Here is a 55,402-nt window from a genome sequence, read left to right as displayed (position 1 = left end):
CCCGTCCGCGTGACGCTGCAATAAACAGGGGGAGACCGAAATGCCCGACCGCCTGCGCGCGATGTTCTGCGACCACCTCAGCCTGATGCGCGGCAAATACCTGCCCGCGTCCAAGCTGAAATCCGACGGCACCCGCATGGCGCGGCCCACCTTTTCCGTCCACTGGGACAAGGACCTCATCCTCGACGCCCCGCACACCAGATGCCGCGAAGGCATCCCGGACATGGAGCTGCGCTGGGAGGCCTCCGACATCCGCGACGGCTGGGAGCTTGACACGAAGGTCGTCACCGGCGACCTCTACGACAGCGAGGGCCAGCGCATCCCCCTCTGCCCCCGCTCCGCCCTGAAACGCGCCGTTGCCGCCTGGGAGGGCAGGGGCCTGACCCCCAAAGTCGGCGTGGAGCTCGAAGCCTTCGCCTTCGAGATCGCCGAAGACGGCTCCATCGCCCCCCTGCACGCGCCGGGAGGCATCGTCTACGGCACCGGCCCCTTCGCCGACCCCGCCGGTTTCACCGATGCGATCTGGCAAAGGGCCGAGGAAGCAGGCTTCCGCCTCGACCTCATCACCGCCGAATACGACACGCCGCAGTTCGAATTCACCCTCGCCTATGACACCGCCGTCAAGGCCGTGGACGAGATGGTCCTCTTCCGCCAGATGGCCCGCGAAGTGGCCCTCGAACACGGCATCCTCTTGACCTTCCTGCCGAAACCGATCCCGGAAAAGGGCGGCTCGGGCCTGCACTTCAACCTCTCCTTCGCCGACAAGGCGGGCAAGAACGCCCTGCAAACCGGCCCCAAAGGCGGCCCCGACCACATGAACGACCTTGCGAAAGGCGTCGTCGCGGGCTGGCTGCACCACCACAAGGGACTGGCCGGGCTGTTGGCCCCCACGGTCGGCAGCTACCTCCGCCTGCAACCGGCATCCATGTCCGGCTACTGGTGCAACTGGGGCGGCGACCATCGCGGCGTCACCGTCCGCGTGTCGGAAGAGGGCGGCCCCAAGACCCGCCTCGAACACCGGATGGCCGACGCCAGCTGCAACCCCTACACCGCGCTTGCGGCGCTCCTTCAGGCGGGCCTCCTCGGCGTGCAGAACGGCTACAATCTCCCCGCGCCCGAGGCCGGCGACGGCTTTGACCGCACCGACGCAGGCTATGGCGTGGCAGGCTCACTGTCCGAGGCGATGGACGATCTTGAGGCCGACAAGGCCCTCGCCGCCGCTCTCGGCCCGGAGCTTGTCGAACACCACCTCTTCATGAAACGGATCGAGGTGACCAAGACCGAGGGCCTCGAAGGCGCAGCCTTGCGCGACTATTACATCTGGTATGTCTGAGGGTCCGCCAATGACTTTGACACGGAAAGCCACCTGGAACCTGGCCGATGGCCGCGCGATCACCCTCGACGTGCCCGAGGGCCAAAGCCTGATGGAGGCCGCCACCCGCCATGGCGTCCCCGGCATCATCGGCGAATGCGGCGGCTCGATGTCCTGCGCCACCTGCCATGTCGTCGTCGCCCCCGACTGGGCCGAACGGGCAGGGACCCCCAGCGCCTTCGAGGAAGACATGCTCGACATCACCGAGGCCGGCCGCCAACCCACCTCGCGCCTCTCCTGCCAGATCAGGATGACTGCGGCGCTGGACGGGATCGTGCTGTCGGTGCCCGAGGCTTGAGGCAAACGAAATTTCTGCAAGATTCCCGATTCTTTGCAGAAAAATCGTGACTCTGGTGGTGTAAGGCTTCCGTCCCCGTCTCCATGAGAAGCCGATGATCCTGGACACCCTCACCCCGATCCTCACCGAGGCCGCCGCCCAGTCGCTGGCCTTCTTCAACAGCCTCGCCGCCCGCCAGGTGGATGCCAAATCTCCCGGCGACCTCGTCTCCGACGCCGACCGCGCCGTGGAGCAGACCGTCCGCCAGCGCCTGAGCGCCGCTTTCCCCGATTGCGCCATCCTGGGCGAGGAATACGGCGGCCACCCGTCCCACCGCTTCTGGGCCATCGACCCGATCGACGGCACCGCGAATTTCCTCTCCGGCCTGCCGTTCTGGACCGTCTCCCTTGGCCTGATGGACCACGGCCAGCCCGTCGCGGGTGCCATCATCGCCCCCGCGTTGGGCCTCTCCGTGATTGGCGCGGTGGGCGAACCCCTGCGCACCACCGGCTTCACCCCCGGCTCCCGCCCTGCCGACCCGCCCTGCATCGGCCTCGGCCGCAACCCCCGCTGGCCCGCCGCCGACCGCCACGCAATCGAGGCCGCCGCCGATGCCCGGAACCTCGGCGTGCGCCTGATCGGCTCCTGCGCGCTCTCGCTGATGCTCGTCGCCACCGGGCGCCTCAAAGGCTATGTCGAGGCAAATGTCGGCGGCCTCTGGGATTGTGCCGGCGGCCTCGCCCTCTGCCGCGCCGCAGGCCTGCCGACCGCGTTCAAGCTCCACGAGGACGGCACCGTCGATATCCTCGCAGGCGAGGTTTTCGCCCTCGCCCAGGCCGCCGGATGGCGCGGCGAAATCCTTGACGAAAGGTAAACGCCCACGGCCAAGCCCTTGATTTCAATACCTCACGAAAAAGCGCCGCGCGCGGCGCTTGCAGCCGCCGCGCCCCGCTGGCACTCTCGCCCCGGAAGGCCGGAGGGGACCGCAGAACATGACCCGCAACACCACCCATGGGGGCTACTTCCTCTACCATTCCATCGGCATCTACCCCGGAAAAGAGGAAGACCTGGCCCGCGCCATGGCCGAGTTCTCCGAAATCTGGGCCGCCCCGAACGACAAGCAGTGGGGGTATGTCCTGCGCAAGCGGCAGGACTTCATCGACCGCTGGCGGCGGCTGATCGGGGTGCCGAAGGGCAGCCTGACCACGGTGGACAACGTGACCGAGGGCCTGCAGAAGATCCTCCGCGCCCTGCCCGAAGGCTATCTCAAGGGCAAGCGCGTCCTCGCCGCCGCCGACTGCTTCCCCTCGCTCCACTTCCTCCTTCAGGGCCTCGCCCCCAAGATGGGCTTCACCCTGACCACCGTCCCCCTGTCAGAAGGCCTCCCCCTCGTCACGACCGAAGATTACCTGAGCCACTGGACCCCCGACGTGGGCCTTGCGCTGCTGACCTGGGTCACCTCCATCGGCTCCTCGAAGATGGACTACCCGGCGCTGGTCGCCCATGGCCGCGCGATGGGCAGCCTGATGGTCGCCGACATCACGCAAGGGGCGGGCCTGATGCCCTTCGACGCCCTGAACCCGCGCGTCGATTTCGTCGTCTCGACCAGCCTGAAATGGCTCTGCGGCACGCCCGGGGCCGGCATCCTCTACGCCGACAAGGACCTGATCCCCATGCTGACGCCGGAAGGCCGGGGCTGGTTTTCCCAGAATAACCCCTTCTCCTGGGACCTGGACAAGTTCGACTACGCCCCCGACATCCGCCGCTTCGACACCGGCACGCCGGGTTCGGTCGCGGCCCTTGCCTCGCTGCCGGCGCTGGAGTGGTTCTCGAAGCAGGACCTGACCGAGGTCGCCGCCCACAACCGCCGCCTTGTGGACCGGGTGATCGAACGGGCCGACCGTCTGGGCCTCCCCCTCCATTCCCCGCGCGACGCGGACAAACGGGGCGGCGCGGTGATGATCCGCATGCCCGACAAGGCCGAGGCAGCGGCCTGCGTCGGCGCGCTGGGGGTCGAGGGCTATTCGGTCGATTGCCGCGGCCCGATCCTGCGCATGTCGCCCGGTTTCGTGACCGAGGAACGCGCGGTGGATGCCGTCTTCGATCTGGTCGAAGAGGTGATGGCCCGCCGCAAGCGGCGCTTTGCGGGGCAGGGGGAGAAGACCGGAAACCCTGCCGAAACCCTTGCTGCGCTCGCCTCGGGCCTCGCTTCGGGCAGCGTGACAGTCGTGGACCTGACCGCCGAGCTTGGCCCGGACACACCGATCCTCCGCCTGCCCGAGGATCTGGCGCGGAACACCCCCAAGGTCGCGATCCACCGGATCAGCGCCTACGACAAGGACGGCCCGTTCTGGGCCTGGAACTGGCTGGAACTGGGCGAACATTCCGGCACCCATTTCGACGCGCCGCACCACTGGCTGTCGGGCAAGGACCACCCGGACGGCTTCACCGACACCCTGTCGGTCCAGCGCCTGATCGCGCCCGCAAATGTCATCGACTGTTCCGCCGAGGCCGCCGCCGACCCGGATTTCCTGCTGACGGCGGCCCATGTGAAGGCCTGGGAGGCGCAGCATGGGCAGATCGGCCCCGGCGAATGGGTGCTGATGCGCACCGACTGGGACAGGCGGAGCCACGACGAGGAACTGTTCCTGAACGAAGACCCGGACCCCCACGAGGACGGATCCCACTCTCCCGGCCCCTCGACCGACTGCATCGACTACCTCCTGGGCAAGGGCATCGTCGGCTGGGGCACGCAATGCATCGGGACCGATGCGGGGATGGCCGGCAAGTTCAGCCCGCCCTTCCCGGCGCACAACTTCCTGCACCGGGACAACTGCTTTGGCCTGGCCAGCCTGTGCAACCTCGACCAGCTGCCGCCCAAGGGCGCGCTGCTGATCGTGACGCCACTGAAGATCAGGAACGGGACGGGCTCTCCCATCCGGGCGCTGGCGCTGGTGGCCTGACCCGGCGCGAAACCTTGGATTGAGGCCGCGCGCGAAACGCGCCATAACCGGAAGATGACCGACACAACCAGCTTCCGCCAGACCCGCCGCTCGTTGCCCATCGCGCTTTTGCGGGCGCGGGAAACGGTGATGGGGCCGTTCCGCGACATGCTGGCCAGTTCCGGCGTCAACGAGCAGAAATGGCGCGTCCTGCGCGTGTTGCAGGAACGCGGGCCGCTGGAGCTGAGCCAGGTCGCCGCCGAGGCCGTGCTCCTGCTGTCCAGCCTGACGCGGATGGTCGGGCCGATGGTCGAGGAAGGCCTGATCTCGCGGATGACCCCGCCCGAGGACCGCCGCAAGTCGGTGATCGCGATCACGCCGGCGGGGCTTGCGCTGGTCAACGCCCATGCTGCGGCAAGTGCAGCGATCCTGGGCCGGATCGAAGCCGAATTCGGGCGCAAGCGGCTGGAAACGCTGCTCGACCTGCTGGAGGACCTCCAGAAGCTGGACCTGCGCGGGCCACCACAAGGTGCCCCCAAGACCCGTCGTTAGGTCATGGCGGTCTTGGCGCAGGACCATCGGTTGGCAGTTTCAGGGCGGCTCCGCTACTCCTCTGCAACCCGTTGCTCCCGTCCCGTTGATCCCCTGCGTGTCTAGCCTTCGATGATCCCCGAGCCCGCCTGCTTTCTGCGCCAGCTTTTCGACCGTGCCGTCGAAGTCGCGGACCCGATGCGCTCGCTTGCCGGGGTCCTGCCCGCAAAGCCGAAAGGCCGCGTTCTGGTGATCGGCGCCGGAAAGGCCTCGGCCCGGATGGCCGAAGCGGTCGAGGCGGCCTGGGGACCGTGCGAGGGCCTTGTCATCACCCGATACGGCCATGCCCGCCCCTGCCGCGGGATCGAGATCGTCCAGGCTGCCCACCCGGTCCCCGATCAGGCCGGGGTGGACGCCACCGAAAGGATGCTGAGGCTTCTGGACACCGCCCGCGAAGGGGATTTCGTCCTTGCGCTGATCTCGGGCGGGGCCTCCGCGCTTCTTTGCGCCCCGGCCAAGGGGATGAGCCTGGCGGACAAGCAGCAGGTCAACGCGGCGCTTCTGGCTTCGGGCGCGCCCATCCTGGCGATGAATACCGTCCGCAAGCACCTGTCCCGCGTCAAGGGCGGCCAGCTTGCCGCCGCCGCCTACCCGGCAAGACTGCTGGCCCTGATGATCTCGGATGTGCCGGGCGACGATCCGGCCTTCATCGGCTCGGGCCCCACGGTCGGCGATGCCACGACGCCCGCAGAGGCCCGCGCGATCCTTGACCGCTGGCAGGTCCCGGTGCCTGCCGCGGCGCTTGCGGCGTTGCAGCACTCTGGCGTCATCCCTCCCGGCGACCCGCGCCTGTCGCGGACGGAGAACGTGATCTACGCCGCCCCCGCGCAGTCGCTGGCCGCCGCTGCCGCGTTTGCCGCGCCCGGGGCCCGCGTCCGCACCCTCGGCGACCGGATCGAGGGTGAGGCCCGCGACATCGCCCGCGACCAGGCCGTCATGGCCATTGACATCGCGTCCGGCCTTGAACCCGGCGACCGGCCGGTGCTTCTCCTCTCCGGGGGCGAACTTACCGTGACCCGCACCGGCGATGGGGTCGGGGGGCCGAATGCCGAATTCTGCCTCGCGCTCGCGCTGGCCCTGAACGGCCATCCCCGCATCCATGCCATCGCCTGCGATACCGATGGCGTCGACGGCGCGGCAGAAGTGGCGGGAGCCCTGGTCGGCCCCGACACGCTGGCGACCCCCGGCGCGGCCGAGGCGCTGGCCCGCAACGACGCCCACGGCTTCTTCGCCCGCGCCCGGGCGCAGGTGGTGACCGGCCCCACGCTGACCAATGTCAACGACTTCCGGGCGATCCTGATCCTGCCGCCGGATGGGTAAGCGTCACCCGGCCTCGCGGGTGGGGCGGGCCGGTTTCAGCGGCAGCGTGATCCGCACCGCAAGACCGCCAAGCGCGGCACTGTCCTCCAGCGCCATGGTCGCGCCGTAGGCCTTCAGAAGTTCGTTGGCGATTGCCAGACCCAGCCCTGTCCCCGGTTTCGAGGTGTCCAGCCGCGCCCCGGATCGCAGCGCCTCGTCCCGCTCCGCAACCCGTATCCCCGGCCCGTCATCCTCGACCAGCACCTCGACCCCGGTCTTGCGCCTGCGTGCCGTCAGCCGCAGTTGCGTCCGGCCCCATTTCAGGCCGTTGTCCAGCAGGTTGCCCAGCACTTCCTCGATATCCTGCGCATCCATCCGCACCATCAGACCCGGTTCGCAGTCAACCGCGAAAGCCTTGCCCTCGCGCTGGGCCATCATGCCGAAGAGCCGCGCGAAACGGTCGACCGAACGGCTCAGATCGGTGCGCGCCAGCATGGTCTCGCCGGTATTTGCCGTGCGAAGCCGCGCCAGCGATCGGGCCAGCTGGGCATCGACCCGGTCAAGCGCGTCCAGCGCCTTGCCCATGTCCTGCCCACCCTCGGCCAGAGTGTTCAGCTCGTTGCGCAGGATCGCGCTGGGGGTCTTCAGCGCATGTGCCAGATCGGCGGCCTGCCGTCGGGATCGGCCCACGATCTCGCGGTTGCGCTCCAGGAGCGTGTTGATGTCCCCGACCAGCGGCGCGACTTCTTCGGGGTAATCGGCCTCGACCAGCGCCTCGCCGCCGTCCCAGCGTTGCGCCACGTCGCGCCGCAGCCGGTCCAGCGGGCGCAGGATCGCGGCGGTCTGGAACAGTACGCTCGCCAGCCCGATCACCGACACCAGGGCAAAGGCCACCAGCAGGTTTTGCCGCAGGTCCTTCCGGTCGGCCTTCAGCTGCGCCAGAGTCTCGGCCACCGCCACCAGCCAGGTCGAGCCGTCCTCCAGCGTTATCCGCTGCCGGGCGATGCGGACCTCTTCGACGTCCGGGTTCTCGGCATCCCGCAGCACAAGAGTCGTCGGCGCGTCCTCATGGCCCGGCAGGTTGGCGCCCAACAGCGATCCCGAGGTGAAGGTCTGGCCGTCCTCGCGTGTGACCTGCCAGTAGCGCCCCGAATAGGGTGCCTGATAGGTCGGGTCGAACAGCAACTCTCCCAGCCGGGACGGGTCGTCAGCGGCATAGCTCAGCGCGACGACCACCTGCGTGTGACGTTCGACCAGCGCCCGGTCGAACCGGTCCAGCGCCTGCCGGTTGAGGTAGGAATACAACAGCAGGATGCCCACGCCCAGCGAGACCAGCGCCGACAGCCCGCCGCTGATCCACGCCCTCTGCCGCAGGGACAGCATCAGCCCCGGTCGATCATGTATCCGCGCCCGCGCATGGTCTGGATCAGGTCCGGCCCCAGTTTCTTGCGCAGGCGATTGATGAACACCGCAATCGTGTTGGAATCGCGGTCGCCGTCATATTCGTAGATGTGTTCGGACAGTTCGGTCCGCGAGATCAGCCGGCCCGCGTTGTGGACCAGATAGGACAGCACCGCCACTTCCTGCGAGGTCAGGTCGACCGGAACGCCATGCACCGAGGCCCGCCCAAGCCGGGTGTCGAACACCACGCCATCCCTCTCGAACAGCGGATTGGCCCGCCCCGAGCTGCGCCGCAGGCTGGCACGCACCCGGGCGGCAAGTTCGGGCAGATGGAAGGGCTTGGTCAGATAGTCGTCGGCGCCGGCATCCAGCCCCTCGACGCGGTCCGACCAGCCGTCGCGGGCAGTCAGGATCAGGACCGGGGTCGCCACGCCGTTGCTGCGCCATTCGCGCAGGACCGAAATCCCGTCGCGGATCGGCAGGCCGAGGTCCAGGATGATCATGTCATAGGGTTCCGTCGCGCCCATGAAGCAGGCTTCCTGGCCGTCGTTGGCGACGTCCACGATCCGGCCCTCGGCCATCAGAACTTTCTTGATCTGGTCGCACAGGACCAGCTCGTCCTCAGCAAGAAGTATGCGCATACCGACCGAGATTATCCGTCAAATGGGAAACAATTATGGCGGCGTCAGTTCTTGCCATTGCCGCCGCCGTTTCCGCCCCCGCCGCCGTTTCCGCCCCCGCCGCCGTTTCCGCCCCCGCCGCCGTTCCCGCCCCCGCCGCCGTTCCCGCCGCCGTTCCCGTTTCCGCCCCCGCCGCCGTTTCCGTTGCCCCCGGCATTGCCGTTTCCGTTCCCGGCGCCGTTCCCGGCAGGATTGCCCCGGGCGGCATTGCCCTTGCCGCCCTTGGACTTGGCGCCTGCCTTGGCGGCTGCGGCCACTTCCTTGCCGATGGCCGAGCCCTTTGCCACCTGCGCCCCCGTCCTGGCATCGATGATAAGGCTGACAAGACTGCCATCGTCCAGCTTCAGAACGATCCGGTAGAACACGCTGTCGGCCTGGAAGGCGCGGGCCTCGACGGGCTCGCCTCCGGTCTGGCGGGACACGGACTGGAGCACCTGCTTCAGGCCAAGCATCCCCTGCTCGCGCACGACCCGACGCAAATCCGCCCCGTCCAGCTCGCGCATGCCTGACGCAAGAGCCTGGCCGCAGAGGGCAAGCAAGGCCACACACAGAAGGGCGCGCTTCAACATCATGGCCGCAGTCTATCCAATTCTGGATGAACCCAAAATGAACATCCGGTTTCTGCCCGGTTAAAGGCGGATGGTGTCTTGTTCTTCCGTGGGTTGCGAAACGATGCCGGGATTCGGCTGTGTTTCGGTTCCAGTCCGACTGTAATCCCCGCGACCGGAGAGCCCCTCCAAGGTCGCGCCCAGCAAGAAGGTTTCATCCATGACCAAACCAGCCATTCGGGTCCTGCGGGCCTGTTCACTGACCATCGCTCTGCTCGGCTCGGTCGCTGTCGTCTCGGCGGTTTCCCTGCCGGACATGGCCTTTGCGAAATCCGGCAACGATGGCGGCAACGGCAACGGCGGAGGCAACGGCAACGGTAACGGCGGCGGAAAAGGCAACGCCGGCGGGAACGGAAACGGCAACGCAGACGGCGGCAACGGCAACGGCGGGGCCAACGGCAAGTCCGTCGAAAAGTCGGGGGCGAAGCCCGTCAAGGCAGACACCGCGCTCAAGACGACAAAGGCAAGGACGCCGATCGACGACCTTGGCCTGAAGCCGTCGGAACTTGGTGCCCTGAACGCCGCGCGCGCCAATCCGAACGCGCTGAAGAATGCCGCACCCAATTCGCGGGTCGGTCGGATCGCCGCCTACCGTGACGCCGTGCTGGAAGGGCGGGAACTGGAGGCGGAACTGCAAGAGAAAACCGCACTTTTCGAATCGATGACGCCGCCCGACCGCGAGATCGCCGAGATCGAGGGCGCGCTTGAGGCGGCGCGGACCGATGTCGACGTCAAGGCCGACGAGGTCGCGCGTCTGGAAGCCGAACTTGCCGAGGCCGGCGGCGAGGATGCCGCTCTCCAGGACCAGCTTGACGCGGCCCGCGAGGCGCTGACAGCCGCCCAGGCCGCCGAGGATGGGCTGGAGGCCGAGCTGGCCGATGCCCAGGCCTATGCCCAGCTTGAAGCCGAGATCGCCGAGCTGGAAACCCGCGTCGAAGCGCAGCCCGAAGTCGAACGCTCGCTGCTGGAAGCCGCGGCCAACAAGCCGGTGACCGACGCGGTCGAAGCTGCGGTGAAGAAACTGCTCGGGCTGTAACCGTCCCGGACTCCGAAGGCCGCGACCTCAGACTGCCGTCCGGTCGCGGCCTTTTCCTGTCCGCAGCCCTTACCTGTCCTTTGTCCGGCGATCAACGTCGAGGCGGAGCCGTGAAACGCAAAGGGCCCCCCGTTTGACCGGGTGGCCCTTTGGTGCCGGGTATCGCGGTTTCAGGTGGCAAAGGCCCGTTTGGCAACACGGTCCAGCGTAACGACAACATCCTCGATCGGCGGGAACCGCCGCAATTCGGATGAGAAGAAGGTCGTCGACTTCCTGGGCGCAGGTCGGGAAACGACCGCGTCAACCGCGCGCAATTCCGCGGTCAGATGCAAACGAGCCTGGTCTGTCGTCGCGCTCGGCATGATCAACCCCCATTGATCCTGTCTGTCGGCAGCCTTTCCACCGGGTTTGCGACTCGGCTTCTGGTCAGCTTGCAATAGAGTTGGTTAACCAGCCGCGAACCCTGCGTTCATTTTCGGTTCATCTTCCCGCCGTCCGTGGCGGTGCCAGGGCATGCGGCCCTGCTGCAAGAGCCAGCAGTTCGCGCGCGCCCCGGGCACGGGTTTCGGTCACGGGGCAGACCGACCGGCGGCTTTTCATCCGGTGGCCATCGCGTCAGACGCTCTTCGTTCCCTTCGGTCCTCATCGCCTCGCACCCGCGACGCGAAAAGGCCGTCGAGCCAAGAGAAGCCGAAGACGCCCGACAAGCCGCGGCGGACCCGCGCGCCCGGCTGGCTGGACAAGCCCGACCTTGGCCTGACGCCTCTGATCCGGGCCGCTGCGGGCCCCGGGCTTGCCGCAGAAGCGGTTAACCAACCCTGAACGCCCACGGCCAAGGCATTGATTTCCTTCAAGTCGTAGATCTGTTCGCGCGTGGACACACTTGCTGCTCCTTCGACCGGGCCAAGGCCGGGTCCTCCTTTGCATGGTCCCGCAGGGCCGGGTCATGCCCGATCCGGGCCTTGTCCTGCCGGGTGCTGACCTGCCTCTCCGTCGGGCCTGATGAGGCCATCACTCCTTGCGCTTCCGCACCGCTGCCCTGTATGCGGGGTATGGGCCGCCGGACGGGCGGGGTTCGATGGCTTTCCGCCCCCCTCCACGATGCCGGCTGGCCGGGCATGGGTGCGCACCTCGCCCGGGGGCGGGACTTTTCAGGGATGAAGGACGCATGACTGGCGACGAGACGGCGACAAGGCGGGACCAGGGGCGGTTGCCGCACCCGGCCCACCGCCTGTCCGTCGCGCCGATGATGGACTGGACGGACCGGCACTGTCGCGTCTTTCACCGCCAGATGACCCGCCGCGCGATGCTTTATACCGAGATGGTGACCGCGCCCGCCATCGTCCACGGGCCCAAGTCCCGGCTGCTGGACCATTCCCCCGTCGAACACCCCGTCGCCTTGCAGCTCGGCGGCTCCGACCCGCGCGAACTGGCCGAGGCGACCCGCATCGCCAATGCCTGGGCCTATGACGAGGTCAACCTCAACTGCGGCTGCCCCTCGGACCGGGTGCAGTCGGGCTGCTTCGGCGCGGTGCTGATGGAGCAGCCGCAGCTGGTCGCCGACTGCGTCCGGGCGATGCAGGGCGAAACCGACAGCCCGGTCACGGTCAAATGCCGGATCGGCGTGGACGACCAGGACCCCGAAACCGTCCTGCCGCGGTTCATCGAGACCATCGCCGGGGCAGGGGTCCGCCACATCATCATCCACGCCCGCAAGGCCTGGCTGCAGGGCCTTTCGCCGAAGGAAAACCGCGAGATCCCGCCTCTGGACCATGGCCTTGTCCTGCGGATGAAGGCGCGCTTCCCGGACCTCACCATCTGCATCAACGGCGGGATCACCAGCCTTGCCCAGGCGAGGGCCTTTCTGGACGCGGGCCTGGACGGGGTCATGGTCGGACGCGCCGCCTATCACGACCCGGCCTCGGTCCTGATCGGGGCCGATGCGCTCTGGGACGAGGATTTCGCGCCCGATCCGGTCGAGGTCGTCGACGCCATGCGGCCCTACATCGCCGACCACCTTGCTGCGGGGGGCAGGCTGCACCAGATCACCCGGCACATGCTGGGCCTGTTCACCGGCCGCCCCGGCGCGCGCGGCTGGCGGCGCGTGCTGTCAGAGCAAGCCTCCCGCGACGGGGCAGGGCTCGAGGTTCTGGACGCGGCGCTTGCCGAGGTTCAGGCCAGGGCCGCCTGACGCGGGATCATCCGCGACAGGACCAGCGCGATCAGCCCGCAGACCGCGATGGCCGCCAGCATCGGCGTGACCGTCCCGTCAAGGAACGGCCCGGCCGCCGCCACCAGCACCCCCGCCGCGACCATCTGCATCGTGCCGCCCAGCGACGAGGCAAGGCCTGCGATCTCGCCATGCTCTTCCAGCGCCTGCACCTGCGCCGTGGGCAGGATCACGCCCAGGAAGATGTTGCCTATGAACAGCGTGCTCATCGTCACCGGCAGGCTTGCCAGCCCGGCAAGCGCCAGGCCGAAACCCGCAAAGGTCGCCAGCGCAAAGCCCACCGTCGCACCGGCGATCATCCGCAACGTCCTCAGCCGCCGCGACAGGGGCGAGGCGAATTGCGAGGCCGCGAAGAAGCCGATCGCATTGACCGCGAAGGCGAAGGAGAACTGCGTGGGCGTCAGCCCGAACTGGTCGCGATAGACGAAGGCGGCGCTGGCGATGAAGACGAAGAAGCTGGCGAAGGCGAAGCCCGCAAGGAAGGTCATCACCATGAACCCCCGGTCGGCCAGCAGGACGCGCGTCCCTGCCAGCGTGCCGGACAGGTCGAACCGCTGCCGGTTGGCGTCGGTCAGCGTCTCGGGCAGTGCGAAATGGATCAGGAAGAAGCTCGCGACCGCCGCCGCCAGCAGCGCCAGGAAGATCAGCCGCCAGTCCCCCAGCGCCAGCAGGCCCGCGCCGGACAGGGGCGCGAGCAAGGGCGAGACGGCGATCACGATCATGATCGTGGACATCATCCGCGTCGCCTGCGGCCCGGTCGCCAGGTCGCGGATCACCGCGCGCAGCACCACCATGTTCGCCGCCCCGCCCAGCCCCTGCACCATCCGCCCGGCGATCAGCCAGCCGATCGAGGGCGCCAGCGCGCAGATCACCGTGCCGGTGATGAACAGCGCCAGCCCGGCGTAGAGCGGCGGCTTCCGCCCGGCCTGATCGGCCCAGGGCCCGTAGGCCAGCTGCGCCAGGCCGAAAGTGACGAAATAGCCCACGATCGTCCATTGCACCGCCTGCTGGTCCACGCCAAGATCGCGGCCGATTTCCGGCATCGCAGGCAGATACATGTCGATGGCAAAGGGCCCGACCGCGGCCACCAGGCCAAGGATGACCGACATCAGCGTCAGGGAAACGGGGCGGGACATGGGAGATTCTCCTTGGGCAGGCGGGCTGCATACCACCTGGTATCTTCTGTCGCCAGATCGGAAATCATGACCCCTCCGGCAGGTCGTGCCATGCCGGGGCCGGTTCCGGTCGCATCGCCTCTGGCGGCCCCTGCGCCCAAGGGCTATGCCTCGGGGGCGCATTCCAAGGTGACACATGCCCGACCTTTCCCTGCTTCTGCCGATGATCGCCGCGCTGGTGGTGATCGGTGCCCTTGCCGGAGTGATCGGCGGGCTTCTGGGCGTGGGCGGCGGGATCGTGCTGGTCCCGGCCTTCTTCTACGCCTTCGGCCACCTCGGCTATGGCGGCAGCCAGCTGATGCAGGTCTGTGTGGCGACCTCGATGGCCACCATCGTCGTCACCTCGCTGCGTTCGGTCTCGGCGCACAACCGCAAGGGCGCCGTTGACTGGGAGGTGCTGAAGACCTGGGGCCCGACGCTGGTGATCTCGGCCGCCATCGGCACCTTTGTCGCCGGCAAGGTTTCGTCCCTGACCCTGCAAGCGGTGTTCGGCGCACTGGCGGGGCTTGCCGGGCTGTGGATGGCCTTCGGGCGCGACCACTGGCGCCTTGGCGCGGCGATGCCCGGTCAGCCCGTGCGCAGCGCGCTGGCCGGAGCGGTCGGCTTCTTCTCGGCGATGATGGGGATCGGCGGCGGCACCTTCGGCGTGCCGCTGATGACGCTTTACGCCATGCCGATCCACCGTGCGGTCGCCACCGCCTCGGGGTTCGGCGTGCTGATCGCGGTGCCTTCGGTCCTCGGTTTCCTGTTCCTCCCCGTCGCCGAGGCGCCCCCTTGGACGATCGGAGCCGTCAACCTTCCCGCCTTCCTGGTCGTCATCGGCACGACGCTCCTGACCACGCCCCTGGGCGTGCGCCTTGCCCATGCGATGAACCCCAGGCCGCTGAAACGCGCCTTCGCGGTGTTCCTGACACTGGTCGCGCTGAACATGCTGCGCAAGGTCGTGGGATGGTAGGGCCGGGCTGGCAGCGGATCGGCCCCCACCCGGCCATCGCCGCCTGGGCAAAGGCTGCGCGCGCCGCGGCACTGGACGTCCTCGCCGCCACGACCGAGACCTGGCGCTGCGGCGGCACCTGGTTCGTCGGCGTCGATGCCCTGCCAAATGCGCCGGACGGGTCCATCGACGGCACCGCCTTCCCCTGGGTGGCCCTGCCGCTTGCGCCCGAACCCCTGCACCGCGCCCAGCTTTCCGTGATCCGCCCCGGCTACCCGCAACCTTCGCCCGAGGAAACCCCCGCCGCCTTCGCCTTCCGCCGCGACCGCGACGCCGCGCATCTCGACGGCCTCCTGCCCATCGGCCCGGACAAGCGGCGCATGGTCAAGGAGCCCCACGCCTGGATCCTCGGCCTGCCGCTGAACGACACCGCCGCCGCGCCGCTGACAGTGTGGGAGGGCAGCCACGACATCCTCCGCGCAGCCCTGCTCGAGGCCCTGAACCCCCACCCGCCCGAAACCTGGGGCGACATCGACATCACCGAAGCCTATCAGGCCGCCCGCAAGGACATCTTCGCCACCTGTCGCCGGATCGAGCTGCACGCGAAACCCGGCGAAGCCACGCTCCTCCACCGCCTCACGCTGCACGGCGTGGCACCGTGGAAACCGGACGACCGCGCACCCCGCGAAGGCCGGATGATCGCCTACCTTCGTCCGCAATTTACGACCGTTCACCAGTGGCTCACCGCCCCCTGATCCTGCTCTTTTCGCAAATACTCTGGGGGTCCGGGGGTGAAACCCCCGGCCGGAGCCAAGCGGGCGAAGTCCCGCGCAGGCGACCCGAAAGGAACGTGCCGTCAGGCACTCGATGTGATCAGCGCTCCAGCCGGGCCAGCCGACCGCCGCGGCGCTTCTGCAATCGCGGCGCGCGGGCGGGCAGTTCGGCCATCACCGCGGCCCGCTCCTCGTGGCTCAGCTTCGACCACCGGCTGATCTCGTCGATGGTGCGATAGCAGCCGACGCAGATGCGCTCCTCGGGGTGCACCACGCAGAGCTTCACGCAGGGGCTGGCGATCTCGTCGCGCTTCCAGACATCGTCCTTCAAGCCTGCTCACCCCGCCCCATATGCGCCATCCGGTCCAGCGCGCCTTGCAGGATATAGCCCGCCGCCACCTGATCGATCACCTCTTTCCGACGCTTCCGCGACGTATCCGCCTCCAGCAGTGCCCTTTCTGCCGCAACCGTGGACAGACGCTCGTCCCAATAACAGATCGGCAGGGCGGTCAGCTTCTCCAGATTGCGCGCAAAGGCCTGGGTCGCCTGCACCCGGGGCCCCATGGACCCGTCCATGTTCAAGGGCAGCCCCAGCACGATCCCCGCCGCGCCCCGCGCCTGCAGAAGCGCCAGCAGGCGGCCCGCGTCTATGGTGAACTTCTCGCGCCGGATCACCTCGACGGGTGTCGCCACCTGGCGGCGCAGGTCGGACAGCGCGACACCGATGGTCTTGTCGCCAAGATCGAGGCCCGCAATGGCCCGCATCGGGGGCAGGGCGGCGACAAACTCCTCGACCGATGCGCAGATCACGGGTTCAGCCCGCTTTCCACCGCCGCCTGCCGCAGGAAGGACAGCTCTGCCGGACGGCCCTGGAACTTCGCTTTCGCCTCGTCGTAGATCTTCTGCGCCTCGGGCAGGCGTTCCAGGACGGTCAGCGAGCGGATCAGCCGGTTCCAGTCCTCGACCGACCCGCCCTCGGTCGCCAGCCGGTCCGACAGTCGCGCCACCATTCCCTCGATCATCGCCTGCCGGTCTTCCGGGCTCATCTCGCCCGCCGCCGCCATATCCGCGCTGCTCGGGCCGGGGGCAGAAGCGGCCGCCGGCGGGGCATAGCGCAACCCCGCCAGTTCCGCGACAGTCCCGATCCGCTCGCGGATCGAGGCCGTCCACGGCGCCGCAGGATTTCCACCCTCGGCCAGCGGGCGCCAGAACTGGAAGGCGCGGTCGAAACGGCCACCCTGCACGAACATCTCGCCCACCAGATAACGCGCCAGCTCGTTGCTCATGTCCGCCTGCAGGCTGCGGCGCAGCGCGGCTTCGGCCTCGGGCGAGACATAGCCATCCGCTTCCGCCACCAGCGCCAGCGCCAGATTGGCATGGTCGGCAGAGGTCGCGGCATCTCCCAGGACGGCCAGGAGCCGCTCTTGCACCCGCACCGCTTCCTGTCGCTGCCCGGCTTCGAAGGCCGTGCGGAATCGGCGGCGGAGCGTCTCGGGATCGCTGATCCCGGCCAGCTCGGCAGCCAGCCGGTCGTCAAGCGCCGCATCGCGCACCCGCCCGATCCCTTGCAACTCGGCCTCTTGCGAGCGTCGCCCGGCGATCCGCGCATCCAGGTCGGCCAGTCTGGCCTCAAGCGCCATGTCCGGGTATCCGGGCGCGCCCAGCACCCAATATGCCGCAAGGGCACCGGGCAGCGTGATCGCAAGGATCAGCGCCACCAGCACGGATTTCGACACCGCGGCGGCTGGCCGCGTCTCGGCCGCATGGCGTGCCCGGTCCGCGTCCAGCACGCGCTTGCCGATTTCCGCCCGCAGTCGCGCGGCCTCGTCCGGCCCGATCGTGCCCCGTTGCAGGTCGCGCTCGACTTCGGCCAGCTGGTCCCGGTAGACGCCCAGGTCGGCATCGGAACCCGTGTCCTTGTCGGACGAACGGCGCATCGCCGCGATCAGCACGGATGCGACAAGGGCCGCCAGTGCCGCCGCGACAGCCCAGAACAGCCAAACTGACATTGCCTGCATCGAAACCCCGCTTGGTCCGCTTCGACATAGTCGTTTCGCCGCGCCCGAGAAAGGGGCATTCCGCCGCATCACCGCACGGGGGGCGGCCGCCTGCCCGGACCGCAAGCGGCGACCATGTCGCAATTTTCCCGATTGTGCCGCTGATGGGTCTGGCTGTAAGCCACAACTCATCCAAGACATGGCTGCCGGACCTGTCTGGCAGCCCCCGTCCGACAAGAGGCCCCGATGAAGCGCTATTCGGTCTTTGCCATCGCCCGCGAAGCGATCCGCTACCACATGGGCTGGGAACGCGCCTGGGCCTCGCCGGAACCGAAAGCGTCCTATGACGCGATCATCGTGGGTGCCGGGGGCCACGGGCTGGCCACCGCCTATTACCTTGGCAAGAACTACGGCATCACCAATGTCGCGGTGATCGAAAAGGGTTGGCTCGGCGGCGGCAACACCGGCCGCAACACCACGATCATCCGTTCCAATTATCTCCAGGACCCTTCGGCCGCGATCTACGAGAAAGCCCGCAGCCTGTACGAGACGCTGAGCCAGGAGCTGAATTACAACGTCATGTTCTCGCCGCGCGGCCTTCTGATGCTGGCCCAGACCCATCATGAGGTGCGGGGCTATCTGCGCACGGTGCATGCCAACGCCCTGCAAGGCGTGCAGACCGAATGGATCAGCCCCCAGCGCGTGAAGGAACTGGTCCCGATCATCAACATCGACGGCCCGCGCTATCCGATCCTCGGCGCGCTGTATCAGGCGCGCGGCGGCACCGCCCGGCACGACGCCGTCGCCTGGGGCTATGCCCGGGCGTGCAGCGCGATGGGGATGCACATCATCCAGAACTGCGAAGTCAAGGGCGTGCGGTCAGAAAACGGCAATGTCACCGGCATCGACACCACGCGCGGCTTCATCGGTTGCAAGAAGCTGGGCATCGTCGTCGCCGGCCACTCCGGCCAGCTGGCCGAGATGGCGGGCTTCCGCCTTCCGATCGAGGCCGTCGCCCTTCAGGCTCTCGTTTCCGAACCGATCAAGCCCTGCATGGACGTGGTCGTGATGGCCAACACCGTCCACGGCTACATGTCGCAATCCGACAAGGGCGAGATGGTGATCGGCGGCGGCACCGACGGCTTCAACAACTATACCCAGCGCGGCAGCTTCCACCACATCGAGGAAACCCTGCGCGCGCTGGTGGAAACCTTCCCGATCATCAGCCGCCTGAAGATGCTGCGCCAATGGGGCGGGATCGTGGACATGACCGGCGACCGCTCACCCATCATCTCGAAGACTCCGCTGGGCAACTGCTTCATCAACTGCGGCTGGGGCACCGGCGGGTTCAAGGCGATCCCCGGGTCGGGCTGGGCGATGGCCGAGCTGATGGCCAAGGGCGAACCCGGGCCGCTGGCCGAAGACTTCAACATGTGGCGTTTCAAGGAAGGCCGGTTCATCGACGAATCCGTCGCGGCCGGGGTGGCGCATTGATGGCAAGGGTTTCATTGAAGGACTTTGTGGCCGAGACACTTAAAGCCATCTCGGAGGGCGTCGCAGAGGCACAGGATCACTCTAGGAAGTCTGCGGGAATTCCTATCGGTCTCCATAGCGTTGGTGATGAACGTGTGAAGGCGGGTGAACAGCTAGTGAAGTTCACAGTCTCCATTCAGGCTGAGAAAACGGCTGAAAGGACCACTACCGGCTCAATCGGGGCAACATTGATTTCGGTTGTGAGTGGAAAGGTAGATGCATCTGCCGCTTCGGCATCCAATGAAGCCAGTGTCCATTCTGTTGAGTTCTCGGTGCCGATGTATTTCGACTCGCGCTGGAAAAATGAGGGAAAGTGATATGCTCACGCTTGAATGCCCCTGCTGCGGCGTCATGGCCGACGAAACCGAGCTTTCCCCCGGCTACGAGGCGCATCTGAAGCGTTTCGGCCCCGGCTCCAGCCCCGAGGAATTCGAGGCCTACATGTTCGCCCGCAAGAACCCCAAGGGCGTCCACTTCGAACGCTGGCGGCATACCTACGGCTGCGGCAAGTGGTTCCTTGCCGCCCGCTGCACCGCCACGCTGGAGGTGTTCGGAACCTACCCCGCGCAGGTCTCCGAGCCCCCCGCCGACATCATCGCGAAGATCCAGGCCCGCCGCCCCGGCTGGCAGCCTGACGGAAAGGCCCCGAAATGAGCACGCGTCTTGCCAGGGGCGGCCGGTTGATCGACCGGACCGCGCCCGTCGAATTCACCTTCAACGGCAAGCGGTTCCGGGGTTATCAGGGCGATACGCTGGCCGCCGGCTTGCTGGCCAATGACCAGGTGCTGGTCGGCCGCAGCTTCAAGTATCACCGCCCGCGCGGCATCGTCGCCTCGGGACCGGAGGAGCCGAACGCTCTGGTGAACCTCGGCTCCGGCGCGCGGCTGGAACCGAACCAGCGCACCACGACGACGGAACTATTCGACGGTCTGGAATGCACCTCGCAGAACCACTGGCCGAGCCTCGAGTTCGACGTGGGCGTGGTGAACAACTACGCCGCCCGGTTCATGCCCGCGGGCTTCTACTACAAGACCTTCATCCATCCGCGCCCGGCGTGGAAGCACCTGTTCGAGCCCTTCATCCGCCGCGCTGCCGGTCTGGGGAAGGCTCCGACCACGGGCGACGCCGACCGCTATGAGCAGGCCTATGCCTTCTGCGACGTGCTGGTGATCGGGGCCGGGGTTGCGGGTCTGAAGGCCGCGCAGGCCGCTGCCGACAAGGGCCACCGCGTGATCCTTCTGGAACAGCAGCCGACCCTCGGCGGCCGCGCCCCGGTGGATCAGGCGCAGGTGGACGGCCAGCCCGTCGAGGCCTGGCTGTCGGCGATGGAATCCGACCTCGCGGCCCGCGACAACGTGACCATCCGCACCCGCACCTGCGGCTTCGGCGTCTATGACCACGGCTATGTCCTGGCCGACGAACGCGTCGCCGATCACACGCCCGGCGACGGGCGGCCGAAACACCGGCTCTGGCGCATCCGGGCGGGGCGCATCGTCTCGGCCACCGGGGCGATCGAACGCCCGCTGTCCTTTGCCGGAAACGACATCCCGGGCGTCATGCTTGCCTCGGCGGTGCGCGACTATGTGGTGAACTACGCGGTTTCCCCCGGCGACCGCACCGTGATCGTCACCAACAACGACAGCGCCTACCAGACGGCGCTGACGCTGAAGGCAGCGGGCCTCGACGTGCCCGCCATCCTCGACGCCCGCGAGGCCGCTGACGGGGCGCTGCCGCAGGCCGCCCGCGCCGCCGGCATCCGCGTCCTGACCGGCAAAGCCATCGCCAGGGTCAAGGGCACGAGGCGCGTCACCGGCGTCGCCATCTGCGCCCAGGCCGGGGAAGGGGCCGTGCAAGAGGAAATCGCCTGCGAGGCCGTCGCCATGTCCGGTGGCTGGTCCCCCGTCGTCCATCTGTGGAGCCATTGCGGCGGCAAACTTCTCTGGGACGAGACCCTCTCCGCCTTCATCCCCGACCCCGCCCGGCCGCCGCTGAACCACGACGGCAGCGCGATGGTGGAATGCGTGGGCGCGGCTGCCGGAGACCTCGACCTCACCGGCCAACCCGTCGCCATCCCGCCCGTCTGGGTCATGCCGCAGGGCGCGCCGATCCAGTTGCGGTCGAAGATGTGGCTCGACTACCAGAACGACGTGAAGGTCAGCGACGTCGAACTGGCCTCCCGCGAGGGCTATGTCTCGGTCGAACATACCAAGCGCTACACCACGCTCGGCATGGCCACCGATCAGGGAAAGCTCAGCAACATCAACGGTCTAGCCGTGCTTGCTGAGACTTTGGGTCAAGAGATCCCGCAGGTCGGCACCACCACCTTCCGCCCGCCCTACACGCCCGTCACCATCGGCGCGCTGGCCGGCGAGGCGCGGGGCGAGATCTTCCAGCCCCTGCGCAAGACGCCCATGCACGCGGCGCATGAAAAGGCCGGCGCCTATTTCGAACCCGTCGGCCTCTGGCGCCGCCCCTATTGCTTCCCGCGTCCGGGCGAGACGCATGAACAGGCCGTCCACCGCGAGGTGCTGAACACACGACAGAACCTCGGGCTGCTGGACGCCTCGACCCTGGGCAAGATCATCGTCAAGGGCCCGGATGCGGGCCGCTTCCTCGACATGCTCTACACCGGCGTCATGTCCACGCTGCCCGTGGGCAAGTGCCGCTATGGGCTGATGTGCAACGAGCAGGGCTTCCTGATCGACGATGGCGTCGTCGCACGGATCGACGAGGAGACCTGGCTTTGCCACACCACCAGCGGAGGGGCCGACCGCATCCACGCCTGGATGGAGGACTGGCTGCAATGCGAATGGTGGGACTGGCAGGTCTATACCGCCAACGTCACCGAGCAGTATGCGCAGGTCGCCGTGGTGGGGCCGAACGCGAGGAAACTGCTGCAAGTCCTGGGCGGGATGGAGGTTTCCAAAGAGGCGCTGCCCTTCATGCAATGGGCCGACGGCACGTTGGCGGGCTTCCCGGTCCGGGTCTACCGGATCAGCTTCTCGGGCGAACTCAGCTATGAAATCGCCGTCCCCGCCAGCCACGGCGCGGCCTTCTGGGCGGCCTGCAATGAGGCCGGGAAGGCCCTGGGCGCGATGCCCTACGGCACCGAGGCGCTGCACATCATGCGGGCCGAGAAGGGCTTCATCATGATCGGGGACGAGACCGACGGCACCGTGATCCCGCAGGACCTGGGCCTCGATTGGGCGATCTCGAAGAAGAAGGCTGACTATCTGGGCAAGCGCGGGCAGGAACGCACCTTCCTTGCCAGCCCCGACCGCTGGAAACTGGTGGGGTTCGAGACGCTGGACGGCTCGGTCATCCCCGATGGCGCCTACATCATCGCCGAAGGGGTCAACGCCAACGGCCAGCGCAACACGCAAGGCCGCGTGACCTCGACCTACTATTCGCCCACCCTGAAACGCGGCATCGCGATGGGGCTTCTGAAGCACGGCCCCGCCCGCATGGGTGAGGTGGTGGAGTTCAACACCGCCGCCGGCGGCACGGTGAAGGCCCGCGTCCGCGATACGGTCTTCTACGACAAGGATGGGGAGAAGCAGAATGTCTGAACCGGTCAGCGCCCTGAACGGCGCCAGCTTCCAGGGCTTTGCCACCATCCGCGAGATCGGCCCCCTGGGCATGATAACCTTGCGCGCCAAGGGGCTGAAATCGCTGGACAAGGCGATCAAGGCCGTGACCGGCACCAAGGTCCCGGCCCAGCGGCGCATCGAGATCAAGGGCGAACACGCCTGCGGCTGGATGAGCCCGGACGAATACCTGCTGCTCCTGCCTTACGCCGAGGTCGGTGCGGCGCTTACGAAGATCGCCAAGGCGCTGGCCGGAGAGCACCATCTTGCCGTCGATGTCTCGGACGCGCGTGCGGTGTTCCGCATCGAGGGCGACAGGGCCGATCAGGTGCTGCGCAAGCTGATGCCGGTCGATTTCGACCGGCTGGAACCGGGCGAGCTGCGCCGCAGCCGCGCGGCCCAGGTCGCTGCGGCGATCTGGAAGCAGGATCAAGGCTTTACGCTGGTCTGCTTCCGTTCGGTCGCGGCCTATGTCATGGGCCTTCTGACCCATTCGGCGCAACCGGGCAGCGAGCTTTAGCGGCCACACCCTTCCGCGCCCGGTCCGGCATCGGAACCGGGCTGCCGCCGGGGCGTTATCTCCGGCGCTTGCCCTTGACCTTCCCGTGTCGAACCCTCTTATTCGTGGCAAGCAACCAACAGGAGCTTCCCATGGCCTTTACCCTTCCCGATCTGCCCTATGCCCATGACGCGCTCGCGCCCCTCGGCATGTCGAAGGAGACGCTGGAATATCACCACGACCTCCACCACAAGGCCTATGTCGACAACGGCAACAAGCTGATCGCCGGCACCGAGTGGGAGAACAAGTCGCTCGAGGATATCATCCGCGGCACCTATCAGGCCGGCGCGGTGGCCCAGAACGGCATCTTCAACAACGCCTCGCAGCACTGGAACCACAACATGTTCTGGACCTGGATGGCCCCGGGCGAGAACAAGAAGATGCCCGGTGCGCTGGAAAAGGCGCTGACCGAAAGCTTCGGCTCCGTGCAGAAGTTCAAGGACGACTTCGCCGCCGCTGGAGTGGGACAGTTCGGCTCGGGCTGGGCCTGGCTGGTCAAGGACAAGGACGGCAGCCTGAAGGTCACCAAGACCGAAAACGGCGTGAACCCCCTGTGCTTCGGGCAGACCGCGCTTCTGGGTTGCGATGTGTGGGAGCACAGCTATTACATCGACTTCCGCAACAAGCGTCCGGCCTACCTGACGAACTTCCTGGAAAAGCTGGTGAACTGGGAAGCCGTCGCCGCCGGCCTCTGATCCGGCCAGGATCCCGGAAATCATCTTTCGAAGGCCCGCAACGCAAGCTGCGGGCCTTTTGCTATCGAAGCGCCTCGGCCAGCGCGGCCTCCAGCGCGGCCACATCCGGCACCACCCGGAAATGCCGCCTCAGCGAGGCATCGGCAAAGCCTTCCGCGATCACATGGTCGATCAACCCCACCAGCGGCTGCCAGTAGCCCGCGACATCCAGCAGCAGGATCGGCTTGCCGTGCAGCCCGATCTGCGCCCAGGTCAGCACCTCGAAGAACTCGTCCAGCGACCCCGCGCCCCCCGGCAGCACCACCACGGCGTCCGAGTTCATGAACATCACCTTCTTGCGCTCGTGCATGTCCTCGGTGACGACCATGGCGCTGCGGTCCCGTTCCACCCGTTCCCGGCCCAGAAGATGCACCGGGATCACCCCCAGTTTCGCCCCCGTGCAAGCCTTCGCAACCTCGCCCATCAGCCCCACGTCGCCCGCGCCGAACACCAGCCGCCAGCCGTTGCGCGCCAGCATTTCGCCGGTCGCGCGGGCCGCGCTGGCATGGTCGGGATTCCGGCCCGGACGCGAGCCGCAAAAGACGCAGACGGAACGTGGGGACATGACAGGGTCCTGAAAAGGGTTGCTTTGCCCCGTCATATAGAGATTCCTGATCACAAGAAATGCAAGGCGGCGGGAAGCGCCGGGGGAGACGGGGATGTCGACATTCGGGGCCTTGGACCGTGGGACAAGGGTTGCCATCCTGCTTCTGGGCGGGGCGGCACTGGCCGGGATCGGCTACCTCGGCTGGCAGATGACCCGGCCCGCGCCCCAGGCCGAGACAGCGGCCGAAGCCCCGGCAGAGGCGCAGGCGCCGACTGCCGCCTCGCCTGCACCTTCGACCGTCGCTGCAACCGATACCACCGCCGCTGATCCGGTTGGCGCCGCCGCCGCGCCGGAAACGGCCGCCCCCGCACCTGCCGATCCCGTGCCGACACCCGCGCCAAGGATCGACACCTGGCGGGTTGCCGCCGATGGCGAGGCGGTCGTCTCGGGCAGCGCCGCCCCCGGCGCGACGGTGGATGTCGTCGTCGACGAGGTGACCGTCGCCAGCGGCAAGGCCACCGCCTCGGGCGAGTTCGCCATCCTCTTCTCGCTTGCGGCGAACCCCAGACCCAGCCTGATGTGGCTGTCGATGACGCTGCCCGGCCAGCCTGCCGTGGCCTCGGCCGAACTGGTCGCACTGGGGCCGATCGCGGGGCCAGAACCGGATCAGGCCCCCACCGCCACGGCCCCCGCCGGCACCGAGGTCGCCGCAGAGGACCCTGCCGCACCTCCGGCTCTCCTGTTGTCGCAGGAGGGTGCGGTGGTCCTTCAGGATCCGGCCGCTGCCGAGCCGGTTGCGGAAGGCCCCGGCGGGCCGGCCGTTTCGGTGATGATCGACACGATTTCCTACACGCCGGACGGTGCGGTGCAGATCGGAGGCCGCGGGACGGGCGGGGCCGCGCTCCGGCTTTACCTTGACAATGTCGAGCAGCGGAGCCTGCGGGTTTCCCAGGCCGGAACCTGGCTGACGACGCTCCCGGATACTCCGCCCGGCATCTACACCCTGCGCGTCGACCAGCTGGATGCCTCGGGCAAGGTCACCTCACGCTTCGAGACGCCCTTCAAGCGTGAAACGCTGGAGGCGCTGGCCGCAGTTGCCCAGGCAGAAACACCTGCGCCCGCCGCGCAGGATGCCGCCGCCGCGCCGACCGAAGCCCCGGCGCAACCGGCTCCGGCGGAACCTGCCGCCGCTGCAGACCTGGCGTCGGCAGGGCCTGCCGCCGTGGCGCCCGGCGCCGAGGACGCGGCACAGCCCGAAGTCGCCGCCGCCGACCTCGCCTCAGCCGCCCCCGCCCCCGCTGCACCCGAGGCACCCGCTGCGCCGCAGCCGGATTCCGTCGCCGCGGCCCCCGCGCCTGTCACCGTCACTGTCCAGCCGGGCTTCACCCTCTGGGGCATCGCGCAGGAACGCTATGGCAAGGGGGTGCTGTATATCCAGGTGTTCGAGGCCAACCGCGACAAGATCAAGAACCCCGACCTGATCTATCCGGGTCAGGTCTTTTCGGTGCCCGATCCGGCGCCTTCGCCCTGACCGCCGTCGCGCCGGTTCGAACAGGCGGCCAGCACGTCGGGATGGTCGCAGCAGCAATGGTTCAGCACATAGGCGATGGTCACGCCGATGCCGCGCGCATCCACGCTGTAAAAGACATTCCGCGCCACCTTGCGCGACCGTATCAGCCCCGCCTGCTCCAGCGCAGACAGGTGAAACGACAGCCGCGGGGCCGCGATCCCCAGCGCCTCGGCGATCTGCCCTGCGGCCATGCCCTCTTCGCCTCGCGAGGTCAGCAGCCGGATCAGGTCCAGCCGCGTCTCGTGCGCAAGGGCCGACAGAGCGGCGAGGGCTTTACTTCGGTCCATGGTTCAACTATTCACGAAGCGTTGAAATGACATTACCCCAAGCACGACCGCCGCGCAACGCCGTTGGCGGGCCAGGACAAGAGATGCGCCGCACCACCTCGACCGCGACTTCCGCCGATGCCGGCACCGCCCGCTTTCCGGCTACCACCACGATCCGTCGGGTCATGCCCTACCTCTGGCCCCGGGGTCAGGCCTGGGTGAAGCGCCGCGTCGTCATCGCACTTCTGTTCCTCCTCGCGGCCAAGCTCGTCTCGGTATCAACGCCCTACGTCTACAAGCTGGCCGTCGACAGCCTGTCGAACGAGTCTGGCAGCGACCCTCGCGCGCTGATGGGGCTTGGCGCCGTGGGTCTTGTCGTCGCCTACGGCCTTGCGCGGCTTGGGGCCGTGGTTTTCGGCGAACTTCGTGACGCCGTCTTCGTCCGCGTCGGCCAGCGCGCGATCCGCCGCCTGGCGATCGAGACCTTCACCCACATCCACCAGCTTTCCCTGCGCTACCACATCACCCGCAAGACCGGCGGCCTCAGCCGCATCATCGAACGCGGGGTGAAGGGCGTCGATTTCCTTCTGCGCTTCATGCTTCTGTCCATCGGGCCGCTGATCCTGGAACTGACCATGGTCTCGGTCATCTTCGCGCTGGTGTTCGGCTGGAAATATGCCGCCGTCGTCGTCGTCACCATCGCGCTTTACGTCTGGTTCACCTTCACCGTCACCGAATGGCGCGTGAAGCTGCGGCGCGAGATGAACGACCAGGACACCGACGCCAACCAGAAGGCGATCGACAGCCTGCTGAACTACGAAACCGTCAAGTATTTCAACGCCGAGAGCCGCGAGGCCGACCGCTACGACAATGCGATGCGCCAGTATGAGACGGCGGCCGTCAAGACCGGCCTGTCGCTGTCGTTCCTGAACATCGGCCAGGCCACGCTCATCACCACCGGCCTTGTCATCGTCATGGCGATGAGCGCGCTGGGCGTCCGTGCAGGCACCCTGACCGTGGGCGATTTCGTGATGGTCAACGCCTACATGATCCAGATCACCATGCCGCTGAACTTCCTCGGCACCGTCTACCGCGAGATCCGGCAGGCACTGGTCGACATGGGCGAGATGTTTGCGCTTCTGGGCCAACCGGCCGAAATCGTGGACGCACCGGACGCCAAACCTCTGCGCGTCACGGCGGGCGAGATCGTCTTCGATGACGTGCATTTCGCCTATGAACCGACGCGCGAAATCCTGAAGGGCGTCTCCTTCACGCTGAAGCCGGGCCAGAAACTGGCCCTCGTCGGCCATTCCGGCAGCGGCAAGTCCACCATCGCGCGGCTTCTGTTCCGCTTCTACGATGTGACCTCGGGGTCCATCCGCATCGACGGGCAGGACATCCGCGACGTGACGCAATCCTCGCTCCACGCCCAGATCGGCGTCGTGCCGCAGGACACCGTGCTGTTCAACGACACGATCCGCTACAACATCGCCTACGGCAAGGCAGACGCGACCGAGGACGAGATCATCGCCGCCGCAAAGGCTGCCCGCATCCACGACTTCGTCATGCGGCTGCCCGAAGGCTATGAAACCAAGGTCGGCGAACGGGGCCTGAAGCTCTCGGGCGGCGAAAAGCAGCGCGTCGGCATCGCGCGGACGCTGCTGAAGAACCCGCCGATCCTGATTCTGGACGAGGCGACCTCGGCGCTGGACACCCAGACCGAACGCTCGATCCAGGAAAGCCTGGCCGAGATGGGGCAGGGCCGCAGCGTCATCACCATCGCGCACCGGCTGTCCACCATTGCCGATGCCGACCAGATTCTGGTGATGGACGAAGGTCGCGTGGTCGAACGCGGCACGCATGAGGTCCTTCTGGACCTGGGCGGGGTCTATGCCGCGATGTGGCAGCGCCAGATCATGGAAGAGGAAGAGTTCGCCCCCGCGGCCGAGGAAGCCACCCCGCTTCGCGCTGTCGCCGCGACCTGACGCCATCCATGACGGACGCGTGAAGCCCGTCGGATGACAGGCTTTTTCCTTTGACCATCCGGTCAGGCTTCCGCATTCTTCGCCCGGTCTTGTGGAGTGGGCGATGCTCATTCGGCGTCTTGGTCTGGTTCTGATCCTCTGGCTTTGCGGCGTCGCGTCCGCGCTGGCCGAAAAGCGCGTCGCCCTCCTCATCGCGGCGGATGACTACAAGTCCATCCGCCCGCTGGCGAACCCTGTGAACGATGCCCGCGCGCTGGAAACCGTTCTTGAAAACCTTGACTTCCAGGTCTTTGTCGAGACGAACCGAGACCTGAAACGCACTCGCCGCGCGCTGGAGGATTTCAGGGAAGACGCCGCCGGGGCCGATGTGGCGCTGTTGTTCTTCGCCGGCCACGGGGTGGCCATCGACGGGGTGAACTACCTTCTGCCCACCGACGCCGATGCTTCCTCGGCTGCGAAACTGGCCGAAACCTCGCTGCCTCTGGCCGAGGCGCAAGAGGCGATCCGGTCGGTCGCCCCCGTTGCCATCATCCTTCTCGACGCCTGCCGCGACGACCCGTTCAACGGCGGCGGGACCGAGGGCAGGGGGGCCGCCGCCCTCGACGACGACCCGCCCACCGCGCCTGAACCCGTGCCCGGCCTTGGCCGCATGGGCCGCGCCGACGGGGTGCTTTTCGCCTTCGCCGCCGCACCGGGGGAAACCGCTTCGGACGGCGACGAGGCGAACTCTCCCTTCACCGCAGCGCTCGTCCGCCACTTCGCCACCGCAGGGGTGGAACTGCGCACCGCTCTCACCCTTGTCCAGCAGGACGTCTACGACCGCAGCCGCGGCAAGCAGCTTCCTTACATCGAATCCGGCCTGCCCGAGCTTGTGTTCATCTCCGGCCAGGGGGCGCTGCCGGAACGCGACCAGCTTCTGATCGCCATGGCCGACCTAACCCCCGAGATCCGCGCCGAAGTCGAATCGCTGGCAACCCGGAGGAACCTTCCCCTTGCGCCGCTCTATGCCGCTCTCCTCTCTGCCGATCTGGACCGCCAGACGCCCGAGGAACGCGGCGCGATGCTGCTGGAGGCCGCGCAGTCCTACGAGAACTTCCAGACCGAATTGCAGCGCTTCCAATCCGACGATCCCCGCGTTGCCGCCCTGCGCGCCAGGGCCGAAGAGGCGCTGACCCTCGGCGCCTTCGACGCCGCCCGCGCCGCCCTGACCGAAGCGGCCGAAATCGACGCCACCGCCCGCGGCACGATCAGGGAAACCTACCTTGCGCGCACCCTGTCCGAGGCCGCGACGCATGTCCTGAACGCCAATGCCGCCCGCACCGACCTGCGCTACGACTTCGCGATCTCGGACCTGAACAAGGCGGCGGCGCTTTATGCCGAAGTGGCGGCCGATCTCGACCGCGAGGCGCAGTTCAACTATGTCGCCACGCTGGCCACCCTGGGCGAGCTGCACCTCGTCGCCGGCAACACCGAGGCCGCCTGGGCCGCCTACAACACCCGCGCCACCTTTGCCCAGGCCCGGGTCGAGGCCGATCCGACCGATGTCGATTGGGTGCGAGAGCTGGTCTGGTCGCTGAACGACCTCGGCAGCGTCCTGCAACAGCAGGGCTATCTGAAAGAGGCCGAGACCGCCTATTCCGGCGCGCTCGATTTCTCGCAATGGCAGGCCGACCAGCGCCCGGACGATCTGGACCTGATGCGCGACCGGCAAGTGGCCGTGAACCGCGTCGGCTCGATCCGCCTGGCGCGCAACGACCCTGCCGGGTCGCTGGCAGCCCATGGCGAGGCGCTGGCCATCGCCGAGGCACTTCTGGCCCGCGATCCCGAAAGCGTCACCTACCGGATGGACATTTCCTTTACCCAGGAACGCATCGGCGACGCCCGGCTTGCGCTGGGCGACAAGGCGGGCGCCAGGGCAGCATTCGAGGCAGCCCTTGCCATAGGCGAGGCGCTGGTGGCCGAATTTCCTGCCGACGTGGTGATCCGCCGCAACCTGTCGGTCAGCTACGAACGCATCGGCGACATGCAGGTGGACGCGGCCGACTACCCCGCGGCGCTGGACACCTTCGGCAAGGCTCTGGCGATCCGCGAGGAGCTGGCAGCCCTCGACCCCGACAACAAGCCGCGCCAGCGCGACCTTGCGATCACCTTCGACCGGATCGGCGATGTCCACCGGCTGTCGGGCGACATGGACTCGGCGCTATTGGCCTATCAGGCGGCGCTGACCATCCGCGAGAAACTGGCCGCCCTCGACCCCACCAACATGGTCTGGCAGCAGGACCACCTCGTCAGCCTCGACCGGATGGGCGACATCCATTTCGAAGCGAACGATTTCGTTGCGGCCCTTGCCGCGCAGGAAAAGGCGCGCGGCGTGGCGGAAGCCATCGTTGCGATGACCCCCGACAACCTGTCGCGTCAGGCCGACCTTGGCCTGGCCCTGAAGAAGATCGGCGAGATCAAGCGGGCGATGGGCGACCCCCTCGGCGCGCGCGAGGCGTTGCAGGCCGCGCTCGACCTGCGCCAGGCCATCGTCGCCACGGATGCCACCGTGCCGCGCTTTGTCCGGGACCTCGCCTATTCGCTGCTGGCGATGGCCGAGCTTGACCTCTCCGAAGCCGACCCTGCCGCCGCCGAACCGCTGGTGGCCGATGCCGTCATGCGCCAGACCCAGCTGGCCGGCGCGGCCCCGAAGGACGCCCTCACGCTGCGCGACCTGTCGATCGCGCAGAACCTGCATGCCTCGACCCTGATGCAGCTTGGCCGCAACAGCGAGGCGGTGACGGTCGCTCAGGCCTCGCTCGCCACCGCCGACCGGCTGTTGCAGCTTGATCCGACCATCCCCGAACATATCCACGACCGGCTTGTCACGCTGAACCGGCTGGGGGATGCTCAGGCTGCACTGGGCGACAACCGCGCGGCCGCCGGGACGTTCAAGGCCATGGTCGCCGAGGGCAACAGGCTCTTGGACGTCGATCCCTACAGCCAGCCCTGGGCCAATGACCTTGGTCTGGCGCTGGAACGGCTGGGCAATGCGCTGACCGCCACGGGCGACGTGGCGGGCGCGCTGAAAAGCCACCAGGACGCGCTGGCGCTGCGCGACTGGCTTTCGCAGCAGGACCCGTCGAACCCGGTCTGGTATCGCAACCTCGCGCTGTCCCATGCCAGCGTGGCCGCCGCCCTTGCAGACCGCAACGACCCGAGCGCCGCCCTGCCGCATCAGGACGAATCCCTGCGCATCATGCGCGACCTTGCCGCCGCCTATCCCGACGACCCGTGGTACCGCATCGACCTCGTCCGTGCGCTGGACCAGCGCGCCGTCCTTCTGAAGGATCCCACCGCCGAAAACCGCGAGGCGCTGGCGATCCTTGAAGACATGCAGGCCGCCGGCACCCTGCCGCAAGGCTATGAGGACTGGATTCCCGCCTTCCGCAAGGCGCTGGCTCTGCCGACGAAGTGACCGGCGCGGCGGGGCAGGGCTTGGCAACGCGCGGGCTTTGCCTGTAAGACGGGGAAAACGAAAAGTGAGGCCACCGCGTTGAGCAATCCCGACAGCTTCATCGAGGAAGTCACCGAAGAGGTGCGCCGGGATCGGCTGTTCCGTCTGTTCCGCAAATACGGCTGGATCGGCGTTCTGGTGATCCTCGGGCTCGTCGGTGGCACCGCCTGGACCGAATACGCCAAGTCCCGCGCCGAGGCCCGGGCCGAGGCCTTTGGCGATGCGCTGATCGACGCGCTGGACCACGGCACCCCCGACGAACGGCGCGAGGCGCTGGCCGCCGTGCCCGCCGACGGCGAACAGGCCGCCATCCTGAACCTGATCCTGGCCTCCGATCCGGCCGCGAATGTGCAAGAGACCCTCGCCGCGCTGGACAGGGTTGCCGCCGACAGCGCTCTGTCGCCAGCCTATCGTGACCTCGCCGTGCTGCGCCGGGTTCTCGTTGCGGGCTCCGGCCAGTCCGTCGCCGACCGCCGCGCCGCGCTGGAGGGGATCGCGGTTGCCGGCCGACCCTATCGGGTTCTCGCCCAGGAACAGCTGGCCTACCTTCTGATCGAGGAAGGCAAGCCGGACGAAGCCGTCGCCGCCCTGAGCGCGCTCATGCAGGATCAGGAAGCCTCGAACGCACTCCGGGCGCGGGTTGGCCAGATGATTACCGCACTCGGCGGGACCCTGCCCGACCCGGCAGAGGGTTGAAACGCAAGATGGGCCAAGCGAAAGGTTCTTTCAGGTGGCAGGCATGAAGGTCAGACAGATGAGAGGCAAGCTGGTGACCGGTGTCGGGCTCCTGGCTCTCTTGGCCGCTTGCGGCAACAAGGAAGTCATCCTTTCGGGCGAACGCTTCCCGGTGCGGGCCGACCTTGAGGCCTCGATCCCGGTCGAGGGGCAACCGGCCCCCACCGCTCCCGCCCCGGCGGAAAACCAAAGCGTGGCGATCTCGCTCGGGCCGCAGACCGGCGGCGACTGGACCCACCGCGCCGGCAATGCCCGTCACCTGATGCCACATGCCGCGCTGTCCTCGACCCCGCGCCTCGTCTGGTCGGCCAAGGTCGGCGCAGGCTCCAGCCGCAAGAACCGCATCGCCGCCGCCCCCGTGGTCGCCGATGGCCGCATCTTCACCATCGACGCCGGGACGGGCGTGACCGCGACCTCGACGGCGGGTGCCACGCTCTGGACCACCGACCTTGCCGCCAGCTTCGACCGTGGCGGTGGCGAGTCGGCGGGCGGCCTCGCGACGGCGGGCAATCGCGTTTTCGCCACGACGGGCTACGGCGAACTCGTGGCACTCGACGCCGGCACCGGTGCGGTCCTCTGGCGCCAGCGCGTCGATTCACCGATCTCGGGCGCTCCGGCGACGGATGGCAGCGCGGTCTATGTCTCGGCCCGCGACGGCTCGGCCTGGGCGGTCGATGCCGCCGACGGCAAGGTGATCTGGCAGGTCGTCGGCACCCCGGGCAAGGCGGCCTATGTCGGCACCGCCGCCCCCACGATCGGCGACCGCGCGGTGATCTTCCCGTCCTCGGGCGGCGATCTGATGGCCGTCCTGAAGATCGGCGGCGGCACGAAGATCTGGCAGTCGTCGCTCGCCGGGAAACGTCTGGGCCGGGCCTATGCGCTGACCCCCGACGTCACCGGAGATGCCGTGATCGCGGGCAAGACCCTCTACGCGGGCTCCGGCTCGGGCCGCACGGTCGCCATGTCGGCCTCCTCGGGCGAACGCATCTGGTCGGCGGGCGAAGGCGCCCTCGGCCCCGTCGCTGTCGCGGGCGGCTCGATCTTCCTTGTCAACGACGAAGCCCGGTTCGTGCGCCTTGACGCCGCGACGGGCGAGCCGATCTGGTCGGTCGAGATGCCCTATTTCACCAACGACAAGATCAAGCGCCGCAAGGGCATCTACGCCCATTACGGACCCGTGATGGCGGGGGGGCGGATCATCGTCGTCTCCTCGGACGGTCTGCTGCGGGCCTTCGACCCGACCGACGGCACGCTGACCTACACCGCCGAAATCCCCGGCGGGGCGGCCGCGCAACCCGCCGTGGCGGGGGGCACGCTCTACGTCGTGGGCACCAACGGGCAACTTCACGCTTTCCGCTAGCGGAGAAGCCGTGTATGGCAGGCGCTTCGCAAAGGCCGGACGCTTGACATGACCTTCACCCTCGCCATCGTGGGCCGCCCAAATGTGGGCAAATCGACGCTCTTCAACCGGCTCGTCGGCCGCAAGCTCGCGCTGGTCGATGACCAGCCCGGCGTGACCCGCGACCTGCGCGAGGGCGACGCGAAACTCTTCGACCTCCGCTTCACCGTGATCGACACCGCGGGGCTGGAAGAGGTGACGGACGACAGCCTGCAAGGCCGGATGCGCCGCCTGACCGAACGCGCGGTGGACATGGCCGATGTCTGCCTGTTCCTGATCGACGGGCGTGTCGGCGTCACGCCCTCGGACGAGGTCTTCGCCGACATCCTGCGCAAGAAAGCCGCCCGCGTCCTCCTCGGCGTCAACAAGGCCGAAGGCAAGGCAGGCGATGCCGGCGCGCTGGAGGCATACTCCCTCGGCCTGGGCGAGCCCATCCGCCTCTCCGCCGAACATGGCGAGGGGATGGACGACCTCTACCGCGCGCTCAAACCCTTCGAAGAGGAATTCGCCCCCCGCGAAGCCGAGATGCTGCCGGAAACCGACACCGACATCTCGGAAGAAGACGCAGAGCTTGAGGTGGACGAGAACGCCCACCGTCCCACCGCCGCGAAGCCCCTCCAGATCGCCGTCATCGGCCGCCCCAACGCCGGAAAATCCACCCTCATCAACAAGATCCTGGGCCAGGACCGGATGCTGACCGGGCCGGAGGCCGGGATCACCCGCGACGCCATTTCCGTCCGCGCCGACTGGATGGGCACGCCGATCCGCATCTGGGACACCGCCGGCATGCGCAAGAAGGCGAAGGTGGTGGACAAGCTTGAGAAACTCTCCGTCGCCGACGGGTTGCGCGCCGTGCGCTTCGCCGAGGTGGTGGTCGTCCTCCTTGACGTCGAAATCCCCTTCGAAGTGCAGGACCTGCGCATCGCCGACTTCGCCGAAACCGAAGGCCGTGCGGTGGTGGTGGCGGTGAACAAATGGGACCTCGAGGACGACAAGCAGGAAAAGCTGGCCGAACTGAAGGAGATGTTCGAGCGCCTGCTGCCGCAGCTGCGTGGGGCGCCTCTCGTCACCGTTTCGGCCAAGACGGGCAGGGGCCTTGACCGCCTTCATGACGCGATCCGTCGGGCGCATGACGTCTGGAACCGCCGTATCCCCACGGCAAAGCTGAACAGCTGGCTGGGTGCCATGACCGAGGCGCACCCGCCGCCGGCGCCGGGTGGCCACCGGATCAAGCTGCGCTACATGACCCAGGCCAAGACCCGGCCGCCGGGGTTCGTCATCAAGTGCTCGCGCCCCGACGAGCTGCCGGACAGCTACAAGCGCTACCTCGTGAACGGCCTGCGCGACCATTTCGACATGCCGGGCACGCCGATCCGGCTGTTCCTCCGCTCACAAGGCAACGAGAACCCGTGGAAGGAACGCAAGTTCAACACACCCTCGCGCCTGCGCAAGCACAAGGAAAAGAACACCGGCCAGTAGGGGCGCAAAAGTTTTCGAAAACTTTTGCAAAATCCTTCGAAGGATTTTGGCCCCACCTCACCCCTTGCGCGCCATCCACCCCAGCGCGCCCAACATCACCACCGCGCCCCCCGCCGCCGTGCCTGCGACCAGCATGTTGTCCGCCCGGTTCACCACGATGACCCCCACCAGAGCCCAGACCACGGTCAGCCCATAGACCGGCATCCGGGGCTTCCGCCCCTGCACCGCCAGCGCGATCCCCAGCACCAGCCCCAGCATCGCCAGCGCCGACGCACTGTTCGACAGCACGCCGTAGCCCGCAATCAGCACCCCCGTCGACACCGCCGCCGCCGCCGTCAGCCAGCCCGCGAAGATCGCCAGCGGCCCCGACAGCAGCCACCGATCCGGCTCGGTCGGCGCCCGCAGGAAGGCCATCAGCGCCCCCGCCGCCATGATCCAGATCGTCACCGTGCCCCAGACCGCACTTTGCCCCGCGATCCACAGCCAGACCACACCGACGCCGATCGCCACGGTCAGCGGCAGGCGCGAAGGCGCCCAGACCGGGTCCTCGGCCCGCTTCCACAGCCCATAGACGGCATGAGCGATCAGCCACAGATAGATCACCGACCAGATCGCGAAGGCATAGCCCGCAGGCTGGATCGCCGGACGCCCGATATCCACCGGAAACAGCGCCGGGTCATAGCCGGTGAACGGAGGCGTCACCAACGGCGCAAGCCCGAAGGCAATCGTCGCCAGAAGCAGGATCAGGGGGGCAGGTCGGGACATCGGTCACTCCGGTAAAGGGCAGGGCGCAGGGAAAACCCCCAGCCCCGCCAATGGGTTCCCGGATGTCAGACCAGCACGCCGTCCGACGTGATCCGGGTCTTGCCTCCCAGATAGGGCCTCAGCGCCGAAGGCAAGGTCACGCTGCCATCGGCCTCCTGCCCGTTCTCCAGCACCGCGATCAGGCAGCGCCCGACAGCGAGGCCCGAGCCGTTCAGCGTCGCCACGAACTCCGGCTTGCCGCCTGCCGGGCGATAGCGCGCGTTCATCCGCCGCGCCTGGAACTGGCCGCAGGTCGAAACGCTGGAAATCTCGCGATAGGTGTTCTGCCCCGGCAGCCAGACCTCGAGGTCATGCGTCTTCTGCGCCCCGAACCCCATGTCGCCGGTGCACAGCACGATCGTCCGGTAGGGCAACTCCAGCCGCTCCAGCACGGCTTCGGCGCATTTCGTCATCCGCTCATGCTCGGCCAGAGCGGTTTCCGGCGTGCAGATCGTCACCATCTCGACCTTCTCGAACTGGTGCTGGCGCAGCATCCCCGTGGTGTCCTTGCCCGCCGACCCCGCCTCGGACCGGAAGCACTGCGTGTGCGCGGTCAGCCGGATCGGAAGCACCGCCTCCTCCAGGATGTCCCCGGCGACCGAGTTGGTCAGCGTCACTTCGGAGGTCGGGATCAGCCACCAGCCGTTCGTCGTCTGATAGCTGTCCTCGGCGAATTTCGGCAGCTGGTTGGTGCCATACATGGCCTCTTCCTTGACCAGGACCGGGGTCCAGGTCTCGGCCAGCCCATGCTCGGAGGTGTGCAGATCCAGCATGAACTGCGCCAAGGCCCGGTGCACCCGCGCCACCGCGCCGCGCATCACCACGAAGCGGCTGCCCGACAGCCTGGCCGCCGTGGCGAAATCCAAACCCCCCTTCGCCGCCGGAATCTCGAAATGCTCCAACGGCTTGAAGTCCATGACCCGAGGCGTCCCCCAGCGGCGGATCTCCACGTTGCCGCTTTCGTCCGGCCCCTCCGGCACCTCGTCCAGCGGCAGGTTGGGGATCCGCATCAGCGCGTCGCGCAGCCGGGCATCCTCGGCCTCTGCCTCCTCGGTCAGCCGCGCGCCTTCGGCCTTCTTCTCGGCCACCAGCGCGCGCAGCCGCTCGAACTCCGCGTCATCCCCGCGCGCCTTGGCCGCGCCCACCTCTTTCGAGGCCGCATTCTGCGCCGCCGCCGCCGTTTCCGCCGCCAGGATCCTTGCCCGCCGCGCCTCGTCGATGGCCAGCAGCTCTGCCGACATCGGCGCCAATCCCCGACGCGACAGCGCCCTGTCGAACGCAGCCGGGTTCTCGCGGATGAAGCGGATGTCGTGCATGGTCTGGCCTCGCTTGCAGCTGTGTCGGCGCTTATGCCCGATATCGGGGCAGGGGGGAAGGCATCGCCCGCCCCCATGATCCACGCGCCCCCTCTGGCAATGCGCTGCGAAAGGGCTTACATGACGCGGCAATCGCAAGGGGGGCGCTGACCCTCCGGCCCCGCAGGAAAGGATGACCATGTTCGCCACCCCCGCTTTCGCCCAGGCCGCCGGAGCCCCCGGCGCCGGAGCCGCCTTCGCCCAGTTCCTGCCGATCATCCTGATCTTCGTGATCTTCTATTTCCTGCTGATCCGTCCGCAGCAGAAGAAGATGAAGGAACACCGCGCCATGGTCGATGCCCTGCGCCGCGGGGATGAGGTCATCACCTCGGGCGGGATCATCGGCAAGGTCTCCAAGGTCCAGGACGACGGCAAGGTCGAGGTCGAGATCGCCGATGGCGTCAAGGTCAAGATCGTCAAGCACACGATCTCCCAGGTCCTGAACAAGACCGAACCCGCGGCGAACTGAGCCTGAGCCATGGAACCGATGGCGCTGTGGAAGCGCGTTCTCATCCTGCTGATCTGTGCCTGGGGTATCGTCGGCGCGGTGCCGAACCTGTTCTACTCCCGGGTCGAACGCCACAATGACGCCGTCGCCGCCATCGAGGCGGCAGGGGGAACCGCGACGCCCGAGCAAGAGGCCGCCCGGGCCGAATGGCCCGATTTCCTGCCCTCGGCGCTGGTGAATCTGGGCCTCGACCTGCGGGGCGGGGCGCATCTTCTGGCCGAAGTGAAGGTCGAGGATGTCTACAAGTCCCGCATGGACAACCTCTGGCCCGAGGTGCGCGACCGCCTGCGCGACCTGCGCGACCAGGTCGGCGCCGTCCGCCGCGCGCCCTCGCCCGATGACGTCCTGCGCGTCACCCTGTCCAAGCCCGAAGGCATGGCCGCCGCGCTGGAGGCCGTTCGCGGTCTTGGCTCCAGCGTCGTGTCGCTGACCGGCATCGGGAAAAGCACGCTGGACGTGACCGCCGAGGGCAGCGACATCGTCGTGCGCCTGTCCGAGGCCGAAAAGCAGGCCACCGACGAACGCACCATCCAGCAGTCGCTGGAAATCATTCGCCGCCGCGTGGACGAGGCCGGGACCCGCGAACCGACGATCCAGCGGCAGGGCGAAAACCGCATCCTGATCCAGGTGCCCGGCATCGGCTCGGCGCAGGAGCTCAAGGCGCTGATCGGCCAGACCGCAAAGCTGTCGTTCAACGCCGTCGTAAGCCGCACCACGGACGCGGCCGCCACGCCGGGGCCGCGCAACGTGCTGCTGCCCTCGCTGGATGAGCCCGGCGTCTACTACATCGTCGAGGACACGCCCGTCGTCTCCGGCGAGGATCTGGTGGATGCCCAGCCCACGTTCGACCAGAACGGCCGCCCGGCCGTCAGCTTCCGCTTCGACACCACCGGCGCGCGGCTGTTCGGCGACTACACCGCCGCCAACATCGGCGCGCCCTTTGCCATCGTGCTGGATGGCAAGGTGATCTCGGCCCCGGTGATCCAAAGCCATATCCCCGGCGGATCGGGCATCATCACCGGCAACTTCTCGATCGAGGAATCGACCCGCCTCGCCGTCCTTCTGCGTGCCGGTGCCCTGCCGGCCGAGATGAGCTTTCTCGAGGAACGCACCATCGGGCCGGAACTCGGCGCCGACTCCATCGCGGCCGGGAAGATCGCAGCGATGGTCGCAGGCGCGGTGGTGGTCCTCTACATGCTGGCCAGCTACGGGCTTTTCGGCCTGTTCGCCAACATTGCGCTGGTCTTCAACATGGCGCTGATCTTCGCCGCCCTTTCGGCCATCGGCGGCACCCTCACGCTGCCCGGCATCGCGGGGATCGTGCTGACGATCGGCATGGCGGTCGATGCCAACGTCCTTGTCTTCGAACGCATCCGCGAGGAATTGCGTCAGAACAGGAACGCCGGCCGCGCGATCGAACTTGGCTACCAGCGCGCGCTCAGCGCCATCATCGACGCCAACATCACCACCTTCATCACGGCCGCCGTGCTGTTCCTGGTCGGAGCAGGCCCCGTGCGCGGCTTTGCGATCACGCTGGGGATCGGGATCATCACCTCGGTCTTCACCGCGATCTACGTGACCCGCCTTCTGGTGGAAATCTGGTATCGCGCGCGGCGTCCCGCGACCGTCGTCGTCTAAGGGGATCAGAACCATGGCCTTCCGTCTTCGCGTCGTCCCCGAAAAGACCAACATCGACTTCTTCCGCGCCCAGTGGCTGACCTTCGGCGGCTCGATGATGCTGACCGTGATCTCCATCATCGCCTGGGCGGTGATGGGTCTGAACTTCGGTATCGATTTCCGCGGCGGGACCACGATCCGCACCGAGGCGACGCAACCCGTGGACGTCGGCGCCTATCGCCAGGCGCTGTCCGGCCTTGAGCTTGGCGACGTTGCCATCACCGAAGTCTTCGACCCGACCTTTGCCGCGGATCAGCATGTGGCCCAGATCCGCATCGCTCCGCTGGACGGGCAAGAGGCCGTCACCCCCGAAACCCTCTCCGAGGTCGAGGCCCGGCTCAAGGCGGTCGATCCCTCGATCACCTTCCCCTCGATCGAATCGGTCGGCCCCAAAGTGTCGGGAGAGCTGATCTGGAAGGCGATCACCGCCATGGTGGCGGCCTCGGTCTGCATCATGATCTACATCTGGCTGCGCTTCGAATGGCAGTATGCCGTGGGCAGCGTGGCGGCCCTGTTGCACGACATCTTCATCGTGATCGGCATCTTCGCGGTGTTCCAGATCAAGTTCGACCTGACGATCATCGCCGCGCTTCTCACGATCCTCGGCTATTCGATCAACGACACCGTGGTCGTCTTCGACCGCCTGCGCGAGAACCTGCTGAAATACAAGACGATGCCGCTGAGGGACGTGATGAACCTTTCGGTCAACGAAACGCTCAGCCGCACGATCATGACCTCGGGCACCACGCTGATGGCCCTGGGGGCGATGCTGATCTTCGGCGGTGACGTGATCCGCGGCTTCACCTTCGCGATCTTCGTGGGCGTGATCCTCGGCACCTATTCCTCGGTCTTCGTGGCCAAGAACCTGGTCCTGTTCATCGGCCTCGACCGCGGCGACAAGCCCAAGAAGGCCGACAAGAGCGATTTCGCCAACGTCGACGCCTGACGCGATGCGCCTGACCGAAGTCACCTACGGCAACGCGAAAGCCATCGAGGGTTACGGCCCCGGCTTCTTCCGCGTCGCCGGGCATGTCCTGCGCGGCCCCTGCCTCATCACCCCCTGGGATGCCGGTCCCTGGGGGGGCTACGGCGACACCGCAGCCCCGCTCAGTCTGGTGGACAGGATCGACGTCCTGTTCGTGGGCACGGGCGCGCAGGTCGCCCATGTGCCCGCAGCCTTCCGCGACGCGCTGGAAGGGCAGGGGATCGGGGTCGAGGTGATGGCCTCCCCGACTGCGGCGCGCACCTACAACGTGCTCCTCGGCGAAGGCCGCCGCGTCGCCGTGGCGCTGATCCCGGTCGACTGACGCCGCCCACAACGGGAATGGTAGGCCCGGAGGGACTCGAACCCCCAACCAAGGCGTTATGAGCGCCCTGCTCTGACCAATTGAGCTACAGGCCCGTAGCGGCCCCTGCCTAGCAGAACCGGACGGACGGTCAAGCCGCCCCGCGTTGCGCGCCTGCGGGCAATCGTCTATGCGGGCGGCAACCGATTCCGCAAAAGGGGCAGGCAGATGACCACGGGGCACAACGGGCTGACCTATGCCGATGCAGGCGTGGACATCGACGCCGGGAACGCGCTTGTCGACCGGATCAAGCCCGCCGCAAAGTCCACGGCCCGGCCGGGCGTGATGGGTGGCCTCGGCGGTTTCGGGGCGCTCTTCGACCTCAAGGCCGCAGGCTACCGGGACCCGATCCTCGTCGCCGCCACCGACGGCGTCGGCACCAAACTGCGCATCGCCATCGACACCGGCCACGTCGACAGCATCGGCATCGACCTTGTCGCCATGTGCGTCAACGACCTTGTCTGTCAGGGCGCCGAGCCCTTGTTCTTCCTCGACTATTTCGCCACCGGCAAGCTGGAGGTCGAAGAGGCCACCCGCATCATCACCGGCATCGCGAAGGGCTGCGCCGACTCTGGCTGTGCCCTGATCGGCGGTGAGACGGCCGAGATGCCCGGCATGTATCACAAGGGCGACTTCGACCTTGCAGGTTTCGCGGTCGGGGCGATGGAACGTGGGTCCGACCTTCCGCGCGACGTCCAGAAGGGCGACGTCCTCCTCGGCCTCGCCTCCTCGGGCGTCCATTCCAACGGCTACAGCTTCGTGCGCAAGGTGGTGGAACTTTCCGGCCTCGGCTGGGACGCCAAGTCCCCCTTCAGCGACGGCTCCCTGGGCGAGGCGCTTCTCACTCCGACCCGCCTCTATGTCAAACAGGCGCTCGCCGCCGTCCGCGCCGGTGGGGTCCACGGCCTTGCCCACATCACCGGCGGGGGCCTGACCGAGAACCCGCCCCGCGTCCTGCCCGAAGGCCTCGCCTGCGAAATCGACCTTGGCGCTTGGCAACTCCCGCCGGTCTTCCGCTGGCTCGCCACCACCGCGAACATGGCGGAACCCGAGCTTCTCAAGACCTTCAACTGCGGCATCGGCATGATCCTCGTCGTCGCCGAGGACCGGGCGGATGCTCTGACCGAACTCCTGCAAGGCGAAGGCGAAACCGTCACCCGCCTCGGAACCATCACCGAAGGGCAGGGGGTCATCTACAAGGGCCGCCTGCTGTGAAACGCGTCGCCATCCTGATTTCCGGGGGTGGCTCGAACATGCTGGCGCTCGTCCGGGACATGGCGGAAGGCGGCTATGCCCGACCCGTCCTCGTCGCCGCGAACGATCCCCGGGCAGGCGGCCTTGCCAAAGCCGCAGCCCTTGACATCCCCACCGCCGCCATCGACCACCGCGCCTACCCGACCCGCGAGGCTTTCGAGGCCGCCCTGGCCGAAAAGATCGACGCCACCCGGCCCGACATCCTCTGTCTTGCCGGATTCATGCGCATCCTGACCCCCGGCTTCATCCACCGCTACGAAGGCAGGATGCTCAACATCCACCCCTCGCTCCTGCCGAAATACCCCGGCCTGCACACCCATGCCCGCGCCCTTGCCGCAGGCGACGCGCAGGCCGGATGCACCGTCCACGAAGTGACCGCCGACCTCGACGCAGGCCCCATCCTCGGCCAGGCCCGCGTCCCCGTCCTGCCCGGAGACACTCAGGAAACCCTCGCCGCCCGCGTCCTGACGCAGGAACATCGGCTCTACCCCGCCGTCCTCCGCCGCTTTGCCGCCGGGGACCGGACCCCCGTCCTACTCCCCTGACGGCCCGTCCGGCCGCGTCAGCACGAAGGCCGCGCCGATACCGATCAGCGCAGTCTGCACGACCAGTGCGCTCCAGGGCAGGCCGGCGAACAGCGACAGGCCCCAGACCGCCGCCATGCTGCCCGCCGCCAGCCGCTTGGCGCGCCGCGAGATCGCGCCGTGCTCTTCCCAGTTGCGGATCGGCGGGCCGAAGGTCCGGTGGTTCAGAAGCCAGCCATGGAGCCGGGGCGAGGATTTGGCAAAGCACCCCGCCGCCAGCAACAGGAAGGGCGTGGTCGGCAGGACGGGCAGCACCACGCCCAGAAGCCCCAGGCCCAGGAACAGAAACCCCGCCGCCAGCCAAAGCGTGCGCATCACCCACCCCGCGTTTCGTTCGCCACTTGCGCATGGCCGGGCGTCAGGCTCAACCCCGCCCCTTTCCTTTTCCCGCCCGAAGCCCTAGAACGGCCCGGCATTGGCGGGATGACCCCGCGACGAAAGGCTGCCTCATGCGCACGATCACCACGACCGAAGACCTCGCCGCCTACTGTGCGCTTGCCAAGTCCCAGCCCTTCGTCACCCTCGACACCGAATTCCTGCGCGAACGCACCTACTGGTCCAAGCTCTGCCTGATCCAGATGGCGCTTCCCGGGGCAGGGGAGGCGGTCCTGATCGACCCGATCGCGGGGCCGGAGATGTCGCTGGAACCGCTCTACGACCTGTTCCGGCACGAGGCGACGGTGAAGGTCTTCCACGCCGCCCGGCAGGATCTGGAGATCTTCTTCGTCGAAGGCGGCGTCTTCCCCAAACCCCTCTTCGACACGCAGATCGCCGCCATGGTCTGCGGCTTCGGCGAACAGGTGGGTTACGAGACGCTGGTCAAGAAGATCGCCAAGGCCGATCTCGACAAGACCTCGCGCTTCACCGACTGGTCGCGGCGGCCCCTGTCGGACGCGCAGAAGGAATATGCGCTGGCCGACGTGACCCACCTGCGGGTGATCTACGAATGGCTTGCCGCGCAACTGAAGAAGAACGGCCGCGCCGAATGGGTGGCCGAGGAACTGGCGATCCTCACCGATCCCGCCACCTATACCATCCACCCCGACGATGCCTGGCAGCGGATCAAGACCCGCACCACCTCCGGCCGCTTCCTCGCCGTGGTGAAGGCGCTGGCGCGGTTCCGCGAATCCTATGCCCAGACCCAGAACGTGCCGCGCAGCCGGGTGATGAAGGACGACGCGCTGCTGGAGCTTGCCTCCACCCGGCCCACCACGGCCGAGGAACTGGGCCGTTCCCGTCTCCTCCTGCGCGAAGGCCGCAAGCCCGAGATCGCCGAAGGCATCCTTGCCGCGGTGAAGGAAGGGCTGGAGATGAAGCCCGAGGACATCCCCCGGGTCGAGACCCCGCGCGAACAGATGCAGGTGAACCCGGCGCTGGCCGACCTTCTCCGCGTGCTGCTGAAGGCCAAGTCCGAAAGCCTTGGCGTCGCGCCCCGCCTGATCGCCTCATCGGCCGACCTCGACCTGATCGCCGCCGGGGATCGCTCGGTTCCCGCGCTGACCGGCTGGCGGCTTGAGGCTTTCGGCGATGACGCCCTGCGCCTCTGCAAGGGCGAGATCGCGCTTTCCGCCAAAGGCAACGAAGTCCGCGTCGTCCGCCTGTAACGCGGCCCGAAGGTCTCGGGACACCCGGACCGATCCCGCAGGGAAATCGGCGCTACCGCCGCGAGGCCCGCGCGTTCGTGGCGCCTTGCACCACGATCTCGCGCACGTTCTCCAGCTTGACGTCAGAGATGAAGATCGCCACGTCCACCTGCCGAGACTGCGGCGTGTTCACGTCGGTCTTCGTCACCGGCGGGAACACCCGGAACTCATAGACCAGCGTCCCGCCCTCGGTCACGGGCTGCGGCACCAGTTCCGCGCTCCAGTAGCCCTGCACCGGCATCTGCCCGCGGGCCCGCACGATGGCCCCGCCCGGCATCGGCTCGACCGCCAGCGACAGCACCACCTCGGCCAGGACCCGCCCGTCCTCTTTCGCCTCGGGCAGCACGATCGTCTCGCGCGGCTCGGACTTGCGGAACCAGTTGAACGGGTTGAGCTTGCTTTGCCGCAGCCCCCCGCAACCCGCCAAGGCGACTGCAAGACCAAGAACGACGTGACGGCGGGACAGGGACATGGGGCCAACTTCCTGATGCGTTGCCCCTTGGGTAGCCGATGGCACCGCGTTTGAAAAGCGCATCTTGGACTGGACTGTCCCGCCCCCGCGCCTTACCTCACCCACACCAGACGGAGCAGACCATGGCCACCCAAGCCTTCGAAGACCTCGCCGAAACCTTCGACTTCCTTGATGACTGGGAGGACCGCTACCGCCATGTCATCGAACTGGGCAAGGCCATGCCGCCTCTGGACGACAGCTTCAAGGTCCCGGCGCTGAAGGTGCAGGGCTGCGCCAGTCAGGTCTGGCTGCGCCCGATGGTCGAGGATGGGAAATTCGACTTCCAGGGCGATTCCGATGCCATGATCGTCCGCGGCCTGATCGCCATCCTGCACGCGCTCTACTCCGGCGTCCCCGTGGCCGAGGTCGGCAAGATCGACGCCACCGCGGAACTGGGTCGCCTTGGCCTGAACGAACATCTCTCCAGCCAGCGTTCGAACGGCCTGCGCGCCATGGTCCAGCGCATCCGCGACGAGGCTGCTAGCCGCGTGTGACCGTCACCCGGTCGGGATAGAACGCCAGGTGCCCCGCGATCTCGGCCACGTCGGGTTTCGGCGTCTCGTAGCTCCAGACCGCATTGGCCGGCATCCCGACATCGCCCTTGATCGAGTAATAGCTCGCCTTGCCCTTCCACGGGCAGGACGTCGCATGATCCGTCCGCACCAGCCGGGTCATGTCGATATCTTCGCGCGGAACATAGATCACCGGCGGATAGGATCCTTCGCGCAGCTCCAGTGCCCGCGCGCTGGTGCCCAGCACCGTGGTGCCCGCCCGCACCGTGACCGGCCCGTCAACCCTGGCAATGCGGATGTGATCGGCCATTCCTGCCTCCTCAGATCGGCGCGCAAGCCTGCGTCAGCCAGTCAAGGGTAGCACCGGAAACCCGATTGCCAAGTTTTTCCAGCACCTCTGCGTGATAGGCGTCCAGCCAGCGCCGTTCCCCCTTAGACAGCTCCTCGCGCAGGATCAGGCGGCGGTCGAAGGGCACGAAGGTCAGCGTCTCGAAGGCCAGCTGCGCCCGGTTGTCGCCCAGAGGAGGCGCCTCCTGCACCACGATCAGGTTCTCCAGCCGGATGCCGAAGGCGCCCTCGCGGTAATAGCCCGGCTCGTTCGACAGGATCATGCCCGGCTCCAGCGGCACCTCCGAGACGCGGGAAATCCGCTGCGGCCCCTCATGCACCGACAGGAAGGCCCCCACGCCATGCCCCGTGCCGTGGTCGTAATCCTGCCCCGCGACCCACAGGTTGAACCGTGCGAGCGCGTCGATATCCCGCCCCGCCAGCCCCTTCGGGAACCGCACCCGGCTGATCGCGATCAGGCCCTGAAGCACCCGCGTATAGCACTCCCGCGCCTCCTGTCCCGGATCGCCGATGGCCACCGTCCGGGTGATGTCGGTCGTCCCGTCCGCATACTGCGCCCCCGAATCGACCAGCAGCAATTCGTTCTGCTGCACCGGCCGATTGGTCTCCTCGGTCACGCGGTAATGCATGATGGCCCCGTTCGGCCCCGCCCCGCAGATCGTGTCGAAACTGATGTCATGCAGCGCATTGGTCGCGCGGCGGAAGCCTTCCAGCGCCTGCACCACGGAGATCTCGGTCAACCCCCCGGACGGCGAGGCCTCGTCCAGCCAGCGCAGGAACTCCACCATCGCCGCCCCGTCGCGCAGATGGGCTTCCCGCGTGGCCGCGATCTCGGCGGCGTTCTTGCAGGCCTTGGGCAGCCGGCAGGGATCATCGCCCCAGGCGACCTCCACCCCCGCCCCCTTCAGGATGTCCGACACCGCCAGCGGCGCGGTGGTCTTGTCCACCCGCACCGGCCCGGCAAGGCCCTTCAGCGCCTCGGCAAATCCTTCGACCGGATGTACCGCGACCTCCGGCCCAAGATGCGCCCGCACCGTGTCGTCCAGCTTGGCCGGCGCCACGAACAGATCGACCCGCGCGTCGTCATGCAGAACGGCAAACCCATGCAGCACCGGGTTCTTCGGCACATCCGCGCCCCGGATGTTCAGCAGCCAGCACAGCGAATCCGGCAGCGTGATGACCGCCGCCCTTTGCCGGGCCTTTCGCAACGCCTCCGCCAGCCGCGCGCGCTTGTCGGCATGGCTTTCGCCCGCAAGCGCGACAGGATGCACGAAAGCCTTCCCCGCAGGCGCCGCGGGCTGATCAGGCCAGATCGCATCAACAGGATTTTCGCTGACAGAAGAAACGGTTACACCAGTGCCTTCAAGCGATCTCTGAAGTCGCTCCACCTCATCCGCCGTATGCAGCCAGGGGTCGAATCCCACCACTCCCGCCGCCAGCCTCTCCCTGATCCACTCCCCCGGCTTCACCTCCGGCCAGGGGACCGGCGTAAAGACCGACAGGTCCACCTGAGCCTTCACCTGCGTCCGGTAGCGCCCGTCGATGAACACCCCCGCCACGTCCGGCAGCACGATGCAGAACCCCGCCGAGCCGGTGAACCCGGTCAGCCACTGCAACCGCTCGTCCCGCGGGGCGACATATTCGCCCTGGTGCACGTCCGCCCGCGGCACGATGAAGCCCTGTAGCCCCATCGCCGCCAGCTTCGCGCGCAGCGCAAGCAGCCGGGGCGGGCCCTGATCGGGCGAGGCGTGACTGTCGAAGCTCTGGAACATGCCGCGGCCTTTCATCTGTCCACAAATATCCTCGGGGGTGAGCCCCGGACCCTGTCCGGGGCGAGGGGGCAGAAGGCCCCCTCAGCCTGCCCGCCGCATCCCCAGCGCCCGGGCGCGTTTCTTCGGGTCCACCTCGAACAGCGCGGCCAGCTGTTCCGTCATCGCGCCCGCCAGCTGCTCGACATCGGTGATCGTCACCGCCCGCTGGTAATAGCGCGTCACGTCATGCCCGATCCCGATGGCGATCAGCTCCACCGCGCGGCGCCGTTCCACCATGGCGATCACGTCGCGCAGGTGTTTCTCCAGATAATTCGCGGGGTTGACGGACAAGGTTGAATCGTCCACCGGCGCCCCGTCGGAAATCACCATCATGATCTTCCGCTGCTCGGGCCGCGCCATCACCCGCCGATGCGCCCATTCCAGCGCCTCGCCGTCGATGTTCTCCTTCAAGAGGCCCTCCTTCATCATCAGCCCAAGGTTCGGCCTGACCCGCCGCCAGGGCGCATCCGCCGACTTGTAGATGATGTGCCGCAGGTCGTTCAGCCGCCCCGGCATCTGCGGCCGCCCCTGCGCAAGCCAGCGCTCGCGGCTCTGCCCGCCCTTCCAGGCCCGCGTGGTGAAGCCCAGGATCTCCACCTTCACGTTGCACCGCTCCAGCGTCCGCGCCAGCACATCCGCACAGATCGCCGCGATCGAGATCGGCCGCCCCCGCATCGACCCCGAATTGTCCAGAAGCAGCGTCACCACCGTATCGCGGAACTCGGTATCCTTCTCCCATTTGAAGGACAGCGGAGTCGTCGGGTTCGCCACCACCCGCGCCAAGCGGCCCGCGTCAAGGATGCCCTCCTCCTTGTCGAACTCCCAGCTGCGGTTCTGCTGCGCCTGAAGCCGCCGCTGCAACTTGTTCGCCAACCTGCTGACCGCCCCCTTCAACGGCTCCAGCTGCTGGTCCAGATAGGCGCGCAGCCGCTCCAGCTCTGCCGGTTCGGCCAATTCCTCGGCCTTGATTTCCTCATCGAAATCCGTGGTATAGACGACATAATTCGGGTCCGCGTCAGAATGGGGCGCGGGCGGCGGCGGCTCCAGAGGCGCCTCGCCTTCGGGCAACTCCGCCTCGTCGCCCTGCTCCATGTCGGCGCTGTCCTCCATCGTGACCTGCGCCTGGGACTGGTCCTGCTGCTCCTCCTGGCTCCGCTCGGGCGAGGCCTCCGCGTCCTCGCTCTCGTCCTGCTCGTCCCCTGCCGAATCGGGCGAGTCCTGATCCTCCTCGGCCTGATCGTCTCCCGCATCCTCGGGTGCATCCGGGTCGTCGCCCAGCTGGTCGCCATAGCCGAGGTCCGCGATCACCTTCCGCGCCAGCCGCGCGAAGGCCGCCTGATCGCCCAGCACATCGTCCAGCCCGGTCAGCGTCTCTCCCGCCTGCTCCTCGACGAAGCCGCGCCACAGGTCCGCCGCGTGCTCCGCCGACTTCGGCAGCGCGCGCCCCGTCGCCATCTGCCGCACCAGATAGCCCGCCGCCACCGGCAGCGGCACTTCCGAGGCCTGCGTCACCTGGCCATAGCCCTTGCGGTCCGCCTCATGCGCGATCTTCGCGTCGATGTTCCCGGCCGTCCCCGGCATGTCGCGCGCGCCCACCGCCTCGCAGCGCGCGTTCTCCATCGCCTCGAAGATGTCGCGCGCAAGCGGCCCCGTCGGCGCATAGCGGGCTGCCACCGCATCGTCGTGATACTTCCGCCGCAGCGCAAAGGCATCCGCCGTCCCGCGCGCCAAAAGCACCTCGTCCCGCGTCATCCGGCGGCTGACCTGCGGCAGGCGCACGCCCTCCTTGTTCATCCCCGCCGGATCGACAGAGAAACTGACCGTCATCTCCGGGTCATCCGCCATGGTGCGGGTGGCCTCGGCCAGGGCTTTCTTGAACGGATCGGCGGGGTTGTCGCTGGGCTTGTTCATGCCCCAGATAAAGCACTCCGCGCCCCCGGCGGCAAGCGTCGCCGTGCGTCGGCGCACAGACGCGGCGCGGGATTGGAGAGTTGGCATCACCCCCCGCAACCACAGATAAAAGACACCGAATTCAAACCCATCCGGAAGGAAACCGTCCCATGGCCAACAAACCCAGGATCGCTCTCATCATCGGTTCGATCCGCCAGCACCGCTTTGCCGACATCCCGGCCGCATGGATGAAGGCCCAGGCCGATGCCCGCGGCGACATGGATGTGGAAATCGTCGATCTGCGCGATTTCAACCTGCCGATGTTCGACGAACCGGCGTCGGATGCCTATGTGCCGTCGTCGAACCCCGCCGCCGTGGCGTGGCAGAAGAAGATCGCCGGGTATGACGGCTACATCTTCGTTGTCGCCGAATACAACCACTCGATCACCGGCCCGCTGAAGAACGCGCTTGACCAGGCCTATACCGCCTGGGCCCGCAAGCCGATGGCCGCGATTGCCTACGGTTCGATGGGCGGCGCCCGCGCGCTGGAGCATCTGCGCCTGATCGCCGTCGAACTCCAGATGGTCCCGACCCGCAACGCCGTCCACATCGGTGGCGCGGACTTCTGGAAGGTCCACCCCGGCATGGGCGGCTCGGGCAACCTGGCCGACATCGAAGGCGCGCTGCTGCCGTCTGCCAAGGCCACGCTCGATGACCTCGCCTGGTGGGCGAAGGCGACGATGGCCGCCCGCGCGGCCTGAGGCTGCGTCAGGATCGACCGATCAGGTCGGCGCAGCCTTGCAGAAGCTGCGCCGATCTTCTTTCTGCCCCGTGATCCCTTGCGAAACACGCCCGGTCCGGCAGCGCCTTCCGCGCCACCTTAGCCTCGATCCGCCAGGTCATCGCCCTTGCGGCCTCACCCGGCCGCGCAACAGGGGACAGGCCGCCCCGGGCTTCGTCGCAGCCCAAGGCCGGAAGACGGCCAGAAACGTCTCCGATCCGCGCGCAATTTCGGCAGAAGGCCCGCGGACTCGTGCATTTTGCGGGCGGAAGGGAAATCCTTCCGGGTGGCCCCCTCAAAGCATCCGGCACCAATCCGGGCGTCTTCCCCCCGAATAGGGCACCGCAAGGCCGCTTGCGATCATCTGGCCCGCGACGTCCTGTCCGGCGACCTCAAGCCGGACCAACTCGCGCCCGTAACGGTCATGCCCCTCGAACCGGGCCGCCGTGATCGGGCCGGACCGCAGCACCTGCCGCAGGATCGCCGTCGCCTGCTGGCCCGCCGCCAGTTCCTTGCCGCATCTTGGAGAGTAGACCTCGGGGGTGTCAAAGCCCAGAAGCCGAGCCTTGACCTCGCCGGTGCCCGGGCAGGCCATGTGGATCGTGTCTCCATCGGCGATATAGGTGACGCGACAGCCGGTATCGACGGGGCCGGACGGGCCCTGCGGGGTCGGAGCAGAGGTCGCCACGCAGCCCGCAAGTCCGACTGCCAGGATTGCGAGAAAGGCTTGGGCGAACCAAGCCCGCCGCATCACTTCATCGCCATGCTGGCCGCCGACTCCGGCAGCTCTTCCGCAAAGCAGCGCTGGTAGAACTCGGCCACGGTCTGCCGCTCCAGCTCGTCGCACTTGTTCAGGAAGGTCAGCCGGAAGGCATAGCCCACATTGCGGAAGATTTCCGCATTCTGCGCCCAGTTCAGCACGGTGCGTGGCGACATCACGGTGGACAGGTCGCCATTCATGAAGGCTGTCCGCGTCAGGTCGGCAACCGTCACCATCTGTGAAATCACCTTGCGGCCCTTCTCGGTGTTGTAATGCGGGTTCTTGGCCAGAATGATCGCGCTTTCCGCGTCATGGCTCAGGTAGTTCAGCGTCGCCACCAGCGACCAGCGGTCCATCTGCGCCTGGTTGATCTGCTGGACCCCGTGATAGAGGCCGGTCGTATCGCCCAGACCCACCGTGTTCGACGTGGCGAACAGCCGGAAATAGGGGTTCGGCGTGATGATCTCGTTCTGGTCCAGCAGCGTCAGCTTGCCGTCATGCTCCAGGACGCGCTGGATCACGAACATCACATCCGCCCGGCCCGCGTCGTATTCGTCGAAGACGATGGCGACCGGGTTCCGCAGCGCCCAGGGCAGGATGCCCTCGTGGAACTCCGTCACCTGCTTGCCGTCGCGCAGCTTGATCGCGTCCTTGCCGATCAGGTCGATCCGGCTGATGTGGCTGTCCAGGTTCACCCGCACGCAAGGCCAGTTCAGCCGCGCCGCCACCTGCTCGATATGGGTCGATTTCCCGGTGCCGTGATAGCCCTGGATCATCACCCGGCGGTTGTAGGCAAAGCCCGCCAGGATCGCGAGCGTCGTGTCCGGGTCGAACTTGTAGGTCGGGTCGATCTCCGGCACCCGGTCGGTGCGCTCGGCGAAGCCCTTCACACGCATGTCGGTGTCGATCCCGAACACATCGCGGACCGAGATTTCCTCGGTCGGTTTCATCGCCTGATCCAGCATCGTGACAGTCCATCCAAAGCCGCCCGCGCCCCATTGCGCCGCGCAGGGCCATCCTTGGAACATATCTTGGGGGGGTTCAAGGGGAAGGGCCGCTTCCCAATCGCGTGAGCCTGCAACTTCCCGCTTCGCCGCAGCGTAGCTGCCCCGTATCCTCGCTGGAAATGGAGCCCGCCCATGCACCGCCGCCTCTTCCTCCTCACCGTCCTCGCCGCGCCCATGGCCCGGGCCGAGACCTTCGAAGTCACCCTGACAAAGGCCGAATGGCGCGCCCGCCTCTCCGACCTCGCCTTCCGCGTCCTGCGCGAGGAGGCAACCGAACGCCCCCATACCAGCCCGCTCAACGTTGAAAAGCGCAAGGGCACCTACCACTGCGCCGGCTGCGACCTTCCCGCCTTCGCCTCGGACACCAAATACGATAGCGGCACTGGCTGGCCGTCCTTCTGGAAGCCCCTGCCGAACGCCATCGCCACCCGCGAAGACGGTGGGCTCTTCGGTGCCCGGACCGAGGTTCACTGCCGCCGCTGCGGCGGGCATTTCGGCCATGTCTTCGCCGACGGGCCCCCGCCCACCGGCCTGCGCTACTGCATGAACGGCGCGGCGCTGGCCTTCAGACCCGCCTAGTCGCGGAAATACCGGCTGTCCTTCAGCTGATCCCAGGCCCAGACGACCTCTTGCAGCTGTTCCTCATGGCTGCGGTCGCCGCCGTTCATGTCCGGGTGCAGCACCTTGATCAGCCCCTTGTAGACCTTGCGGATTTCCGTCTTCGACATCGTATCCCGCGCATCGAGGATCTCGATCGCCCTGCGCTCGGTCGCGGGCAGCTTCCGCGTCGCGGCCGAATTGACGCGCCCGGGGTTCTGCGTCGCCTTCTCGCCCAAAAGCGCCATCGGGTCGTTCACCCCCAGCCGCGCCCAGGCGTTGCCGTCGCCCAGACGGCTGAAGGGCTTCGTCTCCCGCTCCCAGACCCGGTTCTTGTCCAGGAACTTCTGGAACTCCTCATCCGTTGTGCCCTGGAAGAAGTTCCATTTCAGATTGTATTCCCGGATGTGGTCCTTGCAGAACCAGAAATACTCGTCCAGCAGCTCGGGCGATTTCGGCGCCCGATAGGCGCCCTTCTCCTTGCAACCCGGATAATCGCAGGGCCGGTCCGCCGTTTCGAACGCGCCCGACATGCCGCGCCGACCGGCCGTCTTGCGCTTCTTGGCCGCCGCAGCGCTGATGTTGAAGTCAAAGGGCGGGCGACTGGACATGCGTTTGGGGCCTTTCCGACTCGGGGCCACGAGTTTAGGGCTTTTTCGGCAAGTTGGAAGGGCAGGGGAAGCTGACATGGCCGTGAAGGACGAGATCGAGGATCGGCTGACCGCCGCCTTCCACCCTTCCGTGCTGGAGGTGGTGAACGAAAGCCACAGGCACGCGGGCCACGCGGGCGATGACGGCACGGGCGAAAGCCATTTCCGCATCACCATCCGGGCCGAGGCCTTCCGCGACATGTCCCGCCTCGCCCGCCACCGCGCGGTGCAGAAGGCGCTGGGCGACCTGAACAACCGCATCCACGCCATCGCGCTCGACATCGGCTAGCACGGGGCCGCCCTGGCCTTGCCGTCCCCGTCTGACCCAGATATGTTATAGTATAACATAGCAAGGAGCCAGCGATGCCCGACCCCCGCCTCCCCGACACCCGCCTTCCCGTCACTGTCCTTTCCGGCTTTCTCGGCGCCGGCAAGACCACGCTTCTGAACCACGTCCTGAACAACCGCGACGGTCGCCGCGTCGCCGTCATCGTCAACGACATGTCCGAAGTGAACATCGACGCCGACCTGATCCGCGACGGCGCCGACCTGTCGCGCACGCAAGAGCGGCTTGTCGAAATGACCAACGGCTGCATCTGCTGCACCCTGCGCGACGACCTCCTGACCGAGGTGCGCCGCCTCGCCGCAGAGGGCCGCTTCGACTATCTCCTGATCGAATCCACCGGCATCGCCGAACCCCTGCCGGTGGCCGCGACCTTCGACTTCCGCGACGCGGCGGGCAACAGCCTGTCGGATGTCGCGCGCCTCGACACGATGGTCACGGTCGTCGATGCGATCAACCTGCTCAACGACTTCTCCAGCCACGATTTCCTGGCCGACCGCGGCGAATCCCTGGGCGAGGGGGACAGCCGCACGATCGTCAACCTGCTGACCGATCAGATCGAATTCGCCGATGTGGTGATCCTGAACAAGATCACGGACGCCGGCCCCGCCCGGACAGAGGCCGCCCGCAAGATCATCAGGGCGCTGAACCCCGACGCCCGCCTGATCGAGACGGATCACGCCCGTGTCGATCCCGCCATCATCTTCGACACGCGGCTCTTCGACTTCGACCGCGCCCACGAACACCCGCTGTGGGCCAAGGAACTCTATGGCTTCGCCCAGCACACCCCCGAGACCGAGGAATACGGCATCACCTCCTTCGTCTATCGCGCCCGCGCGCCCTTCCATCCGGGCCGGATCCACGCGGTCCTGAACGGCGATCTGCCCGGCGTGATCCGTGCCAAGGGCCATTTCTGGCTGGCGACCCGGCCCGACTGGGTGGCCGAGTTTTCCCTGGCCGGTGCCGTCTCCTCGGTGACGCCGCTTGGCGGCTGGTGGGCCAGCGTGCCCCGCGACCGCTGGCCGACCCACCCCGACGCCCTGGCCGAGGTGGCGTCGAAATGGCAGGAACCCTGGGGCGACCGGCGCCAGGAACTGGTCTTCATCGGCAGCGGGATGGACGAGGCCACCCTGCGCGCCCGCCTCGACGCGGCCCTCGTCCCGGCCCGCGCCTTCACGCCCGAGGCCTGGACCGGCTTTTCCGACCCGTTCCCCGCTGGCGGCGGCAGGCGGCATGACCCGCAATCTCGCCACCCCACGCGCGCGCTGGCGCAAGACCGATCCCATGGCGGCGCATGACCGGCTGCCCCCCGAGCTGCGCACCTGGGCCGCCGGGGCAGCCCTTCCCTGGAGCGCGGCCTCGGTCCTTCGCCTCTGGCAGCGTGCCCTGCGCGAAACCGGCTGCCCCGAGGCCGCCAGGGCCCGGCTGACCCGCGCCGAGGCCCGCACGCTTGCCCGCGATGCGGCAAGGGTCTGGGGTGACGGCTACCCGACCCGGCCCATGCAGCCGGTGCCGCGACCACCCGGCCAGACACCCGGCCAGAAACCCGGCCAGACACCCGGCCGCAGCCCCTGATTTGCTCTTTTCCCAAATACTCCCGGGGGTCTGGGGGTGGAAAACCCCCAGCGCCCGAGCCGGTTGGCCGAAGGCCAGAGGCGAGACAGAAGGCTCGCGCCGAAAGGCGCTCAATCTGAAAACCGCCCTCGCCCCGGAGCGCGGGCAAAGGTTAAGCACTCTTCACCTCTAGAATGGAGCGCAACAGTTGAGGTTGGGATGGGGTTTGGGATGGATCGGCGGGGGTTGCATCTGGATGGTG

The 55,402-nt window shown here is 67.6% G+C and carries 56 protein-coding genes and 1 tRNA gene (1 of these 57 cut by a window edge); 36 read left to right on the top strand and 21 right to left on the bottom strand.

The annotated features are described in order from the left end of the window. The 7 genes from D5084_RS13120 to D5084_RS13090 all read left to right on the top strand — a co-directional run. On the top strand, positions 1-24 hold the end of the coding sequence (locus D5084_RS13120; RefSeq protein WP_128515945.1) for a cytochrome P450. It extends 1,233 nt beyond the left edge of the window; only the last 24 of its 1,257 coding nucleotides appear in the window; the start codon falls outside the window, past its left edge; it ends in the stop codon at positions 22-24. Positions 25-40: 16 nt separating this feature from the next. Next, positions 41-1,333, top strand: coding sequence for a type I glutamate--ammonia ligase (locus D5084_RS13115; protein ID WP_128515944.1), 1,293 nt, complete (start codon positions 41-43; stop codon positions 1,331-1,333). Between the two features lie 10 nt (positions 1,334-1,343). Further along, complete coding sequence (locus D5084_RS13110; RefSeq protein ID WP_202910065.1) at positions 1,344-1,670, top strand: 2Fe-2S iron-sulfur cluster-binding protein; 327 nt, start codon at positions 1,344-1,346, stop codon at positions 1,668-1,670. A 94-nt stretch (positions 1,671-1,764) separates the two neighbouring features. Beyond that, complete coding sequence (locus tag D5084_RS13105) at positions 1,765-2,523, top strand: inositol monophosphatase family protein (RefSeq protein WP_128515942.1); 759 nt, start codon at positions 1,765-1,767, stop codon at positions 2,521-2,523. Positions 2,524-2,641: 118 nt separating this feature from the next. Further along, complete coding sequence (locus tag D5084_RS18960; protein ID WP_354001225.1) at positions 2,642-4,612, top strand: aminotransferase class V-fold PLP-dependent enzyme; 1,971 nt, start codon at positions 2,642-2,644, stop codon at positions 4,610-4,612. A 54-nt stretch (positions 4,613-4,666) separates the two neighbouring features. Beyond that, positions 4,667-5,143 (top strand): homoprotocatechuate degradation operon regulator HpaR, encoded by a 477-nt coding sequence (gene hpaR, locus D5084_RS13095; protein ID WP_128515941.1) that lies wholly within the window; start codon positions 4,667-4,669, stop codon positions 5,141-5,143. Positions 5,144-5,254: 111 nt separating this feature from the next. After that, on the top strand, positions 5,255-6,502 hold the full coding sequence (locus tag D5084_RS13090) for a glycerate kinase type-2 family protein (RefSeq protein WP_128515940.1): 1,248 nt from the start codon (positions 5,255-5,257) through the stop codon (positions 6,500-6,502). 3 nt (positions 6,503-6,505) lie between these two features. Here D5084_RS13090 and D5084_RS13085 read toward each other — a convergent pair whose 3' ends face one another. The 3 genes from D5084_RS13085 to D5084_RS18470 are packed head-to-tail and all read right to left on the bottom strand — an operon-like array spanning position 6,506 to position 9,134. Further along, the gene (locus D5084_RS13085) at positions 6,506-7,864 is read right to left on the bottom strand and encodes a sensor histidine kinase (RefSeq protein ID WP_128515939.1); all 1,359 of its coding nucleotides are present in this window, start codon (positions 7,862-7,864) and stop codon (positions 6,506-6,508) included. Continuing rightward, the gene (locus D5084_RS13080) at positions 7,864-8,523 is read right to left on the bottom strand and encodes a response regulator transcription factor (protein ID WP_128515938.1); all 660 of its coding nucleotides are present in this window, start codon (positions 8,521-8,523) and stop codon (positions 7,864-7,866) included. The genes D5084_RS13085 and D5084_RS13080 overlap by 1 nt, the downstream gene beginning before the upstream one ends. A gap of 44 nt (positions 8,524-8,567) precedes the next feature. Next, on the bottom strand, positions 8,568-9,134 hold the full coding sequence (locus D5084_RS18470; protein WP_162302437.1) for a hypothetical protein: 567 nt from the start codon (positions 9,132-9,134) through the stop codon (positions 8,568-8,570). Between the two features lie 196 nt (positions 9,135-9,330). On the opposite strand from D5084_RS18470, the gene D5084_RS18385 reads away from it, so the two are divergent. After that, positions 9,331-10,206: a hypothetical protein gene (locus D5084_RS18385; RefSeq protein WP_155523137.1), complete on the top strand. Its 876-nt coding sequence runs from the start codon at positions 9,331-9,333 to the stop codon at positions 10,204-10,206. 170 nt (positions 10,207-10,376) lie between these two features. On the opposite strand, the gene D5084_RS13060 is transcribed toward D5084_RS18385, so the two are convergent. Beyond that, the gene (locus D5084_RS13060; protein WP_128515934.1) at positions 10,377-10,568 is read right to left on the bottom strand and encodes a hypothetical protein; all 192 of its coding nucleotides are present in this window, start codon (positions 10,566-10,568) and stop codon (positions 10,377-10,379) included. 806 nt (positions 10,569-11,374) lie between these two features. Here D5084_RS13060 and dusA point away from each other — a divergent pair. Further along, the gene (gene dusA, locus D5084_RS13055; RefSeq protein WP_128515933.1) at positions 11,375-12,397 is read left to right on the top strand and encodes a tRNA dihydrouridine(20/20a) synthase DusA; all 1,023 of its coding nucleotides are present in this window, start codon (positions 11,375-11,377) and stop codon (positions 12,395-12,397) included. On the opposite strand, the gene D5084_RS13050 is transcribed toward dusA, so the two are convergent. Then, a complete protein-coding gene (locus D5084_RS13050) occupies positions 12,379-13,572 on the bottom strand; it encodes a multidrug effflux MFS transporter (RefSeq protein ID WP_202910064.1) in 1,194 nt (397 codons plus the stop codon). The two genes, dusA and D5084_RS13050, sit on opposite strands and share 19 nt — an antisense overlap. Before the next feature lie 175 nt (positions 13,573-13,747). Between D5084_RS13050 and D5084_RS13045 the strand changes: the two genes are divergently transcribed. Continuing rightward, positions 13,748-14,566 carry a sulfite exporter TauE/SafE family protein gene (locus D5084_RS13045; protein ID WP_128515932.1) on the top strand — a complete coding sequence of 273 codons (819 nt, stop codon included), beginning with the start codon at positions 13,748-13,750 and terminating at the stop codon, positions 14,564-14,566. Next, positions 14,560-15,300, top strand: coding sequence for a hypothetical protein (locus D5084_RS13040; RefSeq protein ID WP_128515931.1), 741 nt, complete (start codon positions 14,560-14,562; stop codon positions 15,298-15,300). The genes D5084_RS13045 and D5084_RS13040 overlap by 7 nt, the downstream gene beginning before the upstream one ends. A 118-nt stretch (positions 15,301-15,418) precedes the next feature. Here D5084_RS13040 and D5084_RS13035 read toward each other — a convergent pair whose 3' ends face one another. From D5084_RS13035 to ccmI, 3 genes are read right to left on the bottom strand one after another with little or no spacing between them, the layout of a single operon-like run. Next, positions 15,419-15,649, bottom strand: a complete 231-nt coding sequence (locus tag D5084_RS13035) for a DUF1289 domain-containing protein (RefSeq protein ID WP_128515930.1) — start codon at positions 15,647-15,649, stop codon at positions 15,419-15,421. After that, the gene (ruvX, locus tag D5084_RS13030; RefSeq protein WP_128515929.1) at positions 15,646-16,128 is read right to left on the bottom strand and encodes a Holliday junction resolvase RuvX; all 483 of its coding nucleotides are present in this window, start codon (positions 16,126-16,128) and stop codon (positions 15,646-15,648) included. The genes D5084_RS13035 and ruvX overlap by 4 nt, the downstream gene beginning before the upstream one ends. Beyond that, positions 16,125-17,327: a c-type cytochrome biogenesis protein CcmI gene (gene ccmI, locus D5084_RS13025; RefSeq protein WP_162302436.1), complete on the bottom strand. Its 1,203-nt coding sequence runs from the start codon at positions 17,325-17,327 to the stop codon at positions 16,125-16,127. The genes ruvX and ccmI overlap by 4 nt, the downstream gene beginning before the upstream one ends. Positions 17,328-17,561: 234 nt before the next feature. Here ccmI and D5084_RS13020 point away from each other — a divergent pair, with 234 nt between their 5' ends. The 6 genes from D5084_RS13020 to D5084_RS12995 all read left to right on the top strand — a co-directional run bounded on the left by D5084_RS13020 (position 17,562) and on the right by D5084_RS12995 (position 23,689). Beyond that, entirely contained in the window at positions 17,562-18,809 is a 1,248-nt protein-coding gene (locus D5084_RS13020) for a sarcosine oxidase subunit beta family protein (protein WP_128515927.1), read from the top strand. Between the two features lie 26 nt (positions 18,810-18,835). Further along, entirely contained in the window at positions 18,836-19,165 is a 330-nt protein-coding gene (locus D5084_RS13015) for a hypothetical protein (RefSeq protein ID WP_128515926.1), read from the top strand. A gap of 1 nt (position 19,166) precedes the next feature. Then, positions 19,167-19,502: a sarcosine oxidase subunit delta gene (locus tag D5084_RS13010; RefSeq protein ID WP_128515925.1), complete on the top strand. Its 336-nt coding sequence runs from the start codon at positions 19,167-19,169 to the stop codon at positions 19,500-19,502. Beyond that, the gene (locus D5084_RS13005; RefSeq protein ID WP_128515924.1) at positions 19,499-22,417 is read left to right on the top strand and encodes a sarcosine oxidase subunit alpha family protein; all 2,919 of its coding nucleotides are present in this window, start codon (positions 19,499-19,501) and stop codon (positions 22,415-22,417) included. Before D5084_RS13010 ends, D5084_RS13005 begins: the two co-directional genes overlap by 4 nt. Then, positions 22,410-22,955, top strand: a complete 546-nt coding sequence (locus D5084_RS13000; RefSeq protein ID WP_128515923.1) for a sarcosine oxidase subunit gamma — start codon at positions 22,410-22,412, stop codon at positions 22,953-22,955. The genes D5084_RS13005 and D5084_RS13000 overlap by 8 nt, the downstream gene beginning before the upstream one ends. Before the next feature lie 131 nt (positions 22,956-23,086). Continuing rightward, complete coding sequence (locus D5084_RS12995) at positions 23,087-23,689, top strand: superoxide dismutase (protein WP_128515922.1); 603 nt, start codon at positions 23,087-23,089, stop codon at positions 23,687-23,689. Between the two features lie 61 nt (positions 23,690-23,750). On the opposite strand, the gene D5084_RS12990 is transcribed toward D5084_RS12995, so the two are convergent. Then, positions 23,751-24,293, bottom strand: a complete 543-nt coding sequence (locus D5084_RS12990) for an LOG family protein (RefSeq protein ID WP_128515921.1) — start codon at positions 24,291-24,293, stop codon at positions 23,751-23,753. A 94-nt stretch (positions 24,294-24,387) separates the two neighbouring features. Between D5084_RS12990 and D5084_RS12985 the strand changes: the two genes are divergently transcribed. Then, positions 24,388-25,806 (top strand): LysM peptidoglycan-binding domain-containing protein, encoded by a 1,419-nt coding sequence (locus D5084_RS12985; RefSeq protein ID WP_238382645.1) that lies wholly within the window; start codon positions 24,388-24,390, stop codon positions 25,804-25,806. Here the strand turns inward: D5084_RS12985 and D5084_RS12980 are convergent. Continuing rightward, on the bottom strand, positions 25,767-26,132 hold the full coding sequence (locus D5084_RS12980; RefSeq protein WP_128515920.1) for an ArsR/SmtB family transcription factor: 366 nt from the start codon (positions 26,130-26,132) through the stop codon (positions 25,767-25,769). The genes D5084_RS12985 and D5084_RS12980 overlap by 40 nt on opposite strands. Before the next feature lie 83 nt (positions 26,133-26,215). Between D5084_RS12980 and D5084_RS12975 the strand changes: the two genes are divergently transcribed. The 5 genes from D5084_RS12975 to der all read left to right on the top strand — a co-directional run bounded on the left by D5084_RS12975 (position 26,216) and on the right by der (position 35,205). Further along, positions 26,216-28,096, top strand: coding sequence for an ABCB family ABC transporter ATP-binding protein/permease (locus tag D5084_RS12975; protein ID WP_128515919.1), 1,881 nt, complete (start codon positions 26,216-26,218; stop codon positions 28,094-28,096). 103 nt (positions 28,097-28,199) lie between these two features. Further along, positions 28,200-31,553 (top strand): caspase family protein, encoded by a 3,354-nt coding sequence (locus D5084_RS12970; protein WP_128515918.1) that lies wholly within the window; start codon positions 28,200-28,202, stop codon positions 31,551-31,553. 78 nt (positions 31,554-31,631) lie between these two features. Continuing rightward, complete coding sequence (locus tag D5084_RS12965; RefSeq protein WP_128515917.1) at positions 31,632-32,288, top strand: hypothetical protein; 657 nt, start codon at positions 31,632-31,634, stop codon at positions 32,286-32,288. Positions 32,289-32,346: 58 nt separating this feature from the next. Continuing rightward, complete coding sequence (locus D5084_RS12960) at positions 32,347-33,687, top strand: outer membrane protein assembly factor BamB family protein (RefSeq protein ID WP_128515916.1); 1,341 nt, start codon at positions 32,347-32,349, stop codon at positions 33,685-33,687. A gap of 48 nt (positions 33,688-33,735) precedes the next feature. Beyond that, positions 33,736-35,205 (top strand): ribosome biogenesis GTPase Der, encoded by a 1,470-nt coding sequence (gene der, locus D5084_RS12955; protein WP_128515915.1) that lies wholly within the window; start codon positions 33,736-33,738, stop codon positions 35,203-35,205. Positions 35,206-35,262: 57 nt separating this feature from the next. Here the strand turns inward: der and D5084_RS12950 are convergent, their stop codons facing one another. Both D5084_RS12950 and serS read right to left on the bottom strand, forming a co-directional pair. Next, positions 35,263-35,970 (bottom strand): TspO-related membrane protein, encoded by a 708-nt coding sequence (locus D5084_RS12950; protein ID WP_128515914.1) that lies wholly within the window; start codon positions 35,968-35,970, stop codon positions 35,263-35,265. A 65-nt stretch (positions 35,971-36,035) separates the two neighbouring features. Further along, positions 36,036-37,325 carry a serine--tRNA ligase gene (gene serS / locus D5084_RS12945; RefSeq protein ID WP_128515913.1) on the bottom strand — a complete coding sequence of 430 codons (1,290 nt, stop codon included), beginning with the start codon at positions 37,323-37,325 and terminating at the stop codon, positions 36,036-36,038. Between the two features lie 178 nt (positions 37,326-37,503). On the opposite strand from serS, the gene yajC reads away from it, so the two are divergent. From yajC to D5084_RS12925, 4 genes are read left to right on the top strand one after another with little or no spacing between them, the layout of a single operon-like run. After that, positions 37,504-37,833 carry a preprotein translocase subunit YajC gene (gene yajC / locus D5084_RS12940; protein WP_128516027.1) on the top strand — a complete coding sequence of 110 codons (330 nt, stop codon included), beginning with the start codon at positions 37,504-37,506 and terminating at the stop codon, positions 37,831-37,833. A 9-nt stretch (positions 37,834-37,842) separates the two neighbouring features. Beyond that, positions 37,843-39,510, top strand: coding sequence for a protein translocase subunit SecD (gene secD, locus D5084_RS12935; protein ID WP_128515912.1), 1,668 nt, complete (start codon positions 37,843-37,845; stop codon positions 39,508-39,510). A 13-nt stretch (positions 39,511-39,523) separates the two neighbouring features. After that, complete coding sequence (gene secF, locus D5084_RS12930; RefSeq protein ID WP_128515911.1) at positions 39,524-40,495, top strand: protein translocase subunit SecF; 972 nt, start codon at positions 39,524-39,526, stop codon at positions 40,493-40,495. A 4-nt stretch (positions 40,496-40,499) separates the two neighbouring features. Further along, positions 40,500-40,856 carry an Mth938-like domain-containing protein gene (locus tag D5084_RS12925; RefSeq protein WP_128515910.1) on the top strand — a complete coding sequence of 119 codons (357 nt, stop codon included), beginning with the start codon at positions 40,500-40,502 and terminating at the stop codon, positions 40,854-40,856. A gap of 18 nt (positions 40,857-40,874) precedes the next feature. Here the strand turns inward: D5084_RS12925 and D5084_RS12920 are convergent. Further along, positions 40,875-40,951 (bottom strand) — tRNA-Ile (locus tag D5084_RS12920). Between the two features lie 112 nt (positions 40,952-41,063). Between D5084_RS12920 and purM the strand changes: the two genes are divergently transcribed. Both purM and purN read left to right on the top strand, forming a co-directional pair. Further along, positions 41,064-42,110 (top strand): phosphoribosylformylglycinamidine cyclo-ligase, encoded by a 1,047-nt coding sequence (purM, locus tag D5084_RS12915; protein ID WP_128515909.1) that lies wholly within the window; start codon positions 41,064-41,066, stop codon positions 42,108-42,110. Further along, on the top strand, positions 42,107-42,694 hold the full coding sequence (gene purN, locus D5084_RS12910) for a phosphoribosylglycinamide formyltransferase (protein WP_128515908.1): 588 nt from the start codon (positions 42,107-42,109) through the stop codon (positions 42,692-42,694). Before purM ends, purN begins: the two co-directional genes overlap by 4 nt. Here the strand turns inward: purN and D5084_RS12905 are convergent. Then, positions 42,683-43,048, bottom strand: a complete 366-nt coding sequence (locus tag D5084_RS12905; RefSeq protein WP_128515907.1) for a YbaN family protein — start codon at positions 43,046-43,048, stop codon at positions 42,683-42,685. The genes purN and D5084_RS12905 overlap by 12 nt on opposite strands. 134 nt (positions 43,049-43,182) lie before the next feature. Between D5084_RS12905 and rnd the strand changes: the two genes are divergently transcribed. Further along, entirely contained in the window at positions 43,183-44,337 is a 1,155-nt protein-coding gene (rnd, locus tag D5084_RS12900) for a ribonuclease D (RefSeq protein ID WP_128515906.1), read from the top strand. Between the two features lie 52 nt (positions 44,338-44,389). On the opposite strand, the gene D5084_RS12895 is transcribed toward rnd, so the two are convergent. After that, positions 44,390-44,848: a hypothetical protein gene (locus tag D5084_RS12895; RefSeq protein WP_238382644.1), complete on the bottom strand. Its 459-nt coding sequence runs from the start codon at positions 44,846-44,848 to the stop codon at positions 44,390-44,392. A gap of 122 nt (positions 44,849-44,970) precedes the next feature. Between D5084_RS12895 and D5084_RS12890 the strand changes: the two genes are divergently transcribed. Further along, complete coding sequence (locus tag D5084_RS12890; protein ID WP_128515905.1) at positions 44,971-45,381, top strand: SufE family protein; 411 nt, start codon at positions 44,971-44,973, stop codon at positions 45,379-45,381. Here D5084_RS12890 and D5084_RS12885 read toward each other — a convergent pair. The 3 genes from D5084_RS12885 to cobT form a co-directional block, all read right to left on the bottom strand. Continuing rightward, positions 45,368-45,709 carry a DUF427 domain-containing protein gene (locus tag D5084_RS12885; RefSeq protein ID WP_128515904.1) on the bottom strand — a complete coding sequence of 114 codons (342 nt, stop codon included), beginning with the start codon at positions 45,707-45,709 and terminating at the stop codon, positions 45,368-45,370. The two genes, D5084_RS12890 and D5084_RS12885, sit on opposite strands and share 14 nt — an antisense overlap. Positions 45,710-45,719: 10 nt before the next feature. Beyond that, positions 45,720-47,519: an aminopeptidase P family protein gene (locus D5084_RS12880; RefSeq protein WP_128516025.1), complete on the bottom strand. Its 1,800-nt coding sequence runs from the start codon at positions 47,517-47,519 to the stop codon at positions 45,720-45,722. An 81-nt stretch (positions 47,520-47,600) separates the two neighbouring features. Further along, complete coding sequence (gene cobT / locus D5084_RS12875; protein WP_128515903.1) at positions 47,601-49,469, bottom strand: cobaltochelatase subunit CobT; 1,869 nt, start codon at positions 49,467-49,469, stop codon at positions 47,601-47,603. Positions 49,470-49,618: 149 nt separating this feature from the next. Between cobT and D5084_RS12870 the strand changes: the two genes are divergently transcribed. After that, positions 49,619-50,209: an NADPH-dependent FMN reductase gene (locus D5084_RS12870; RefSeq protein WP_128515902.1), complete on the top strand. Its 591-nt coding sequence runs from the start codon at positions 49,619-49,621 to the stop codon at positions 50,207-50,209. A gap of 315 nt (positions 50,210-50,524) precedes the next feature. On the opposite strand, the gene D5084_RS12865 is transcribed toward D5084_RS12870, so the two are convergent. Next, on the bottom strand, positions 50,525-50,980 hold the full coding sequence (locus D5084_RS12865) for a thermonuclease family protein (protein WP_128515901.1): 456 nt from the start codon (positions 50,978-50,980) through the stop codon (positions 50,525-50,527). Further along, positions 50,980-51,954: a cobaltochelatase subunit CobS gene (gene cobS, locus D5084_RS12860; protein WP_128516024.1), complete on the bottom strand. Its 975-nt coding sequence runs from the start codon at positions 51,952-51,954 to the stop codon at positions 50,980-50,982. Before cobS ends, D5084_RS12865 begins: the two co-directional genes overlap by 1 nt. A 174-nt stretch (positions 51,955-52,128) precedes the next feature. Between cobS and msrB the strand changes: the two genes are divergently transcribed. After that, positions 52,129-52,575, top strand: a complete 447-nt coding sequence (gene msrB, locus D5084_RS12855; protein ID WP_128515900.1) for a peptide-methionine (R)-S-oxide reductase MsrB — start codon at positions 52,129-52,131, stop codon at positions 52,573-52,575. Here msrB and D5084_RS12850 read toward each other — a convergent pair. Continuing rightward, the gene (locus tag D5084_RS12850) at positions 52,572-53,204 is read right to left on the bottom strand and encodes a DnaJ domain-containing protein (protein WP_128515899.1); all 633 of its coding nucleotides are present in this window, start codon (positions 53,202-53,204) and stop codon (positions 52,572-52,574) included. The genes msrB and D5084_RS12850 overlap by 4 nt on opposite strands. A 76-nt stretch (positions 53,205-53,280) precedes the next feature. Between D5084_RS12850 and D5084_RS12845 the strand changes: the two genes are divergently transcribed. The 3 genes from D5084_RS12845 to D5084_RS12835 all read left to right on the top strand — a co-directional run bounded on the left by D5084_RS12845 (position 53,281) and on the right by D5084_RS12835 (position 55,161). Continuing rightward, a complete protein-coding gene (locus D5084_RS12845; RefSeq protein WP_128515898.1) occupies positions 53,281-53,532 on the top strand; it encodes a BolA family protein in 252 nt (83 codons plus the stop codon). 74 nt (positions 53,533-53,606) lie between these two features. After that, positions 53,607-54,884 (top strand): GTP-binding protein, encoded by a 1,278-nt coding sequence (locus D5084_RS12840; protein WP_128515897.1) that lies wholly within the window; start codon positions 53,607-53,609, stop codon positions 54,882-54,884. Beyond that, entirely contained in the window at positions 54,820-55,161 is a 342-nt protein-coding gene (locus D5084_RS12835) for a DUF6525 family protein (protein WP_238382643.1), read from the top strand. Before D5084_RS12840 ends, D5084_RS12835 begins: the two co-directional genes overlap by 65 nt. Positions 55,162-55,402 lie beyond the last annotated feature (241 nt).

This window comes from Tabrizicola thermarum (assembly GCF_003574395.1).
Lineage (GTDB): Bacteria > Pseudomonadota > Alphaproteobacteria > Rhodobacterales > Rhodobacteraceae > Tabrizicola > Tabrizicola thermarum.
The sequence above is the reverse complement of the archived record's forward strand: the minus strand, read 5'-3'. Positions and strand labels throughout refer to the sequence as shown.

Bases quoted from the DNA above. Each gene is read 5' to 3' on its own strand.
- D5084_RS18960 (WP_354001225.1), top strand. From the start codon at position 2,642: ATGACCCGCAACACCACCCATGGGGGCTACTTCCTCTACCATTCCATC.
- D5084_RS13005 (WP_128515924.1), top strand. From the start codon at position 19,499: ATGAGCACGCGTCTTGCCAGGGGCGGCCGGTTGATCGACCGGACCGCG.
- secF (WP_128515911.1), top strand. From the start codon at position 39,524: ATGGCCTTCCGTCTTCGCGTCGTCCCCGAAAAGACCAACATCGACTTC.
- D5084_RS13045 (WP_128515932.1), top strand. From the start codon at position 13,748: ATGCCCGACCTTTCCCTGCTTCTGCCGATGATCGCCGCGCTGGTGGTG.
- D5084_RS13060 (WP_128515934.1), bottom strand. From the start codon at position 10,568: ATGCCGAGCGCGACGACAGACCAGGCTCGTTTGCATCTGACCGCGGAA.
- D5084_RS12890 (WP_128515905.1), top strand. From the start codon at position 44,971: ATGGCCACCCAAGCCTTCGAAGACCTCGCCGAAACCTTCGACTTCCTT.
- D5084_RS12880 (WP_128516025.1), bottom strand. From the start codon at position 47,519: ATGTTCCAGAGCTTCGACAGTCACGCCTCGCCCGATCAGGGCCCGCCC.
- D5084_RS18470 (WP_162302437.1), bottom strand. From the start codon at position 9,134: ATGATGTTGAAGCGCGCCCTTCTGTGTGTGGCCTTGCTTGCCCTCTGC.
- msrB (WP_128515900.1), top strand. From the start codon at position 52,129: ATGCACCGCCGCCTCTTCCTCCTCACCGTCCTCGCCGCGCCCATGGCC.
- D5084_RS13105 (WP_128515942.1), top strand. From the start codon at position 1,765: ATGATCCTGGACACCCTCACCCCGATCCTCACCGAGGCCGCCGCCCAG.
- D5084_RS12865 (WP_128515901.1), bottom strand. From the start codon at position 50,980: ATGCGGCGGGCTTGGTTCGCCCAAGCCTTTCTCGCAATCCTGGCAGTC.
- D5084_RS13115 (WP_128515944.1), top strand. From the start codon at position 41: ATGCCCGACCGCCTGCGCGCGATGTTCTGCGACCACCTCAGCCTGATG.
- D5084_RS12925 (WP_128515910.1), top strand. From the start codon at position 40,500: ATGCGCCTGACCGAAGTCACCTACGGCAACGCGAAAGCCATCGAGGGT.
- D5084_RS12960 (WP_128515916.1), top strand. From the start codon at position 32,347: ATGAGAGGCAAGCTGGTGACCGGTGTCGGGCTCCTGGCTCTCTTGGCC.
- serS (WP_128515913.1), bottom strand. From the start codon at position 37,325: ATGCACGACATCCGCTTCATCCGCGAGAACCCGGCTGCGTTCGACAGG.
- cobS (WP_128516024.1), bottom strand. From the start codon at position 51,954: ATGCTGGATCAGGCGATGAAACCGACCGAGGAAATCTCGGTCCGCGAT.
- D5084_RS12885 (WP_128515904.1), bottom strand. From the start codon at position 45,709: ATGGCCGATCACATCCGCATTGCCAGGGTTGACGGGCCGGTCACGGTG.
- D5084_RS13010 (WP_128515925.1), top strand. From the start codon at position 19,167: ATGCTCACGCTTGAATGCCCCTGCTGCGGCGTCATGGCCGACGAAACC.
- D5084_RS12985 (WP_238382645.1), top strand. From the start codon at position 24,388: ATGTCGACATTCGGGGCCTTGGACCGTGGGACAAGGGTTGCCATCCTG.
- D5084_RS13020 (WP_128515927.1), top strand. From the start codon at position 17,562: ATGAAGCGCTATTCGGTCTTTGCCATCGCCCGCGAAGCGATCCGCTAC.
- D5084_RS13090 (WP_128515940.1), top strand. From the start codon at position 5,255: ATGATCCCCGAGCCCGCCTGCTTTCTGCGCCAGCTTTTCGACCGTGCC.
- purM (WP_128515909.1), top strand. From the start codon at position 41,064: ATGACCACGGGGCACAACGGGCTGACCTATGCCGATGCAGGCGTGGAC.
- D5084_RS12980 (WP_128515920.1), bottom strand. From the start codon at position 26,132: ATGGACCGAAGTAAAGCCCTCGCCGCTCTGTCGGCCCTTGCGCACGAG.
- D5084_RS12990 (WP_128515921.1), bottom strand. From the start codon at position 24,293: ATGTCCCCACGTTCCGTCTGCGTCTTTTGCGGCTCGCGTCCGGGCCGG.
- D5084_RS12840 (WP_128515897.1), top strand. From the start codon at position 53,607: ATGCCCGACCCCCGCCTCCCCGACACCCGCCTTCCCGTCACTGTCCTT.
- D5084_RS13085 (WP_128515939.1), bottom strand. From the start codon at position 7,864: ATGCTGTCCCTGCGGCAGAGGGCGTGGATCAGCGGCGGGCTGTCGGCG.
- D5084_RS12870 (WP_128515902.1), top strand. From the start codon at position 49,619: ATGGCCAACAAACCCAGGATCGCTCTCATCATCGGTTCGATCCGCCAG.
- secD (WP_128515912.1), top strand. From the start codon at position 37,843: ATGGAACCGATGGCGCTGTGGAAGCGCGTTCTCATCCTGCTGATCTGT.
- D5084_RS12975 (WP_128515919.1), top strand. From the start codon at position 26,216: ATGCGCCGCACCACCTCGACCGCGACTTCCGCCGATGCCGGCACCGCC.
- D5084_RS12950 (WP_128515914.1), bottom strand. From the start codon at position 35,970: ATGTCCCGACCTGCCCCCCTGATCCTGCTTCTGGCGACGATTGCCTTC.
- dusA (WP_128515933.1), top strand. From the start codon at position 11,375: ATGACTGGCGACGAGACGGCGACAAGGCGGGACCAGGGGCGGTTGCCG.
- cobT (WP_128515903.1), bottom strand. From the start codon at position 49,469: ATGAACAAGCCCAGCGACAACCCCGCCGATCCGTTCAAGAAAGCCCTG.
- D5084_RS12970 (WP_128515918.1), top strand. From the start codon at position 28,200: ATGCTCATTCGGCGTCTTGGTCTGGTTCTGATCCTCTGGCTTTGCGGC.
- D5084_RS12850 (WP_128515899.1), bottom strand. From the start codon at position 53,204: ATGTCCAGTCGCCCGCCCTTTGACTTCAACATCAGCGCTGCGGCGGCC.
- D5084_RS12995 (WP_128515922.1), top strand. From the start codon at position 23,087: ATGGCCTTTACCCTTCCCGATCTGCCCTATGCCCATGACGCGCTCGCG.
- der (WP_128515915.1), top strand. From the start codon at position 33,736: ATGACCTTCACCCTCGCCATCGTGGGCCGCCCAAATGTGGGCAAATCG.
- D5084_RS13040 (WP_128515931.1), top strand. From the start codon at position 14,560: ATGGTAGGGCCGGGCTGGCAGCGGATCGGCCCCCACCCGGCCATCGCC.
- ccmI (WP_162302436.1), bottom strand. From the start codon at position 17,327: ATGTCAGTTTGGCTGTTCTGGGCTGTCGCGGCGGCACTGGCGGCCCTT.
- D5084_RS13050 (WP_202910064.1), bottom strand. From the start codon at position 13,572: ATGTCCCGCCCCGTTTCCCTGACGCTGATGTCGGTCATCCTTGGCCTG.
- D5084_RS13110 (WP_202910065.1), top strand. From the start codon at position 1,344: ATGACTTTGACACGGAAAGCCACCTGGAACCTGGCCGATGGCCGCGCG.
- yajC (WP_128516027.1), top strand. From the start codon at position 37,504: ATGTTCGCCACCCCCGCTTTCGCCCAGGCCGCCGGAGCCCCCGGCGCC.
- D5084_RS12835 (WP_238382643.1), top strand. From the start codon at position 54,820: ATGACCCGCAATCTCGCCACCCCACGCGCGCGCTGGCGCAAGACCGAT.
- D5084_RS13000 (WP_128515923.1), top strand. From the start codon at position 22,410: ATGTCTGAACCGGTCAGCGCCCTGAACGGCGCCAGCTTCCAGGGCTTT.
- D5084_RS12895 (WP_238382644.1), bottom strand. From the start codon at position 44,848: ATGTCCCTGTCCCGCCGTCACGTCGTTCTTGGTCTTGCAGTCGCCTTG.
- D5084_RS12845 (WP_128515898.1), top strand. From the start codon at position 53,281: ATGGCCGTGAAGGACGAGATCGAGGATCGGCTGACCGCCGCCTTCCAC.
- D5084_RS13080 (WP_128515938.1), bottom strand. From the start codon at position 8,523: ATGCGCATACTTCTTGCTGAGGACGAGCTGGTCCTGTGCGACCAGATC.
- D5084_RS18385 (WP_155523137.1), top strand. From the start codon at position 9,331: ATGACCAAACCAGCCATTCGGGTCCTGCGGGCCTGTTCACTGACCATC.
- D5084_RS12905 (WP_128515907.1), bottom strand. From the start codon at position 43,048: ATGCGCACGCTTTGGCTGGCGGCGGGGTTTCTGTTCCTGGGCCTGGGG.
- hpaR (WP_128515941.1), top strand. From the start codon at position 4,667: ATGACCGACACAACCAGCTTCCGCCAGACCCGCCGCTCGTTGCCCATC.
- rnd (WP_128515906.1), top strand. From the start codon at position 43,183: ATGCGCACGATCACCACGACCGAAGACCTCGCCGCCTACTGTGCGCTT.